At 45.4% G+C, this 56971-nt stretch carries 60 protein-coding genes, 1 tRNA gene, 1 other RNA gene and 1 other annotated feature (2 of these 63 running past the window's edge); of the genes, 41 read left to right on the top strand and 21 right to left on the bottom strand.

Annotation, left to right across the window (positions count from 1 at the left end; translation table 11 throughout):
* Positions 1-4, top strand: partial view of a DUF3906 family protein gene (locus G9G54_RS02410; protein ID WP_023988014.1) — the 3' portion only. It extends 206 nt beyond the left edge of the window; only the last 4 of its 210 coding nucleotides appear in the window; the start codon falls outside the window, past its left edge; the stop codon is at positions 2-4.
* On the opposite strand, the gene G9G54_RS02405 is transcribed toward G9G54_RS02410, so the two are convergent.
* The 4 genes from G9G54_RS02405 to G9G54_RS02390 all read right to left on the bottom strand — a co-directional run bounded on the left by G9G54_RS02405 (position 1) and on the right by G9G54_RS02390 (position 4145).
* Complete coding sequence (locus G9G54_RS02405; RefSeq protein WP_165175842.1) at positions 1-1371, bottom strand: MATE family efflux transporter; 1371 nt, start codon at positions 1369-1371, stop codon at positions 1-3. The genes G9G54_RS02410 and G9G54_RS02405 overlap by 4 nt on opposite strands.
* A 196-nt stretch (positions 1372-1567) precedes the next feature.
* On the bottom strand, positions 1568-2746 hold the full coding sequence (locus G9G54_RS02400) for a putative glycoside hydrolase (RefSeq protein ID WP_061828601.1): 1179 nt from the start codon (positions 2744-2746) through the stop codon (positions 1568-1570).
* 216 nt (positions 2747-2962) lie between these two features.
* Positions 2963-3151, bottom strand: a complete 189-nt coding sequence (locus tag G9G54_RS02395; protein WP_080683009.1) for a hypothetical protein — start codon at positions 3149-3151, stop codon at positions 2963-2965.
* A 172-nt stretch (positions 3152-3323) separates the two neighbouring features.
* Entirely contained in the window at positions 3324-4145 is an 822-nt protein-coding gene (locus G9G54_RS02390; RefSeq protein WP_165175841.1) for a YitT family protein, read from the bottom strand.
* 325 nt (positions 4146-4470) lie between these two features.
* Here G9G54_RS02390 and G9G54_RS02385 point away from each other — a divergent pair, with 325 nt between their 5' ends.
* The 4 genes from G9G54_RS02385 to G9G54_RS02370 all read left to right on the top strand — a co-directional run bounded on the left by G9G54_RS02385 (position 4471) and on the right by G9G54_RS02370 (position 7893).
* Positions 4471-6051 carry a DEAD/DEAH box helicase gene (locus G9G54_RS02385; RefSeq protein WP_165175839.1) on the top strand — a complete coding sequence of 527 codons (1581 nt, stop codon included), beginning with the start codon at positions 4471-4473 and terminating at the stop codon, positions 6049-6051.
* A gap of 223 nt (positions 6052-6274) precedes the next feature.
* Complete coding sequence (locus tag G9G54_RS02380; RefSeq protein ID WP_061828600.1) at positions 6275-7036, top strand: YesL family protein; 762 nt, start codon at positions 6275-6277, stop codon at positions 7034-7036.
* Between the two features lie 58 nt (positions 7037-7094).
* A non-coding RNA gene (gene ssrS, locus G9G54_RS02375) (6S RNA) lies at positions 7095-7289 on the top strand.
* Positions 7290-7500: 211 nt separating this feature from the next.
* Positions 7501-7893, top strand: a complete 393-nt coding sequence (locus G9G54_RS02370) for a DUF1499 domain-containing protein (protein ID WP_165175838.1) — start codon at positions 7501-7503, stop codon at positions 7891-7893.
* A gap of 91 nt (positions 7894-7984) precedes the next feature.
* Here the strand turns inward: G9G54_RS02370 and tpx are convergent, their stop codons facing one another.
* Positions 7985-8503, bottom strand: coding sequence for a thiol peroxidase (gene tpx, locus G9G54_RS02365; protein ID WP_165175836.1), 519 nt, complete (start codon positions 8501-8503; stop codon positions 7985-7987).
* A 119-nt stretch (positions 8504-8622) separates the two neighbouring features.
* Between tpx and G9G54_RS02360 the strand changes: the two genes are divergently transcribed.
* The gene (locus G9G54_RS02360) at positions 8623-9246 is read left to right on the top strand and encodes a rhomboid family intramembrane serine protease (RefSeq protein WP_061828599.1); all 624 of its coding nucleotides are present in this window, start codon (positions 8623-8625) and stop codon (positions 9244-9246) included.
* A 98-nt stretch (positions 9247-9344) separates the two neighbouring features.
* Positions 9345-10283 carry a LysR family transcriptional regulator gene (locus tag G9G54_RS02355; RefSeq protein ID WP_039270004.1) on the top strand — a complete coding sequence of 313 codons (939 nt, stop codon included), beginning with the start codon at positions 9345-9347 and terminating at the stop codon, positions 10281-10283.
* Positions 10284-10372: 89 nt separating this feature from the next.
* On the opposite strand, the gene G9G54_RS02350 is transcribed toward G9G54_RS02355, so the two are convergent.
* Together G9G54_RS02350 and G9G54_RS02345 are read right to left on the bottom strand one after the other, a co-directional pair.
* Complete coding sequence (locus G9G54_RS02350; protein WP_023988023.1) at positions 10373-11044, bottom strand: zinc metallopeptidase; 672 nt, start codon at positions 11042-11044, stop codon at positions 10373-10375.
* 39 nt (positions 11045-11083) lie between these two features.
* A complete protein-coding gene (locus tag G9G54_RS02345; RefSeq protein WP_023988024.1) occupies positions 11084-11515 on the bottom strand; it encodes a MerR family transcriptional regulator in 432 nt (143 codons plus the stop codon).
* Between the two features lie 295 nt (positions 11516-11810).
* Between G9G54_RS02345 and G9G54_RS02340 the strand changes: the two genes are divergently transcribed.
* The 4 genes from G9G54_RS02340 to G9G54_RS02325 all read left to right on the top strand — a co-directional run bounded on the left by G9G54_RS02340 (position 11811) and on the right by G9G54_RS02325 (position 15886).
* Positions 11811-13214: an ammonium transporter gene (locus G9G54_RS02340; RefSeq protein ID WP_039270006.1), complete on the top strand. Its 1404-nt coding sequence runs from the start codon at positions 11811-11813 to the stop codon at positions 13212-13214.
* A 48-nt stretch (positions 13215-13262) separates the two neighbouring features.
* Positions 13263-14345 (top strand): DUF294 nucleotidyltransferase-like domain-containing protein, encoded by a 1083-nt coding sequence (locus G9G54_RS02335; protein ID WP_165175835.1) that lies wholly within the window; start codon positions 13263-13265, stop codon positions 14343-14345.
* A complete protein-coding gene (locus tag G9G54_RS02330; protein WP_061828597.1) occupies positions 14342-15079 on the top strand; it encodes an exonuclease domain-containing protein in 738 nt (245 codons plus the stop codon). Before G9G54_RS02335 ends, G9G54_RS02330 begins: the two co-directional genes overlap by 4 nt.
* A gap of 159 nt (positions 15080-15238) precedes the next feature.
* On the top strand, positions 15239-15886 hold the full coding sequence (locus tag G9G54_RS02325; protein ID WP_165175833.1) for a TlpA family protein disulfide reductase: 648 nt from the start codon (positions 15239-15241) through the stop codon (positions 15884-15886).
* A 38-nt stretch (positions 15887-15924) separates the two neighbouring features.
* Here the strand turns inward: G9G54_RS02325 and cimA are convergent, their stop codons facing one another.
* Positions 15925-17541, bottom strand: a complete 1617-nt coding sequence (gene cimA, locus G9G54_RS02320) for a citramalate synthase (protein WP_165175831.1) — start codon at positions 17539-17541, stop codon at positions 15925-15927.
* Positions 17542-17834: 293 nt separating this feature from the next.
* Here cimA and G9G54_RS02315 point away from each other — a divergent pair, with 293 nt between their 5' ends.
* The 3 genes from G9G54_RS02315 to G9G54_RS02305 all read left to right on the top strand — a co-directional run bounded on the left by G9G54_RS02315 (position 17835) and on the right by G9G54_RS02305 (position 21104).
* Entirely contained in the window at positions 17835-19115 is a 1281-nt protein-coding gene (locus G9G54_RS02315; protein ID WP_023988030.1) for a DNA polymerase IV, read from the top strand.
* 161 nt (positions 19116-19276) lie between these two features.
* Complete coding sequence (locus G9G54_RS02310; RefSeq protein WP_013309730.1) at positions 19277-19519, top strand: ferredoxin; 243 nt, start codon at positions 19277-19279, stop codon at positions 19517-19519.
* A 160-nt stretch (positions 19520-19679) separates the two neighbouring features.
* Positions 19680-21104, top strand: a complete 1425-nt coding sequence (locus G9G54_RS02305; protein WP_165175830.1) for a L,D-transpeptidase — start codon at positions 19680-19682, stop codon at positions 21102-21104.
* A gap of 27 nt (positions 21105-21131) precedes the next feature.
* Here G9G54_RS02305 and G9G54_RS02300 read toward each other — a convergent pair whose 3' ends face one another.
* Positions 21132-21278 (bottom strand): hypothetical protein, encoded by a 147-nt coding sequence (locus tag G9G54_RS02300; RefSeq protein WP_023988033.1) that lies wholly within the window; start codon positions 21276-21278, stop codon positions 21132-21134.
* Positions 21279-21496: 218 nt separating this feature from the next.
* On the opposite strand from G9G54_RS02300, the gene G9G54_RS02295 reads away from it, so the two are divergent.
* Genes G9G54_RS02295 through G9G54_RS02285 form a run of 3 tightly spaced genes read left to right on the top strand, consistent with a single transcriptional unit; the run spans position 21497 to position 24008 of the window.
* A complete protein-coding gene (locus tag G9G54_RS02295; protein WP_165175828.1) occupies positions 21497-22591 on the top strand; it encodes a quinone-dependent dihydroorotate dehydrogenase in 1095 nt (364 codons plus the stop codon).
* A 34-nt stretch (positions 22592-22625) separates the two neighbouring features.
* Complete coding sequence (locus G9G54_RS02290) at positions 22626-23438, top strand: GTP pyrophosphokinase (RefSeq protein WP_023988035.1); 813 nt, start codon at positions 22626-22628, stop codon at positions 23436-23438.
* Entirely contained in the window at positions 23439-24008 is a 570-nt protein-coding gene (locus tag G9G54_RS02285) for a DUF309 domain-containing protein (protein WP_165175827.1), read from the top strand.
* A gap of 90 nt (positions 24009-24098) precedes the next feature.
* Here the strand turns inward: G9G54_RS02285 and G9G54_RS02280 are convergent, their stop codons facing one another.
* Positions 24099-24626, bottom strand: a complete 528-nt coding sequence (locus G9G54_RS02280; RefSeq protein WP_013309735.1) for a thioredoxin family protein — start codon at positions 24624-24626, stop codon at positions 24099-24101.
* A gap of 163 nt (positions 24627-24789) precedes the next feature.
* On the opposite strand from G9G54_RS02280, the gene G9G54_RS02275 reads away from it, so the two are divergent.
* Together G9G54_RS02275 and G9G54_RS02270 are read left to right on the top strand one after the other, a co-directional pair.
* Positions 24790-26454, top strand: coding sequence for an RsmB/NOP family class I SAM-dependent RNA methyltransferase (locus G9G54_RS02275; protein WP_165175825.1), 1665 nt, complete (start codon positions 24790-24792; stop codon positions 26452-26454).
* Positions 26451-27233: a pseudouridine synthase gene (locus G9G54_RS02270; protein WP_165175823.1), complete on the top strand. Its 783-nt coding sequence runs from the start codon at positions 26451-26453 to the stop codon at positions 27231-27233. Before G9G54_RS02275 ends, G9G54_RS02270 begins: the two co-directional genes overlap by 4 nt.
* Positions 27234-27357: 124 nt before the next feature.
* Here the strand turns inward: G9G54_RS02270 and G9G54_RS02265 are convergent, their stop codons facing one another.
* Positions 27358-28539, bottom strand: a complete 1182-nt coding sequence (locus G9G54_RS02265; protein ID WP_165175821.1) for a GGDEF domain-containing protein — start codon at positions 28537-28539, stop codon at positions 27358-27360.
* 206 nt (positions 28540-28745) lie between these two features.
* Between G9G54_RS02265 and G9G54_RS02260 the strand changes: the two genes are divergently transcribed.
* Positions 28746-29870 carry a glycosyltransferase family 4 protein gene (locus G9G54_RS02260; protein ID WP_165175819.1) on the top strand — a complete coding sequence of 375 codons (1125 nt, stop codon included), beginning with the start codon at positions 28746-28748 and terminating at the stop codon, positions 29868-29870.
* Here G9G54_RS02260 and G9G54_RS02255 read toward each other — a convergent pair.
* Positions 29867-30973 carry a YkvI family membrane protein gene (locus tag G9G54_RS02255; RefSeq protein ID WP_028542811.1) on the bottom strand — a complete coding sequence of 369 codons (1107 nt, stop codon included), beginning with the start codon at positions 30971-30973 and terminating at the stop codon, positions 29867-29869. The genes G9G54_RS02260 and G9G54_RS02255 overlap by 4 nt on opposite strands.
* A gap of 140 nt (positions 30974-31113) precedes the next feature.
* On the opposite strand from G9G54_RS02255, the gene G9G54_RS02250 reads away from it, so the two are divergent.
* The 5 genes from G9G54_RS02250 to G9G54_RS02230 all read left to right on the top strand — a co-directional run bounded on the left by G9G54_RS02250 (position 31114) and on the right by G9G54_RS02230 (position 33632).
* The gene (locus tag G9G54_RS02250) at positions 31114-31719 is read left to right on the top strand and encodes a DedA family protein (protein WP_103047994.1); all 606 of its coding nucleotides are present in this window, start codon (positions 31114-31116) and stop codon (positions 31717-31719) included.
* An 84-nt stretch (positions 31720-31803) separates the two neighbouring features.
* Positions 31804-32376, top strand: a complete 573-nt coding sequence (locus G9G54_RS02245) for a xanthine phosphoribosyltransferase (protein ID WP_013309742.1) — start codon at positions 31804-31806, stop codon at positions 32374-32376.
* Between the two features lie 101 nt (positions 32377-32477).
* Complete coding sequence (locus tag G9G54_RS02240; protein WP_007429850.1) at positions 32478-32822, top strand: hypothetical protein; 345 nt, start codon at positions 32478-32480, stop codon at positions 32820-32822.
* A 140-nt stretch (positions 32823-32962) separates the two neighbouring features.
* Positions 32963-33184 carry a hypothetical protein gene (locus G9G54_RS02235; RefSeq protein WP_165175817.1) on the top strand — a complete coding sequence of 74 codons (222 nt, stop codon included), beginning with the start codon at positions 32963-32965 and terminating at the stop codon, positions 33182-33184.
* A gap of 118 nt (positions 33185-33302) precedes the next feature.
* A complete protein-coding gene (locus G9G54_RS02230) occupies positions 33303-33632 on the top strand; it encodes a carboxymuconolactone decarboxylase family protein (protein ID WP_165176713.1) in 330 nt (109 codons plus the stop codon).
* A 142-nt stretch (positions 33633-33774) separates the two neighbouring features.
* On the opposite strand, the gene G9G54_RS02225 is transcribed toward G9G54_RS02230, so the two are convergent.
* Entirely contained in the window at positions 33775-34311 is a 537-nt protein-coding gene (locus tag G9G54_RS02225; RefSeq protein WP_165175815.1) for a hypothetical protein, read from the bottom strand.
* 222 nt (positions 34312-34533) lie between these two features.
* On the opposite strand from G9G54_RS02225, the gene G9G54_RS02220 reads away from it, so the two are divergent.
* The 3 genes from G9G54_RS02220 (at position 34534) to G9G54_RS02210 (ending at position 36471) form a co-directional block, all read left to right on the top strand.
* A tRNA-Leu gene (locus tag G9G54_RS02220) sits at positions 34534-34618 on the top strand.
* Positions 34619-34897: 279 nt separating this feature from the next.
* Entirely contained in the window at positions 34898-35410 is a 513-nt protein-coding gene (gene msrA / locus G9G54_RS02215; protein WP_165175813.1) for a peptide-methionine (S)-S-oxide reductase MsrA, read from the top strand.
* 125 nt (positions 35411-35535) lie between these two features.
* Complete coding sequence (locus G9G54_RS02210; protein WP_165175811.1) at positions 35536-36471, top strand: divergent polysaccharide deacetylase family protein; 936 nt, start codon at positions 35536-35538, stop codon at positions 36469-36471.
* Here G9G54_RS02210 and G9G54_RS02205 read toward each other — a convergent pair.
* On the bottom strand, positions 36446-37207 hold the full coding sequence (locus tag G9G54_RS02205; RefSeq protein ID WP_165175809.1) for an N-acetylmuramoyl-L-alanine amidase: 762 nt from the start codon (positions 37205-37207) through the stop codon (positions 36446-36448). The two genes, G9G54_RS02210 and G9G54_RS02205, sit on opposite strands and share 26 nt — an antisense overlap.
* Before the next feature lie 290 nt (positions 37208-37497).
* On the opposite strand from G9G54_RS02205, the gene G9G54_RS02200 reads away from it, so the two are divergent.
* A complete protein-coding gene (locus G9G54_RS02200; RefSeq protein ID WP_029516735.1) occupies positions 37498-37689 on the top strand; it encodes a YqzE family protein in 192 nt (63 codons plus the stop codon).
* Between the two features lie 97 nt (positions 37690-37786).
* Here G9G54_RS02200 and G9G54_RS02195 read toward each other — a convergent pair whose 3' ends face one another.
* The 4 genes from G9G54_RS02195 to G9G54_RS02180 form a co-directional block, all read right to left on the bottom strand.
* Positions 37787-39043 (bottom strand): hypothetical protein, encoded by a 1257-nt coding sequence (locus tag G9G54_RS02195; RefSeq protein ID WP_238807641.1) that lies wholly within the window; start codon positions 39041-39043, stop codon positions 37787-37789.
* Between the two features lie 58 nt (positions 39044-39101).
* A complete protein-coding gene (locus G9G54_RS02190; RefSeq protein WP_061828581.1) occupies positions 39102-40052 on the bottom strand; it encodes a YqhG family protein in 951 nt (316 codons plus the stop codon).
* A gap of 1 nt (position 40053) precedes the next feature.
* The gene (locus G9G54_RS02185; RefSeq protein WP_165175807.1) at positions 40054-41868 is read right to left on the bottom strand and encodes a DEAD/DEAH box helicase; all 1815 of its coding nucleotides are present in this window, start codon (positions 41866-41868) and stop codon (positions 40054-40056) included.
* Between the two features lie 135 nt (positions 41869-42003).
* The gene (locus tag G9G54_RS02180; RefSeq protein WP_165175805.1) at positions 42004-42843 is read right to left on the bottom strand and encodes a helix-turn-helix transcriptional regulator; all 840 of its coding nucleotides are present in this window, start codon (positions 42841-42843) and stop codon (positions 42004-42006) included.
* Between the two features lie 163 nt (positions 42844-43006).
* Here G9G54_RS02180 and fabF point away from each other — a divergent pair, with 163 nt between their 5' ends.
* The 4 genes from fabF (at position 43007) to G9G54_RS02160 (ending at position 46719) form a co-directional block, all read left to right on the top strand.
* Entirely contained in the window at positions 43007-44245 is a 1239-nt protein-coding gene (gene fabF, locus G9G54_RS02175; protein WP_165175803.1) for a beta-ketoacyl-ACP synthase II, read from the top strand.
* Between the two features lie 146 nt (positions 44246-44391).
* Entirely contained in the window at positions 44392-44898 is a 507-nt protein-coding gene (locus tag G9G54_RS02170; protein ID WP_061828577.1) for a GNAT family N-acetyltransferase, read from the top strand.
* A 20-nt stretch (positions 44899-44918) separates the two neighbouring features.
* Positions 44919-45872, top strand: a complete 954-nt coding sequence (locus G9G54_RS02165) for a helix-turn-helix transcriptional regulator (RefSeq protein ID WP_165175801.1) — start codon at positions 44919-44921, stop codon at positions 45870-45872.
* A 106-nt stretch (positions 45873-45978) separates the two neighbouring features.
* Positions 45979-46719 (top strand): zinc ribbon domain-containing protein, encoded by a 741-nt coding sequence (locus tag G9G54_RS02160; protein ID WP_165175799.1) that lies wholly within the window; start codon positions 45979-45981, stop codon positions 46717-46719.
* 86 nt (positions 46720-46805) lie between these two features.
* Here G9G54_RS02160 and G9G54_RS02155 read toward each other — a convergent pair whose 3' ends face one another.
* Positions 46806-48041, bottom strand: a complete 1236-nt coding sequence (locus tag G9G54_RS02155; protein WP_165175797.1) for an MFS transporter — start codon at positions 48039-48041, stop codon at positions 46806-46808.
* 195 nt (positions 48042-48236) lie between these two features.
* On the opposite strand from G9G54_RS02155, the gene G9G54_RS02150 reads away from it, so the two are divergent.
* The 4 genes from G9G54_RS02150 (at position 48237) to G9G54_RS02135 (ending at position 50609) form a co-directional block, all read left to right on the top strand.
* Positions 48237-48818, top strand: a complete 582-nt coding sequence (locus G9G54_RS02150; protein WP_061828575.1) for a TetR/AcrR family transcriptional regulator — start codon at positions 48237-48239, stop codon at positions 48816-48818.
* A gap of 80 nt (positions 48819-48898) precedes the next feature.
* Entirely contained in the window at positions 48899-49630 is a 732-nt protein-coding gene (locus G9G54_RS02145; RefSeq protein WP_069291647.1) for an SDR family NAD(P)-dependent oxidoreductase, read from the top strand.
* A 53-nt stretch (positions 49631-49683) separates the two neighbouring features.
* Entirely contained in the window at positions 49684-50013 is a 330-nt protein-coding gene (locus G9G54_RS02140) for a macro domain-containing protein (protein ID WP_238807639.1), read from the top strand.
* A gap of 35 nt (positions 50014-50048) precedes the next feature.
* Complete coding sequence (locus G9G54_RS02135) at positions 50049-50609, top strand: GrpB family protein (protein WP_165175795.1); 561 nt, start codon at positions 50049-50051, stop codon at positions 50607-50609.
* 176 nt (positions 50610-50785) lie between these two features.
* On the opposite strand, the gene G9G54_RS02130 is transcribed toward G9G54_RS02135, so the two are convergent.
* Positions 50786-51970, bottom strand: a complete 1185-nt coding sequence (locus tag G9G54_RS02130) for an aminotransferase class I/II-fold pyridoxal phosphate-dependent enzyme (RefSeq protein ID WP_165175793.1) — start codon at positions 51968-51970, stop codon at positions 50786-50788.
* 42 nt (positions 51971-52012) lie between these two features.
* Positions 52013-52251: a binding site (T-box leader), on the bottom strand.
* Between the two features lie 189 nt (positions 52252-52440).
* On the opposite strand from G9G54_RS02130, the gene G9G54_RS02125 reads away from it, so the two are divergent.
* Both G9G54_RS02125 and G9G54_RS02120 read left to right on the top strand, forming a co-directional pair.
* Entirely contained in the window at positions 52441-53049 is a 609-nt protein-coding gene (locus tag G9G54_RS02125; RefSeq protein WP_165175791.1) for a DUF1349 domain-containing protein, read from the top strand.
* Between the two features lie 93 nt (positions 53050-53142).
* Entirely contained in the window at positions 53143-53853 is a 711-nt protein-coding gene (locus tag G9G54_RS02120) for a DUF1361 domain-containing protein (protein ID WP_165175789.1), read from the top strand.
* 56 nt (positions 53854-53909) lie between these two features.
* Here G9G54_RS02120 and G9G54_RS02115 read toward each other — a convergent pair whose 3' ends face one another.
* Positions 53910-54839: an ArsR/SmtB family transcription factor gene (locus G9G54_RS02115; protein WP_061828569.1), complete on the bottom strand. Its 930-nt coding sequence runs from the start codon at positions 54837-54839 to the stop codon at positions 53910-53912.
* Positions 54840-55347: 508 nt separating this feature from the next.
* Here G9G54_RS02115 and G9G54_RS02110 point away from each other — a divergent pair.
* Positions 55348-56691: an ABC transporter substrate-binding protein gene (locus tag G9G54_RS02110; protein WP_029516750.1), complete on the top strand. Its 1344-nt coding sequence runs from the start codon at positions 55348-55350 to the stop codon at positions 56689-56691.
* 93 nt (positions 56692-56784) lie between these two features.
* Positions 56785-56971: the beginning of a carbohydrate ABC transporter permease gene (locus tag G9G54_RS02105; protein WP_013309768.1), read on the top strand. It continues 704 nt past the right edge of the window; 187 of the gene's 891 nt are visible here — the first part of the coding sequence; it begins with the start codon at positions 56785-56787; its stop codon lies beyond the right edge, outside the window.

Here is a 56971-nt window from a genome sequence, read left to right as displayed (position 1 = left end):
CTAAATAGCCTCTGCGTGTTGTTTTTTTTCGGAGAAACGACGTTGTACTTTCACCAGACGCCAGAGAAGTAAAATAGCACCTACTGCCAACCCTGTAATCAAACCGATCCAGTAGCCGTAGGGCCCCAATGAAGTCCAGCGTGCGAGTATATATCCTACAGGAAGCCCAATGACCCAGTAGGAGAGGAATGTGAGCAAAAAGGCTGGATTGACGTCTTTATACCCGCGTAGCGCTCCTTGTGTAGGTGTAGCGACAGCATCAGATATCTGAAAGAAAATCGCATAGATTAGAAAATGCTGTGCCAATTGAATGACCTGAGGATCGGTGGAGTAAAGTCGAGCGACCTGTTCACCCCAGATAAGGAGTACAATAGCTGTAATCAGTGATAGACCTACTGCGCTACTGATCCCCATTACACTATAAGCTTTGGCATCCCGCGGACGAGTAGCTCCTGTTTCATAGCCAACTAGAATCGTAAGTGCCATGCAAATGCTGAGAGGAATCATATACAGCGTAGATGCAAAGTTCATGGCGGCCTGATGTGCGGCTATGGTAGCTGTATTATAACTGCTCATGAAGAGAGTGACGGCTGAAAAGACGGCAGTCTCAAAAAATATAGCAAATCCAATCGGTACGCCAATCTTGATGAGCTCTTTCAAAGCACCAGCAGCAATCCCGTATATTTTGTTGAAGATTCGGTATTCGGCAAATATTTTTCCACGATGCGCAGTGATACCGGCGACCAGCATGATGATCCAGTAGGTGGTTGCCGTTGCCACTCCGGAGCCTACACCTCCCAGACGCGGAAAACCCCAGTTTCCATAAATAAGAAGATAGTTCAACAATACATTGATGGGTAACGACATGAGCGTGATGAACATCGTAAAGCGGGTTTGTCCCAATGCATCCATAAAGCTTCGGAGTACAGTGTAGGCAAATAGAGGAACAATCCCGAAGGCCATGGCACAAAGGTAGTATAGGGCCACATTATGAACTCTAAGTTCCAAGTTCATACCGTTCAAAATAGGTTTGACCAAAATGATGCCAGCAATCAAAACGATCATAGACAGGGAGAGAGAGAGCCAAAGTGCTTGAATGACATAGTAGGAGACTTTATCTTTGCGCTGTGCCCCCACTAATTGAGATACAATAGGTGTGATAGCCATAAGTATTCCGTTAAGGCCTGTTTGTACAGGAATCCACAGACTTACTCCAATGGCTACTCCAGCCAGATCAGCAGGGGAAAAGTGCCCTGACATATTCGTATCGAAAAAAGTCATGGCAGATAGTGCAAGCTGGGTAATCAGGATAGGGAGCAAAATGTAGAAAAGCTGCTTCCATTTCTGCCCCGTTGTTAGAGTCAATTGCATTTTTGTTTTCCTCATTTACTAGGGATTCATTATTCGTATATATCATAACATGTAAGTATTTATTGTAAGGGATACCGCTATATTTGAACAGTAATAAAAAAGACTGCACCCGTTCGCCAAACAACGGGACAGCCTTCGAAATAATGATATGATTTCTAAATTTTATATAAAATAATAAAAAGTCCGGAGAGATAAATTATTTGTAAGTTACTCCGCTGGTATAGCGGTTTGTGGCATTCCAGAGTAAATATTCATCCACTTTCATATCCTTAAGCGCTCGTATCTGGTCCTCTACTTGAGTTTTCCCATACTTGGCATAATGTCCGCTCCCCAACCAACTTGCGGTAAAATCCTGAATCCAAGGACGAATAATTGGCTTTAGCTTGCCCGTCGGATCGAGCTTTTTGTGTGTATCGGCCATGGAGCCTTTAATCGTCTGGTAGGGATTCTTATCGGGGTCTTTTACACCGAACCAGCCTGTGGTGTAGTGACTTGGATAAACCATGGGCGAAATGACATCCACATTTTCGGAGATTTTAGTGAAATCTTGCCCGATCCCCTCCGCAGCAGGAACGGATGCGGCATATCCGAAAATATCTACGGATACTCGTACACCTAATGGTGCAAGCTCTTTACGGGCATATTGTACGAATTCAGCGACTGCATCCGAGCGGGATTGATCTGATTTAGTATATTTCAGCTTGTCTGCTCTTTTCTCAAAGCCTTCGGGGAAACGTACATAGTCAAATTGAATTTCCTTAAAACCAAGTTTGGCTGCTTCCTTAGCGATGGCGATATTATAATCCCATACTTCTTTATTATAGGGATTGACGAACCCGTCTCCTTTGCCGTTTTTCCAGACAGAGCCGTCAGGGTTACGGAAAGACATCTCGGGATTTTTGTTAGCTAGTACCGTATCTTTAAATACGACAATACGAGCAATCGGGTAAACATTATGCTTTTTCAATCGGTCCATCAAACCGGAAATATCCCGAATGAATTTTTGCGGCTTGCCCAATTTGAGCAGCTCGGGATTGGTCGTTGGATAAGTGATGTAACCTGCATCGTCTTTAATATCAATAACCATGGAATTGAGCTCTGTCTTGTCAAGCAGTTCAAGCAGCTGAGTCATACGCGAACCGCCTGCGCTATAAGCCGTGACATAGATGCCCTTGATAGCAGGAGTCGTCGGTTGTGGGTCAATTTTAACTGGGGGATTGGAGGCATCCACCTTCATATTATTGTGCTGAGCCTGGATCATGGCACTACTAATTGTTGTTGCCACCGTATCTTTTACATTTGGAGCGTTGGCTGACTGATCGCCGTTTCCGCCTATCCCCATCGCCAATAGCATAATTGCCCAAATCATATTCATTTCCTAACTCTCTCCCTTATGTATGTCGCTTACCTGATTATACGTAAAGTTATGTATCGAAAAACAACACGCTTGTAACCAATACTGGAATCATCAGGCACAGTCTTACATGATTAACCCAACCTGTGTTCATTGAATCCATAAAAATGCATAAATAATGCCGCTCTCTTCGCGGTTGTAGATGTAACCGGAAGAAGCGGCACTTGGTAAAGAAATTTATTGAAGATAATTATTGTCTTGATGCTCGCAAATACTGTACTGAATAATTTCTAGCGCATCCGTTGGCTTGAGTATGGCCATCCCGTCCCGAAGCACAATCATCGAGTTCAGCTCATCCTTTTTGAGAGAAGGGAGCATTTCTGGGTACCATCTTAAGACAATGTCGGACAGTTTTACCGTTTCCATTTCCACAAAAATCACCCTTTCCTGCTCGGAATCATTCCAAAAGAATCATTCAATACGATTCGGAAAAGCAAAGTGCCTGTGAAATAGCAGGTAAAGCTGGTCTTTATATACTATGGGAACAGCGCACATATAGTGTACCACAGAAACTGTATTTTGACACTTGGGTTTGTGCTTATCTTCGGCGAAATGAACCCATCACCCCAACCGTTTCCACAATATTGACAAAAGCTGAAGGGTCCACTTCTTTAATGATCCGTTTTAATTCAACTAGCTCGTAGCGTGTCGTGACAGTCATCAGCATGTCCTTTTCGGTATGTGAAAATGCGCCTTCAATTTTTATTTTGCTAACACCGCGTGGTGTGGTTAACATCCGCTCCAGTAGCTTGTCGGTGTGTTCTGTAATAATGTAGACGGTAATCTTCGTGTGACTGACATAGATTTGATCCAATACCTTGCCAGTCACAAAAATAGATAGCATGGACGCAAGTGCAATATTCCAATCATCGTTCAAATATCCTGCTGCAAGAATGACCAGTCCATTCATGCCAACAAGTACAGTTCCTACGGGGAAGTCACGATAACGAGTGACGATGGAACCGATAATGTCAAAACCGCCCGTAGAACCCCCTACCCGAAAGGAAATTCCTGCTCCAACGCCGATCATCACCCCACCAAAAACGGAGGCTAGTAGGGGGTCCGACACGACAGATTGCACCGGCACCCAGGCCAAAATCCACGTTGTAACGACAACGGATAAAATGCTCAGGCTAATAAAACGCTTGCCTAAAATAAACCAGCCTGCAATAAGCATCGGAATATTGATAATAAAATACATCGCGCTGATATCAAATTTTGTGAAGTAGCCGATTAACATGGAAAGACCGGCTACTCCCCCGCTCAGCAAGTGGTGTGGCACGAGAAACAGATTAAAACCGCATGCAATGGCAGCGGCTCCAAGAATGACAATTAAGCAGTTTAACACTATTTTTAACAACTTATTTTCACCTCATTTAAATTATACGGGAAGCAACTTGCTGGTATTCATGAATTGTTCTGTGCTATAATGCGATGTGGATATTCTTGAGTAGGGACCTATGTCCAGAGAAACACTTAAAATTTAAACTGTTTTAAAAAGGATAAATTCGTTTAAGATGTATCGGATAGGTTCTCCAAATTCATTACAGAAAGATACAGTTATAGGTCTAAATAAACTGTCACTGTATTGGGGAAAACTTATACAATAATATCGCTACTTAAGAATACAGACAACATTGTGGATTGTCCACCACATCCACCATTATGAAGGAGTTTGAATAAATTTGACGACATTTGCAGAATTTGATCTTGAACCGAAAGTAATTCAGGCGATTACAGAACTGGGCTTTGAAGAAGCAACACCAATTCAATCCCAATCCATCCCGATTGCACTGCAAGGCAGAGACATGATTGGCCAAGCCCAAACAGGTACTGGTAAAACCGCTGCGTTTGGTATTCCGCTGATTAACAAAATTTCTAGAAGCGACGAAAAAATCAGAGCCCTGATCATGGCACCAACACGTGAGCTTGCTATTCAGGTGGCTGAAGAAATTGAAAAACTATCCCGTTTCAAAGGTCTTCGTACTTTGCCGATCTATGGTGGACAAGATATCGTACGCCAGATTCGTGCTTTGAAAAAGAAACCTCAAATTATTATTGGTACGCCAGGACGCTTGCTTGATCATATTAATCGCAAAACCATCAAGCTGGAAGATGTAAACACAGTTGTTTTGGATGAAGCAGATGAAATGTTGGATATGGGCTTCATGGAAGATATTCAATCCATTCTGAAGCAAGTTCCAGACGAGCGTCAAACGATGCTTTTCTCGGCTACAATGCCTCCTAATATTAAAAGATTGGCTGAGCAATTCCTCAAAAATCCTGAGCATGTTTCAGTTATTCCTAAACAAGTTAGTGCTCCACTGATTGATCAGGCCTATATCGAAGTTCCTGAGCGTCAAAAATTCGAAGCATTGAGCCGTTTGATCGACATGGAATCCCCAGAACTTGCTATCGTTTTTGGTCGTACCAAGCGTCGGGTAGACGAGCTGGCTGAAGCTCTGCAAAAACGCGGATATTCTGCAGACGGTTTACACGGTGACTTGTCTCAAAACCAACGTGATGCTGTAATGCGTAAATTCCGTGACGGAAGCATCGACGTGCTCGTAGCGACTGACGTAGCTGCCCGTGGTTTGGACGTTTCCGGCGTAACTCACGTTGTGAACTTTGACCTTCCGCAAGATCCAGAAAGCTATGTTCATCGTATTGGACGTACTGGACGTGCAGGTAAAGAAGGGGAAGCTTGGTCTTTCGTAACGCCTCGTGAAATTGACCATTTGCACTTTATCGAACGTGTAACTCGTCACCGCATTCCACGCAAGCCGCTTCCAACGTTGGCTGAAGCTCTGGAAGGCAAACAACGTATCATTGCTGAACGTCTCCTGGAGGCTGTAGAAAGCGGTGAGTTGAACGAGTATAAAGGTTTGGCTATTCAAATGCTGGAGCAATATGATTCTGTACAACTTCTCTCCGCAGCTCTGAAGCTGATGACTGGTGAGAAGAGAGAAGCGTCGGTTGAACTGACTCCAGAAGATCCGATCCGTGCAAAACGTCGTAAACCAGACGTGCGTTCTGGCGGTCGCAAGCCTTCCAACTACAGCGGTCGCAGCAACGGTGGTTACAATTCCAACCGTTCTGGCGGTAGTGGAAGTAAAGGTGGATATGGCGGTTACAGCCGTGGCAAAGAAGGCGGTGGCAACAACCGTGATTCCGGAAGCCGCTACAGTGGAGATCGCAAACCACGCCCGAGCAGCAATGGAGAAACTCGTCGTCCTGCAAGACGTGAAGATTCTTCTTCCGAATAAGAAATGAAATAATGAAAAGTCGAAGCAGATGAAGCTTCGGCTTTTTTGTTATGATTAATTAGTATGAATGAACCTTTTTAGCGATCTGCATTAATGGGTCACGTATTGATTTCACTGGCGTATTAGGGCTGAAATACGGTATGATATAGTCAAGAGCCGGAATTTATAGGCATAGCAACATGAGTCTTGGAACTGCCAAGGCTTGCGGAGGGAGAGACTGACATTGGAGTTTAAAGGAGCTATGGGTGGTATTTACCGCCTGACCGAGTGGATTACCCGACTGGCGGCTACAAATTTGTTATGGGTGTTATGTTCGTCGCCTTTTGTGTTCTGCCTCATACTGAAACTACTTGTAATGAATCAGAATTTGGCTAATGAGTCTTTACAAATGAATTGGGCGATGGCTATTTTGGCACCGCTTACTTTATTTCCAGCCACATCGGCTATGTTCACAGTGGTTCGCAAATGGGTAATGGGGGATACCGATACAGGCGTGTTTCGTACCTTTTTTAAAGGGTACAAAGAGAACTATAAGCAGAGTCTGATCGGGGGTATCTTTTACACGTTACTGTTTGTCATCATGTATGTGGATTATACCGTATATATGACACAACTCAGCAACTTGCAAATCGTGGGCGTGATTATGCTTATTCTTATCATTATTTTGCTTGTGTCTATGTTTAACTTCTTTTCTATGGTGGCTCATTATCATATGTCTACCGGACAAATTATTAAAAATGCGGTGTTACTGACGCTGATTCGACCATTTCGTGTATTTTCTACCCTGCTCGGCAGCGCTGTTGTTATATTTATCGGAGTCAAATATCCTGTGCTTTTCCTATTCTTCATTGGCAGCGTGGTTGCCTGGTTCGCTTTCTTTAATTTTTACGGAACGTTCCTCAAAATGCAGGATCAAATGGAAAAGATGAAGCAGAAAGATGAAGATACGGCAAGCATTGAAGACAAAAAAAGTGATAACCCCTAAAAATAAAACATATTTCTCCTAGCATTTACTTTCTGAGTGAGAAGCGCTATAATAAGGTCACATCCTGCGATGCACGTTACGGTCATTTGTTGTTTTGAACCAATGACAATGTCTAGGGAGATCTATACGGATGAATAGCTGAAAAGCCCTGTCAATTCCTGACAAGGGGACTTCAAAAGTTTATTCTGCGGTCACCCACCTGCTAAAGCAGGTTCAGAAGACGCTATGGTCGGACGGCATCGGCGGGTACTCCAAAGATAATGAATACACTCTGTTCATGCTTCGTGCAGAAACAGGGTGTTTTTTGTATGCAACAATGTTAAACTAAGACATGAGGTACTAAGGTCGTATACCACAGGTATGGTCGGTTAACTTTTTGTTGTTTAACGTTTTTATAAAGCGCTTGCAGCAAAAAAACCGATGTGCTGCATTATGGCAACGATTATCGTGAAGGAGGAAATGTCTTGTCGTTGAAGAGGACTCTGGTAGGGATTGTGCGCAGCCAAGAAGGTACAAGCGACCGGGTCAAGGACCCCCAAATGAAGACACGCTATTATAACTTATCGAGAGACAAGGCTTGGGAAGAAGTATCATCTATTTTGAAAAAAATTCCTGGCTACAAGGTACTCCATGAGGTAGCATCCGTAGGTGAGATTACGTTAGAGAAGCGAACGGCGTTCGGTAGAACCGTCGACATTACCGTTTCCATATTGTCCATCTCGCCAGTTCGGAGTGCGGTGGATATTTATTCTGCTTCACGCGGATCGCTAGGGGACTTGGGCGCGAATTACCGCATCATTTTGCAACTGTTCGCTGTGATTGACAAGAAGCTGTCCGCTCATAAGGTCGTGCAGTAATTGTAGATGCGTGAGCAGTGATGTGGCAGACAAACGTCAAAAAAAGCGAGGAAGGCAACCCTTCACTCGCTTTTTTAATATTCAGTCTGATTTAGACGAGTTTTTTCACTGCTGCAATCGCTTGGTCATAGTCAGGATGTTCGGACATTTCGCTCAAGTATTCTACGTAAGCGATTTTGTCATTTTGATCAATTACAAAAATAGCTCTATGATCCAAATGGAATTCCTTGATGAACACACCATAAGCTTCGCCGAAGGAATGATCCTTATAGTCGGACAGTGTCAATACGCGGTCGATACCGGCAGCACCGCACCAACGAGCTTGAGCGAAAGGCAGATCGACGCTGACAGTTAGCACCACGACTTGATCCCCAAGGTAATCAGCTTCTTGGTTAAAACGTCGAGTCTGTGCGTCACACACGCCTGTATCCAAAGAAGGAACAACACTGATCAATTTGACTTTGCCCGCAAAGTCTTGGAGCGTAGCTGCTTCTAGCAGGTTTTTCTGTAATTTGAAATCAGGTGCCTGATCTCCAACCTTTAGTTCAGGACCTAAGAGTGTCAAAGGATTGCCTTTAAAAGTAGCAGCTCCTGTACGTTCTTGTGCCATATGTAATAGCCTCCTTGGTTTTTAGCATTGGTTATCGTTGCCGAAATCTATTATAATCTTTTATAAAAGACATTGTCCAATTTGAATAAGGTGGAGACACCCATGAAGGAAGGATTGCCTTGATTTTTTTACGTTATGAGAACTGGAAAAGTTATTTACGGTTTTACCCAGTGACCTGTCTGATTTTGCTCATTAATATTGTGATGTTTATTGTACTCACCGTACAGGGTGGATCGGAAAATAGTTTGACGCTGATCCGATATGGAGCTTTGATTAATGAAGCGCCATTCACTGATCAGCTGTGGCGATATGTATCAGCCATGTTTTTACATGCAGGGTTTGATCATCTTCTGTTCAATTCCTTCGCCATACTCGTATTCGCTCCTCCGCTGGAGCGTTTGCTGGGGTCCTTCCGCTATGTGTTATTGTATCTGGTCACGGGCATTGTAGGGAACATACTGTCCATCGCGCATTACAACATGATGGCGGAAACGACAGTCTCTGTAGGAGCCTCAGGAGCGATTTATGGCATCTATGGAGCTTTCCTATACGTTGCCCTGTTCCAGCGGTCACTGATGGATGACGCCTCGCGCAAAACGCTGTACACGCTGCTTGGGTTTGGTATCCTGTTTTCTTTCGCTGTAGCGAACATTAACTGGACGGCTCACTTCGGGGGATTACTCAGTGGGTTTTTCCTTTATGGATTAATGATCAGATTGACTGGCCAACGCAAACGTCACTAAAGACAGTTTTACCGTAAGTTAGCAGGGTAAGAAAGAGGATGATGTTCGATTGACGTCTTCTTCCGGATGTTGAAAAACAGATTGGAGCGAATATCGGAGTGGAATTACGACAGTTGCAATACTTCATGAAGGTAGCGCAAAAAGAACATGTCACTCAGGCAGCCGAGGAGCTACATGTGGCGCAATCTGCGGTAAGTCGGCAAATTCATCAGCTTGAAGAGGAGCTGGGAGTTAATCTTTTTATGCAAAAGGGTCGCAATTTGCAGCTAACGCCAGTGGGACAGCTATTTTGCAAACGGGTTGAGACGATTATAAAAGATCTAGAGCGAGCTGTTTTGGAGGTTCATGAGTTTTTGGACCCTGAGGGGGGCGAAATCCGCATCGGTTTTCCGCACAGTTTGGGGATTCATCTTATTCCTACGGTGGTGGCTGAATTCCGAAAGCGGTATCCCAATGTTAAATTCAGATTTAAACAGGGGATGTACCCGAGTTTAATTCGTGATGTGTTAGCAGGTGAGGTGGATTTGGCTTTTGTATCTCCTTTTCCGGATCGTCATGATCATGTAGAGGGGGATGTGGTGCTGACCGAGGAGTTGTTTGCTGTTCTCCCGCCCAATCATCCTTTAGCCACGGCCAAACACATCACGCTGAGTCAGCTTAAAGGAGAAAAATTCATCCTGTTCAGAGATGGATATTCGTTACGCCCGATTGTCTGGCAGGCTTGTCTGGAGGCAGGATTTACGCCAGATATTGCTTTTGAAGGTGAAGAGACAGATACGATTCGCGGATTAGTTGCGGCTGGTATGGGAGTCAGTCTTTTGCCTGAAATGGCGTTGTTTCAGACCAACCCGCTTCAACCTGCAAGAGTGTCAATTGTTGATCCAGAGGTCACGCGAACTATAGGCTTGATTCATCGCAAAGATGACAAGCTACCATTAGTTGCAAAGTCATTCCGGACTTTTTTATTGCAATATTTTGGTCTTAAAGGTAGTGTTGCTACTCCGAATGGAAGTGCAAAAGCGGATTTAGGGCAGTGAGTATAGCTGGTTGGTTTTAGATAAAGAAAAAAAGGTTGTTCCTCTACCGTTAACTTGGTGGAGGAACAACCTTTTTGCAACACAAGCAATTAATCCCGGCTGTTAAAGATACCGATTAAGCGAATTAGTTCCAGCAAGGAAACGAGAGCTGCAGCCACATAAGTTAATGCAGCAGCATTTAATACTTTGGCGATCCCCCGTTCTTCATCACTACGGATAAACCCTTCGGAAACCATAATTTCCCGGGCGCGGTTGGAAGCATTAAATTCAACCGGTAATGTAATTAATTGAAAGGCAACAGTAGCCGAGAAAAAGATAATACCCAAGCCAATCAGGTTTGTGTAGCTGAATAAGAAACCGGCAATCAGCAGAAACGGTGCAATCCCGGAAGCGAAGTTTACGATCGGAAAGATCCGATGACGGAGTGCTAGCATGGGATAATGCTCTTTATGCTGAATGGCATGACCGACCTCGTGACAAGCTACGGCAACTGCGGAAATGGATTTTTCATAATAAACGGGCTCGGACAGTCGTACGACTCTTTGCATCGGATCATAATGGTCAGATAACGCACCAGGTACTGGTTCAATAGGTACATCATGCAAACCATTGCGATCCAGCATATGCCGAGCTGCATCATAACCGGTCAACCCATTTTCATTTGGGACATCAGACCATTTATTAAAAGTACCTTTTACACGGAATTGCGCCCATAAGGATAATCCGAACGCAAGAATAATCAATATATACATACCCATCATAAAGCAACCCTCCATTATTGTTCGTCATAGCCCGGGCATCTACATCATAGAACTATGCTCCAGCAGATACTTCAGAGCTTCGATACAAGCGGCGCTTTGTGGTAGTAGACCAGTAAGCAACTTGCGCGCTTGAACGGGCTTGAGCTGCCCCAAAAGAGGCTGTAGTTCATTGACTTCACGTTCTAGACGCTGCATGTGCATCTCTAGACTCGTTAGTTTGTCAGTGACGTGCTCTTCCCCCGCGACCGAGTTCCATTTAATCAGTGTCTGTCTGATTTCCTCAAGGCTATACTTCTCTTGTTTCATTTGGTTAATACGTTCAAGCCTGTTTAAGGTTTCATCATTATAAAGCCGATAATTTTTCAATGATCGTTCTTCAGGTGTGATCAAACCAAGCTTTGTGTAATAATCAATAGTTCGTTCGCTGACACCAGCCGCCTTGGCTAGCTCACCAATTCGATACAGCTTCATATCCCCATCTGTCTTCACCTCGCGCTCTTCGTTCAACCTTCAATATTAGCATTTGCAAACGGAGTGTATATAAAGAATATTTTACATGATTCCCAACCATACAGTCAAACGTCATGCTTTTTTCTGGACAGAAACAAGCAACTTTTATAGTTAGTAAATGTGACATGAAGTGTTTGGGACCATATTTTTTTAACATAATAAAAAAAATCTTGTCAACTTTCATGTATTCTGATTATAATGACAATAAGAATTTCACGAAATGTAAAGAAACTTAACATTCGAGGGAGTGGGCTTCATGAGAAAAAAGTGGTTAGTTGTATTATTGGCCATGCTGACAGTATTAGCTTTTCCGGTAGGTGCGTTTGCTGCTGACGGTCCGACAAATATTCAACTTCAAGCCGGGCTAAACACGGCCTTTACGTTCTTGGCATTTATACTTGTATTTTTTATGCAAGCGGGATTTGCATTGCTGGAGGCAGGCTCGACACGAATGAAGAATGCAGGCCATGTCGCTGGTAAAACGATTCTCACCACAGGTGTTGCGGCTTTGTCCTTCTGGGCACTTGGATTTGGATTCGGATTTGGTAATGATGGCGGCAACGGATTTATGGGACTGACGGGTTTCTTCATGAGTGGTACGAATGCTGCTGCATCGTTTGATGCTCTTTCAGGTCTGGATGTTCCGATTACAATTATGTTTTTGTTCCACTTTGCTTTCGCTGCGGTATCACTTTCTATCGCATGTGGGGGAATGGCAGAGCGTGCAAAATTAAGTGTATACATTATCTTCGGTATTTTGTTCTCTATCGTGATCTATCCGGTTGTAGCTCACTGGGTGTGGGGCGGCGGATGGCTTGGTAAGTTAGGCATGCAGGATTATGCCGGTTCGACGGTAGTCCATTTGACAGGCGCTACGGCGGCACTCGTCGCTACACTGCTGCTCAAACCGCGTCTGGGAAAGTTCAATAAAGATGGCAAGCCGAACATTATCCCTGGTCATAATCAGGTGTACTCTATCTTGGGTGTTATTATTCTCTGGTTTGGTTGGTTTGGGTTTAACCCAGGTAGTGCTGTATCGGCTATGAACGACGGATTCTTTGGATATGTGGCTTTGACTACCAATATTGCTGCTGCGGCAGGTGGGGTTTTCGCTTTGCTCGTATCCTGGATGGTATATGGAAAAGCAGATATTCCTGCTATGCTAAACGGTGTGCTGGCGGCTTTGGTTGCTATTACTGGTTCTTGTGCCTTTGTAGCCCCTTGGGCGGCACTGGTCATTGGTGCAGTTGCAGGGATCGTCACTTTCTTCACAGCGCAATGGTTCGAGCGTGCAAGAGTAGATGACCCGGTATATGCTTTCTCTGTGCATGGTGTTGCAGGGATGTGGGGCGCAGTGTCCACAGGGTTCTTCGCTACTCCTGAGCTTGTAAAAATAACAGGTGTAGGTCAAGCGGGTCTGTTTTATGGTGGTGGATTTACACAATTAGGAGTACAGCTGCTTGGACTGATTGGCACTTTGGCTTTCGTGTTCGTCATTTCCTTCATTATTCTGGGTGCGATGAAAGCAATTATGGGTATTCGCGTTACAGAAGAGGAAGAAACGATGGGACTGGATATCAGTGAACACGGTACGTACGGCTATCCTGAGCAAATGAAGTTGGTTGCCGAGGCTGAAAAGCGTTCTGGAATTGTGAACTAATATGTAAAATATAAAGAACCAGTATGGATGAGCGGAGGAGATGGAAGTATGGAACTGCAAAATATGGCCTCTTGGGTGAGTTCCGCTGAAGCGATTGATCAAGCAGATACGCCTGAATCGCTAAGGCAGGCCAGGGTCGACTCTCAAAAATGGCTGCTGGCTTCCCAAGCCTCCGCTCCGTTATCAGACTGGTTACGAACGGCGAATGAAATGCATGACCGCATCGCGGCCAGAGCTGTACAAATGTGTGAAAAAGGGATGGTTGAGGATGGCTTCGGCCCTCCTCCCGTCCCTTATGCATTTATAGCCTTTGGAAGTATGGGGCGCTCGGAATCGACGCTGTGGAGTGACCAGGATAACGGTATGATTATCAGTGACACAATATCTGCTGATAAAGAATTGTATTTTAGAGAGTTTGGTCGCAGAGTGTCTGCGATGTTAGAGTATTTGGGATATCCCAAATGTGAGGGGAAAGTAATGTGCTCGGAGCCGTTTTGGCGCCAAACATTGTCTGGATGGCAAGAACAGCTAACAAAATGGTCGGACGATTTTGCTTGGGAGCCGATCCGTTATCTGATTATCTCGTCTGATATGAGGCATATCGCTGGAGATGAACAATTATCTGCAAACTGGAAACGAAGTTTCTATGAGCTGTTCCGAAAACATCCTGATTTACCCTCGGCGGTACTTCGGAACACGGTGAGGCATAAAGCGACACTTAATATTTTAGGTCAGATTGTTACCGAGCGCTTCGGTGAGCATGCGGGCGATTTTGATGTGAAATACGGGTTGTACATTCCGCTGGTGAACGCAGTCCGTTTTTTGGCGTTGCAACATGGTGTAGAGGAAACCTCCACCCTCAAAAGGCTCAGTCGTCTCGCATCATTGGAAGCGGCGCCGTTGCCTTTGCTCGATGCTTGCGAGCGAGCCTTTCGGATCGCGCTTCAGCTTCGAATGGCTACTCCGGTGAAGAAGAATGATGGATTGCTGGTCAGCAATGGCTACCTGGCTGTAAAGCCGCTGAAACAAAGTAAAGGCTGGCATGAGTTGCGCGAGGCGCTTTCGACAGTACGGCGGCTACATCGAGCGTTGCAAAGGCAGTTGCGATTTATGGAAGGGAGAAGGTCATGAAGGAACCAGCGCAGGGAAGTGGCTTCTGGAGCGCTCTCCGCAGAGGAGGAGTGCCGTCTGCGATCGCATCTGTAATGGGGGCTCCTACGGCTCAGCAGATGGCTTTTATTCGCTCCTTAACCCGGGAGCAACGGCGCTCTGAAGTATTGCGGACCCCGCTGGATCGTTTGGAGACGGTAGTTTTTGATCTGGAGACAACGGGATTTTCAGCACAGCATGGAGATGAGATTTTATCGTTCGGGGCGATTCGGGTTGTCGGGGACATGATTATGGAAAAAGAGCAGTTTTATACGCTTGTTAATCCACGGACTGTGATTCCTGAGCATATTACCGAGCTAACTGGGATTACCCGGGAAATGACGGATGAAGCTCCACCGCTTATGAACGGACTGCACGACTTTATGTCCTTTGTAGGTGGGCGAGTACTTGTGGCACATGCTAGCGCTCATGACAAGGCCTTTTTGAATGCTGCGTTATGGAAAACATCTAAAGTTCAATTGACTCACCGTGTTCTGGATACGATGATGCTTGCCAAATGGCTTGAGCCACAGCAACATCAAACTTACAGTTTGGATGAATTGTTGACCTATCAATCCATTCCGATTGAAGGGCGGCACCATGCGTTAGAGGATGCGAAAATGACGGCTAAGCTGTGGGTTGCGTATGTTCAGGAAATGTTGAAGCGTAATGTGACCAATTTGGCAGATGTCTACGCGCATTTAAGTCATGCCTGATTCAGTACAAGGCATAGCATAAAAACAGCAAGTTCGCGATTTCGTGGGTTTGCTGTTTTTTTGCGTCCTGTTCAGATTTAGAAGGTTAGAGGTGGGAACAGTATGGGCATCCTATGGAGAAGGTAAGGGTTATTTAGACGAAAGACAGGTGATAAGACTGTGAAAAGATTTCTTTTCATCAGAGCGATGGTTATGCTGGTTGTGGTTGGGGCTTCGTGGGGAGTTATTGAAAACACAACTTATGCAGTAAACCTGTCCATGGAAAATGCACCATTAAAAGAGGAATACGGTAGAGAAAGACTTGAAGCTGAGAAAGAGGTAGAGGATGAAACAGCAGATGCGGTAGAGGTAATGAAAAAGATAAAGCCTGGGCAGCGGCTTCCTTCTATGATTTTAAAGGGATTAAACGGCAAGACCTACGATGTAGGGGCCACGCGCAATAAAGCTTTGGTTATTAGCTTTTGGGCTTCGTGGTGCGATCCGTGCCGATTAGAAGCGCCTATGCTGAATGAGTTGTATAGTAAGTACAAAGATGATGTGGATGTGTATGGTATCAATGTAACTCGCTATGATCGATTGGAGGATGTACAGAAGTTTTCCCGCTCTTTGGCTCTCCAATTTCCCATTTTACTTGATGAGCAAGGAGCATTGTTTGAACGATTTGGAGGGGTAGCTTTTCCAACCCATGTAATGGTTGATCATCATGGACAGGTCCGCGAAATCATAATCGGCATGCTCAGTGAGCAGGAGTTGGAACGCAAAATAGAAACTCTTGAAAAAAAGAAGGTGTCTTTGGGAGCCGAGTAGACCCCAAAGACACCTTATAAGCTCATGCGAGCACCTGATTAGTGATTAACTAATCCGTGATGAGTAAGCTCTGTCTGATCGTTTTTTGGAGTCGGTGCTTCCAATAATGCGTAACGGAAACTGTCCAAGAGAGCTTCCCAGCTGGCTTCAATTACATTTTCGGATACGCCTACGTTACTCCAGACGTCCTCATAATTTTTAGACTCAATGAGCACACGTACCTTGGCGGCGGTGGCATCCTTTTCGTCAAGCACACGTACCTTGTAGTCAGCCAAATGCATGTCCCGCAAGGCAGGGAAATATTGAGAAAGAGCCTTGCGGAGTGCGTTATCGAGCGCGTTGACAGGACCGTTACCTTCAGCTGCGGTATAGACACTCGTCCCTGCGACATTCAGTTTCAAAAATGCCTCGGATACGACCGGGCGGCCGGCAGTTTTCTCTACCAGCACTTTGAAGGATTCAAAAGAGAACATTTCCTTCACTTCACCACCTGCTTCACGAATGAGCAGTTCCAACGAAGCATCCGCGCCTTCAAACTGGTACCCCTGATGCTCCAGTTCCTTGATGCGGCTAATTACGCCACGTGCCTCATCACTAGATGGGTCAAGGGTGATGCCCAGCTCTTGCGCTTTGGATACCACGTTGCTTTGCCCAGCCAGTTCGGAGACCAAGACCCGCTGCTTGTTCCCCACGAGTTCAGGAGCGATGTGCTCATAAGTTCGCGAGTCGCGCAGAATGGCTGACACGTGGATGCCCCCCTTATGGGCAAAAGCTGCATTGCCTACATAAGGCTGGTTCACAGGCATATTGACGTTGGCGACTTCGCTCACAAAGCGGGCTGTATTGTGGAGTTGATTTAACTTCTCAGTATCTAGACAGTCGTAGCCCAGTTTGAGCTGCAAATTAGGAATGACGGAGCACAGGTTAGCGTTACCACACCGTTCACCGTAGCCGTTGATGGTACCCTGAACCTGCCTTGCGCCTGCTTGTACAGCACTTAGAGAGTTCGCTACTGCCAATTCGCAGTCATTGTGTGTATGAATACCCAACTGCGACCTCGTTATCTGGCTTTGCAGCATAGTGACAATTTCCTGAATCTCATGCGGTAGGGTACCGCCGTTTGTATCGCACATCACGAGCCAATCCGCGCCTGCTTCTTCTGCTTTTTTCATAACGGCGATTGCATACTCGGGGTTGTTTTTATATCCGTCAAAAAAATGTTCGGCATCAAAAATAACCTCCATGCCCCCTTGCTTTAAAAAGGCGATGGAATCGTAAATCATAGACAGATTTTCCTCCAGTGTCGTCTGTAGGGCGGTGTGCACGTGAAAATCCCATGATTTACCCACAAGTGTAGCAGCCTGAGCGCCGGATTCCAGAATTCGTTGTAGATTGACATCCTGTGCTGCGATGCTATCTTTGCGGCGCGTGCTGCCGAAGGCGACAATCTTTGCCTGAAGGCCTAGCTCTTGTACCCGTTTGAAAAATTCGATATCCTTGCTGTTGCTTCCGGGAATCCCGCCTTCAATATAATGAACACCGAGATCATCGAGTTTTTTGGCGATTTTCAATTTGTCATCAGCAGACAAGCTAATTCCTTCTCCTTGAGTGCCGTCTCGCAGCGTTGTGTCAAAGATAGAAATAGCGGTGGACATGAGGGACTCCTCCTTTGCGGATTGCTCAGATTGGTGATGCTCTGCTTTTTTAAGCACATTAATTTAGTTATTTAACGCTTAAAAACAGGAAAGCGTTAGTTTGTCGTGTTCGTATGTTAGTCGATTATATCAACTTATGACTTCAATTGTAATATATAATTATCATTTTTAGCCGCAAAACCTTTATTTTTTATGTAAAATAGAAATAGCATTTAAGGGTATTTCAAGTATAAAATCAAAACACATATTCCCGCGATGACGGGTGAATTTACAGTTAAAAAGAAGGGTTGAGCATGAAAGATGTCAGTGCTTATTATCCGGCTGGTGGACGAGTTATTCTGCATGTGGATATGAATGCATTTTATTGTTCCGTTCATGCAGCGGAGGAGCCGGAGAAATATAAGGGACTGCCTACCGCAGTGGCAGGCAGTAGTGAGCTGCGCAAAGGTGTAATTGTAACCTGCTCATATGAAGCTCGACGATTGGGCATTTCAACAGGGATGGTCGTTCAGCAGGCTCGTCGGATCTGTCCGCAGCTCATCGTAATACAGCCTGATTTTCACTTGTATCGTCGTTATTCCAAGGCATTTATGAGTATTGCCTATTCATATACGCCTATGCTGGAAGCAACTTCAATTGATGAGTGCTATCTGGATATTTCTGGCTCCAAACAGTTTGGAACACCTATGGAAATTGCTGAGGAAATCCAGCGCAGAGTAGAGGACGAACTGGGTCTGCCCTGTTCAATTGGAGTTGCTCCCAACAAGTTGCTGGCCAAAATGGCCTCTGATCTGAAAAAACCACGCGGGATATCTATTCTACGTTTGCGTGATGTACCCAACATTTTGTGGAACCTTCCTTGTGGTCAATTGTTTGGTGTGGGCCGCAAAACGGCAGATAAGCTTCTACAAATGAACATTCGCACCATTGGACAACTAGCTAAGGCTGATGAGCATATGCTGGTTGGCGTATTTGGTGTGACGGGTTCGTGGTTAAAATTGGCCGCTAATGGGATTAACCATTCTCCAGTCAGCACTGAACGGGAGCCAAACAAGTCCATTGGTCACACGACTACCCTGCCTATGGATGTGGTAAAGCTGGAAGAAGCCCAACGGGTACTTCTTAACATTAGTGATCAGGTAGCCCGGCGGCTTCGACGACACGGTATGCTGGCAGGAGGTATACAATTGACGATTCGGACGCCGGATATGAAGACCTTTACGCGTTCTCAAGTCAGGAGCACTCCTACGGAAAGTGCAGAGGACATATATAAGGAAGCTTGTGCGTTGTATCGTCGCCATTGGGGAGAAGATAAGCCTGTGCGCTTGCTGGGGATTACGCTACAGCAGCTCATTCCAAAGGAGGAAGCGGCCGTTCAAATGGATCTATTTGAATACCAGGATCAGCCTAAGAAGGAAAGCTTATTGAAGACGATGGATGCACTGCGCGATAAGTTTGGTGAAAATGCAATTTTGACCGCTGGGATGCTGGGAGATGATCCTTCGGTACTTCTTCGCAACTCCAAGTTGCGCGGAACTTCGCTGCAAAAAGACAATCTACCAACTCCGGAGTGAACTTCTGGGTGATTTATTGCAAACATCAGAAGCTTACGTTATAAGTGTTTTTTGCATGAAGGATAAAGGAAAATAATTTGTAATAATATTGGGTTTGTATTAATATGTGAATAGAATGCAAAAGCTGGTTTGTTTGATTGTATAGGAGGAAGAGAAAAGTTATGGCTAAATACACTTGGGTAGAAAAAGATACATGCATTGCTTGCGGAGCGTGTGGCGCTACAGCACCAGACATTTATGATTATGATGATGAAGGTTTGGCAGAAGTGATCTTTGAAGGGGATGCAAACCAAGGCATCAAGGCGATCTCAGAAGATTTGTTTGATGATATGCAGGATGCTTGTGACGGTTGCCCTACAGATTCCATCAAAGTAGCAGACGAGCCGTTCAATAAAGAAGGTTAAGCGTAGGCTTCTTCGATAGGCACAGCACTGACAGCTCCCTTCGCCGTATAACGGTGAAAGTAAGCTGTTGGTGCTGTTTTTTTATGTGCTGTCCATCGAGTCTATTTTTGCCGATATACATAATAGGAAGTATGCAAGATTACACGATCAGGAGGATCCGATGAACCATTCGCCTCATCTTAAATCGTATGTAAAAAAACACCCTGATAATAAAATGGCCTGGTATTTACTCGGCAAAGAGTATGAGAGCAGCGGTCAGGAGGGCAAAGCAAATTATTGCTTTAATCGCGCAGGAGAAGTGTTCGAAGCCTTCGAGCATAAACAGATTCCGGCAGACGTATGGATGGAATATCAGGATAAACTGGTTCAGATGTCCAAGGAGAAGGAGCGAAGGACGGCTCGAACACGCCACCTGTTAACTGCGTTAATGGTACTACTGCTCATATGGGTTCCTTCAGCCAATTCACCGAGACCTTCAAATGAAAATGCATCTGTTCCATCTGGAACTGAGCAGGCAGCAATTGATAATATTGAAGTTACGAAAGTGGCCACTGCTGATCCGAAGGAGATGGCCCAGATCGGTGTGGTTGGTGGTGTGTTTACGGCTCAAGCTCGAAAAGGGAGTGGAGTTGGAACGGGGCTTACTGATTTGTTGGCTAAGACTAGCCGACTGCCGTCCAAGACTACAGTGTTGGGTATGGAGCAAGGGGGCTCATGGCTGCTCTGGAGAGAGGGTATGAAGCCCTTACTTAGTGTACAGAACAAAGGAAACGGTGGATTAGCTGTTCAGTCTTACGACGCCGCTGCGTGTGCTTGCAAGCCGTCAGACAGTGAAAATCTTCGCAAAGCAGGTCTAAAATGGGCTGCTGGACAGGAGGAATTAGCTGTGTTGAATAGCTCCATGCGTGCTTTTCGCTCACAGCATCAACGTCTTCCCCAGAGTCTTGATGAACTGACTCGAGACTTTCCCGCTAACACGATGTACGGTACGACAGACGGGATGAAGAAGGCTTTTACACCTATGCGTAATTTACTTGCTTCACCAGGACAGGGAACAGGGAAGGCAGTAGATTTAGACGCTGACTCGTCGGCCGAAAGCAGTCCATTACTGGCATCGTCATTGCACGGACGACCTTTTCTGGGGCAACCGCTGCGAATTGTGGTGGACAAATCCAAGCACAGGCTCGCCCTGGTAAGTGGCAATGTACTTATTCGAAATTATCCTATCGGTTTGGGCGGAGAAAGAACACCAGAAGGGAAGTTTGTGATTACCGATAAAGTAGTAAATCCGAACGGCAAATCCAACGGTGAGTTTGGCAGCCGTGGAATGCAACTGTCTGCAACGAATTATGCCATTCATGGCACGAACGAGCCGGACAGCATTGGCAAAAATGAGTCGTTGGGTTGCGTCCGAATGGGTAAAGAGGATGTGGAGGAATTGTTTGCACTCGTACCTTCGGGTACGGAGGTAGTTATTGGTAACGGGGGATTGCCTGATCAAGTGCTTGTGCCTGGTTCTCGATTTACAAGTGAGCCGCAGCATGACCAGACGAATCCCCGCAAAACCTATCACTGGCTAAATTAACGTTTTGATGCTATTGCTACTTGGTGTTTAACGATTTCCTGCTTGTGCTAAAACAATGACCAGAATAATCACAATGATGAGGAGAACAAAGCTGACGGCGGTCCATACAATCGCTTTCTTGTTCACCTCATCCTTTTTCTTTTGCAGACTAGGCGGCTTGCGCTTGGTCTTCATATCAGCAATCCCTCTTTTCTAACGGGCTAAGGTCTTGTCTTACTATGTCCATTGTAAATGGTTTGATTATACATTTTCAATGACATCTCCATGACAACTGAATTGTTCTGGAGCTACACCTCGCAAATTACTTTCTTTTTGGTATGGAAAAAGCTAAACTATTTTGTAGAGATGTTTTTTTAGGATTGTGCAAGGGCATAGAACGGAGTGGATGAATCGTGTTGTATCGAAGGATTGCGAAACCTGTTTTTTTTAAAATGAGTCCAGAGACGGCCCATCATGTAGTCATTGACGGCTTAAAACATGCGGGCTCATTCCCTGGTGGAGCAGCGACACTGCGAGGGATGTACGGAGTCAAGGAAACGGAGGATCTTGCCGTTGATCTGTTTGGCATTCATTTTCCCAACCCGATTGGACTGGCTGCAGGACTGGATAAAAATGCAGAAGCGGTTACTGGTTTTTCTTCCATCGGGTTTGGATTTATGGAAGTGGGAACGGTGACACCTGTGGGACAGCCCGGCAATGATCGGCCCCGGTTGTTCCGACTGCCTCCCGATGAGGCGTTAGTCAATCGGATGGGCTTTAACAATCTGGGTGCTGAGAGCATGGCCAAACGTCTGGCTGCACTCAAACATCGACCTGTTCCGGTCGCAGTTAATATCGGCAAAAATAAAATCACGCCCAATGAGGATGCTCATAAGGACTATGAAAAGTGTATTTCCGCACTGTATCCGTATGCGGACTTCTTTGTAGTGAATATTAGCTCGCCGAATACGCCGGATTTACGAAAGCTCCAGCATGGTAATGAACTGAAGTCGCTATTGGAAGCGGTTAGGGCAGAGATGGGAGTTCAGGCGAAAAAGTATGGCAATGCCAAGTCTGTACTGGTTAAAATTGCGCCAGATGTATCGGATGGGGAATTGGAATATATGACAGATGCGATTGCTGCCAGTGGAGTAGACGGCATTATTGCGACCAATACAACAATATCCAGAGCTGGTCTGACGCACCGAAATGCGAGTGAAACAGGAGGGCTGAGTGGTAAGCCGCTGCGTGACCGTTCCACAGAGGTCATCGGACGGGTGTACCGCCAGACGGAAGGTAAGCTGCCTATCATCGGATCGGGCGGCATCTTCACGAGTCGTGATGCCTATGACAAAATTAAAGCAGGCGCAAGCCTGATTGAAATTTATACAGCATTGATCTACGAAGGGCCGGAAGTAAATAGGGCTATACATGCTGGCCTGCGTGAGCTGCTTCGAAAGGACGGCTTTAGACACATTACCGAGGCTGTTGGTGCAGATCACAGATAAAAAAGCGTTGTCGGAAGAGACAGGAGGTACGGGGATGGACGGAAGAGACTGGGGAACATTTTTACTGCCATACGATCAGGCGGTGGAAGAGCTTAAGGTCAAGTTCAAAACAATGCGTGCGGAGCTGAAAAAGCGCGAGGAATACGCTCCTATCGAATTCGTAACCGGACGGGTTAAAAAAATATCAAGCATCCTCGATAAGGCAAAGAGATTACAGGTTCCTTCTGATCAGCTGGAGACGGGAATCGAGGATATTGCAGGCATTCGCATTATGTGTCAATTTGTAGAGGATATTCGGCGGGTGGCCGAATATATCAGAAGACGTAAGGATTTGACCGTACTGTATGAAAAGGACTATATCACCAATTATAAAGACAGCGGCTATCGCAGCTTTCATATGATTGTGGAGTATCCGGTTCAAACCGCAGTGGGGCTGAAGATTGTGCTGGCAGAAATTCAAATCCGTACTTTGGCTATGAATTTTTGGGCAACCATAGAGCATTCTCTTAGCTATAAGTATCGTGAAAGCTTGCCTGATAATATGCGCACACGATTGAAAAAGGCAGCTGAGGCAGCCTTTGTATTGGATAATGAGATGTCTTCTATGCGTCTTGAAATATTGGAAGCGCAGAAAAAGTTCGAGGATGAAGCCAATATCGTTTCTAAAGTGCTAACAGGTATGCACCGGCTGTATTTCTACCATAAGATCAGTGAAACGATTGATGCGCAGCGCAGATTTAATGAACTGTGGGAACGGCACGACATGGAAGGAATCAAGCTGCTTCACGATGAGGTCAAAGAGATGCTAGAAGCCTCTACCAAGGAAGAAGACAGGGATGAGTATTAAATGGAAAACCTTTCCTACGAACCGCTGTACGTGACTTATTTGGTATACTTCAATCGGGATCGGGATTACTTTGAATGTCATGAGGTACTGGAAGAGCTGTGGCTTAAGCTGGACCGTGACCCTGTATATAAAGGCTTGCTGCAAGTTGCTGTAGGACTGTATCATTTCCGGAATGGTAACTATCGTGGTGGACATATGATGCTGAATAGTGCGGTCCACAGGCTGGAGTATGCTCCTTCGCAGGCGCTGGGCATTAATATGGCGAAGCTGGTGGACGAGGCGCGCGTTTGCGCCCGTCAGCTTGCTGAAGCAGTTATGACCGGTACGGAAGAGCTTCAGCACCAACCGCCGGTTTATCGGGATTTGACGATAGAAATCGTCGAGCCCGGGCTGCGCCGGGCCGTGGAGAAGGCATCGTCGTCCATTCCAGTCAACATCCCGCAGCAGAGAGGTCCTCGGCGTGGGGAAAAGCATGAGCAGCGTCAGCAGGCGCTGGCAGCTTCAATTAGGCGAAGACAGGCAACTGGAGGCTCAGGCTCTGTCTCGGCGGAAACGAAGGATGCGCCTTGAGTTTGAAGCACATGCACATGATAAGCAAGCAGCCCGATCCGTTTCATGGGGATCGGGCTGCTTTATCGTTTCAGGTGTGTGAACGTTTGACTAGGAGGTTACGTTCTTTTTATATTTCTCAAAGAAGGCTTTGAAATCGTCGAGTGTGTACCCATTGTCCGAAGGACTTTCCTTCAACCCGCCTACCATACGTTCCTTTTCCACGCCTTTTTCGTAATAAATGAGCGTAGGGGTATACTCAATCTTATACTTGTCCCAGCCATCCTCATACTCACGCAGGTTAAATTCGTGCATCGTAATGTTCTCCTGCTTGCTCAAAGGCAAGAGCTTAGGGGTAGTGGCGCGGCAATGCACACAGTCGGACGCGAAATGATAGACGAAGAAGTTTTCCTTTTTGTCAATTTTACTCTGTAGATCTTCCGGCTTAATAATTTGCTGATAGTTCGGGTCATTTAACAGCTCTTGAGTAGCAGGATTTAACGAGGCTGTGGAAACGCCATACAGCTTGTTTTTAGTGCCTGAATTTAAAGCGAGCAGCACTCCAAGCAAAATGACCAGCACAACAAAAAAGCCGATGACAGGTATAAGCTTTTTTTTGTTGGATTTTTGTGCGTTCAATGCAATCTCTCCTATCAAAATTCAAAATATGTAGCTATGAATCTCATTATTATACAACATTACAGCTTGTAGTGAAAGTTCGTAAATCACACCGATATTGCAGGATAACAGGTTGAATATGGTACAATAAAATTTATTTTAAAAGGACAGGATGATTACGATTATGGGTGTACAGCTCCCCACAGCATTTGTAAAGCGCATGGAGCAACTGCTCGGCGACGAATTTGAAGCATTTATGACCGCCTATGACCACACGCCCCATTCCGGGATTCGCGTCAATACGTTAAAAATTCCGGTGGAGGACTTTAAGGAACGTTCTCCGTTTGAACTGCGGCCAATTCCATGGTGTGCCACGGGTTTTTACATTCCGCACGGTACGAAACCGGGGTTACATCCTTACTACCATGCGGGACTGTACTATATACAGGAACCGAGTGCAATGTCTCCGGTTGATCTGCTCAATGTAGCTCAAGATGAAGCTGTATTGGACTTGTGCGCCGCACCGGGCGGGAAATCGACCCAAATAGCTGCCAAACTACAAGGAAGCGGCGTATTGGTGACAAATGATATTAGCGCGGACCGAACCAAAGCGTTGGCTAAAAATGTGGAATTGTACGGTGTGCGTAATGCCGTGGTACTGAATGAAAGCCCGGATCGAATCGCCGATGCCTTTCCTCATTTTTTTGACAAGATACTAATTGACGCACCTTGCTCGGGAGAAGGTATGTTCCGCAAAGATGAGGATATGGCAAAACAATGGGAAACGCATTCGGTGGATAAATGTGTAGTCATGCAACGGGACATTTTGCGTGTAGCGGCCTCGATGCTGAGCACAGGAGGGAGAATTGTCTATTCGACCTGCACCTTTGCGCCAGAAGAAAATGAAGGAATGATCGCAGAATTTCTGGAGGCTCATCCCGATTTTGACGTAGTCCTTGTTCCATCGGAAGCAGGTTTTGCACCAGGCCACCCGGAATGGATGAGTGAAGAGGTAGCGGCATCACACCCCGAACTGCGGGGAACAGCACGCCTTTGGCCGCATCTCGTAGAGGGAGAAGGCCATTTTATCGCTGTGTTGCAACACCAGGGTGGTCGTGTCACTGGGACTGAAGATCACACTGAATCCGGGGATTTGACTCAATTTGAGGGCAAGAATGACAGGGCATTGAACATAGATGCAGCGTATCCACGGAAAAAGCAGTTTTTGTCCGTCAAGGAAGCACTGACGCCAAGCGGTCAAGGAAGACATGCGACTGGTGAGCCTAAACGAAGTGGAAAAGGAATGGATGGGAAGTCCGGTAAAGGAAAGTCCGCGCGCGGCTTGGGTGGTAATAAGTCTCGTTCTGGCAAAGAGAATGTAAAATCCGCTGCACGCTCCCCACAAGATGTGGTGGAGTCCTATCACCAATTTGTGAAGGATCAGCTGGAGGTGTCCTTTACAGGCTATACGGTGGTCTATGGAGATCGTATTTATCAGTCGCCATTGGCATCCCATCGTTTGGACGGCCTTAAGGTGGTGCGACCAGGCTGGTTTATGGGTACCGACAAGAATGGTCGCTTTGTGCCTTCACACCCGCTGGCGGTAGCATTACGCCCTTCAGAGGCGGCTAGAAGCATCAATCTCTCCAGTTCAGATGCTGAGGCCATCCGCTATTTAAAAGGGGAGACCTTGTCCATCCCCGTTGAGAGAATGGCACTGCGGAACGAAGTCCAGCCCAAAGGCTATACTCTCGTGTGCATTGATGGTTATTCGGCTGGGTGGGGCAAATGGCAGGACGGCATGCTCAAAAATGAATACCCTACAGGCTGGAGGTGGACATCGGTATGAGTGGAAAAGGGAGACAAACGCAACGTTTGGATAAAGTTTTGACCCATATGGGATATGGCTCCCGTAGTGATATCAAGCGACAGGTGAAGCAAGGGATGATCACGGTAAACGGGAGGATCACCAAGGATAGCGGCTTACAGGTTCATCCATACCAGGATCAGATTGAAGTGAACGGGGAACGTGTTGTTTTTCGGGAGTATATTTACATCATGCTGCACAAGCCACCGGGCGTTATATCTGCAACCGAAGATACAAGGGAGCGGACGGTGCTGGATTTGCTGAGCGCGGAGGAACGACACTTTGAGCCTTTTCCAGTTGGACGCTTAGACAAAGATACAGAAGGGCTATTGTTGTTGACCAACGACGGTAAGCTAGCGCACGAACTACTTTCTCCACGGCGGCATGTCCCTAAAACGTATGAGGCTACCGTGTCGGGTGATGTCACGGAGGAGGATATTCATCAATTTACAGCAGGGGTGGAACTGGATGATGGGTATGTTACCCTTCCTGCACAGTTGACCATTCTTCGCCATGAACATCCGCACCAGGCAGATGGGGAAGTCATTTCTTATATTTCACTTGTAATCCATGAGGGGAAGTTTCATCAAGTAAAGCGTATGTTCGAGGCGGTTGGTAAAAAGGTGACCTATTTAAAAAGAACGGCCATGGGCCCATTGAAGCTGGATGAACAGCTTCCAATGGGCAGCTATCGAGAGCTGACTAGCGAAGAATTGTCATGGATCGGCCGGGATATAGCATCTGCAACGTCAGAAGTTTGATGGGCAGATTAAATATAAATGATGCACAGGCTCTTATGAGATTCCTGTGCGTCATTTTATGATATAGACAACCAGACAGAGAATTATTCAAACTCAACGTTCACACTGAATCGCAGTTTACTAATTATTGTGCGCGTGCTGCCCGACTCTTTTTCACATCGGCTGCTGTATAAGCTGTAACCTTGTTTTTACCTGTCGTTTTGGATATGTACATCGCTTGATCGGCCTGCTTGACCAGTTCATCCGGGTTCATTTCCTTCTTCACTGTACTGTGTCCGACACTGATGGTGACAATGCTTTCTTCCGCGACCCGCTCGCGGATACGTTCTGCGACATGTCCAACCTTGGCACGTCGATCCACAACCATTGCGACCAGTTCCTCGCCACCGTATCGTCCGGTCAGTCCGATTTCATCCAGTTCATCCTCCATAATCTGTGCCACCTGTTTGAGTACTTCATCCGCACGAGCATGGCCCTGCGTATCATTCAGCTTTTTGAAATTGTCAATATCGCAAAAAATGACCGACACGCGGATTCCTTGTTCCATATATCGCCGTAGTCGTCCCGAAAAATATTTACGGTTATATAGCCCTGTCAGGCCATCGGTGATGGAAGAACGGTAAATCCTTTGGAGCAGCTCCACAATCCGTTCAAACAGGATGAGGAATAACGTAGTGTAGTACAGCAATGGTAAAAATGACATATATAGGACTGTGTTTGATCTTCCAGCTTCTTCAGGGATGTCATTTCGCAGCCACAAATAGCCAAGCCAGAGCAAATACATGAATAAGCCCGCTACATACTTCTTTGGCTGTCCGATTCGTGGGGTGATGAACACAAGGCTCAGTATAAGTACCAGTACTCGATAAAACAGAGTGAACCCAACCAGTTTCGCTGCGCTGATCCAAGCGGGCAACAAACCTGCAGTCCAGGCAATAACCGGCAATATCAATAACGCACCCAGCAGCAGCAAGGTCCATGTCTGCAAGCGTTTCAGCTTCCGGTAGAGTTGAAATACGGCGGCATTGATGAGCACGAAGGCAGACGCCTCCAGCACATTTTTCCACACGATTCCTTGGAGTTGCATCTTGCCTCCACCTGCTGAATAGAGATTCATGGCTTCATATGTCATAATAATAATAGCGGCAACCGAAAAAAGGATATAGGCTTTTTTTCGTTGTCTGCTATATATGATCACGCACATCAGTGCCATCATGAGTATAATATACAAACCGCAGGCTGCAATTACGGCCCCGGCCAGAGATGGGAAACCCAAGGTTCCCGATAAGGACAACAACGTCAACATCACCGACTCCATTTGCCAAAATAGTCAATCTATTGAACGGTTGATATCGTTCCGATACAATAGACAGGATTTATCCTATTTAAAATGTTATAATTTTCTTTTGTGACTAACATTTATTCTCAATATATCATCTTTCAGAAAATCCGGAAACCTATACATACAATCTGTGATCCGGGCAGTTTAATGCTTGAAAGGGGAAGCACGTCATGAAATTGCTACAGGCTCTCTTTTTCCCACCCGAGCAACCGGGAGGTGTTTCATCCATGATTCCATATCTGCAAGAGCGATTTACATCCCCCCGTTGGGAAATGGAGCTATTTTCAATCCCTAAACGGATTCGTAACAAGGGTAGGGACGAAGTAACTTTTGACACCTTTGACTGGACGAAATATGAACAATATCCAATCGTTCAAAAATATATTCAGACGTACCGTGACTATTTGTGGTGGACCCGGCTTCGTATTCAGAAGCCCTATGACCTCATTCATGCTCATCATCCGATTGCGGGAATCGCCATGAAAACTGTTTTTCCTGACATTCCGCTCGTACAGACGATTCACTCTTCCTATGAGAAGGAGTTAATTCTAAACGGGAAAATAGAGGAAAACGGGCCTGAACACCAATTCTTGGTGTCACTGTATGGGGAAATGGAGCAGAAGGCGGATCGCCTGATAGCGGTATCTCATTCTTTTCAGCATTACTTAACTCCTTACGTTCAGAATCCGCAAGACATTGCAGTCATTCCGAATGGATATGATGAGAAGCGCTTCAAACCCATTCCACACGAAAATGAAGTGACACAGCTCATAACCGTTTGTCGCCTTGTTCCGGCGAAAGGACTGGATATTTTATTGCGGGCCTGTGCTGAACTTAAAAAAAGAAATCTGGATTTTGTGCTTCATATTATTGGAGACGGCCCGGTTCGCCCTGAGCTGGAAGAGATGGCGCGACAGCTCGATATATACCATGAGACGATTTTTTATGGATATACCCTTCATCCAGAAGAGTTTATGCCTTTCTTTGATGTATTTGTCTTGCCTTCTCGGGCGGAGGCCTTTGGTTCGGTATTTGCGGAAGCAGCGTTAAGTTGTCTGGCATTGGTAGGTACAGAAGTGGGAGGAATACCGGAGCAGATTGAAGATGGGGTAAATGGTCTGCTCGTGCCACCCGACAATCCGAGGGCACTGGCAGACGCATTAGAAAAGGTCATTGCTGACCCTGCCTATCGTTATGAGCTGGCTAGATCTGCCTGCGATAAAGCTAAATCAAGCTATTCTTTAAGTCGGGCGGTTAACGAGTTGAAGAAAATGTATTTGAAATTTCCACATTAACCATGACGAGTACCACCTGGTTTGGAATCGGAATGCCGAAAGCTGGAGCGAGGACGTGAGGAACGGAAAGGTCTCCTGCGTCCTGCTATGATCAGTTTGCTAACCCACATCAGACTGAGCATTCCGAAAATAGGATAAAGGACAGATAACAGTGAACTGAAGCCGAACTGACTGATTAAAAAACAGGTGAGCATAATGAATAGTGTGATGAGCTTGGGCGAAATTTGGACATGCTGACGAATTTGCAGACTGACTCCATAAATGTCGGCTACAAAGGTACTGAAGATTTCCATGAAAATGAGTAGAATGTATATGATTTCGACAAAGGCACCCAGACGGTAAGCAATGCTTCCCATAGGGATTTCAAATTGCTGAATACCCGGCATATGTGCTGACATGGCAAAGTGTGCAGCCATTAGCATAAACCCGACACCAACTCCGCCCAAAACTCCGCCCCAGCGGATAGTTCTTCGGGAAAAGGTTTGGCTGCCAAGTGGTACAAGCACGGCTTGGGCCATAGTTAGGTTAAAGGACGTGTACAGCAGTGGAGAGAGCAAGGTTCGAAATGTACTGTGATCTGTCGTATTCGTAATAAAACTCTGAGGATTGGGCATGGAGAGCGTGCTGTGAACGAGCAGAAGAGACATGATGATCATCAGAGGGACAACCACGGTGTTCATGTGCAAGATGGCCTTAATGCCTTTACTTAGCAGCAAATAAGTACCAATCAGTGTAATAAGCAGTCCGGTTTGGTAATGCAGGTGAAGGTGCTCTACAAAAACAGAGCCGGCTCCTGCCAGCATGACGCTGTTTACGCCAATCAACACGATGAGTGTGAACCAGCTAATCCATTTCCCGGCATTGGCTCCAAAAAGATGTTTGTTCAGGTCCTCGTAGGATTTGGCTGAAATATCATGAGCGATCAGCATCATTTTCGTACCCAACCATACAAATATGATTGTGGATAGCATAATAGTGAGTGTAGCCCAACGACCATACTGCGTAAAAAATTGCAGAATTTCTTGTCCGGTAGCAAATCCGGCACCGACGATTGTACCGATGTATGTAAAAGCAATCTGAAAAACATGAATATTACGTTTCATCTTCAGTCCCTCCTTGCCTGCTTGAATAACGCTGCAGCGAGCATATAATACAAACTATGTTCAACTGAAATAGGACATGACTGGATGAGACTGAAAATAATTAAAGTGAATTAATGAATAGCTTGACGGGAGCGTAATTTATGGGTCAAATCCTTGCATGGATACTGGAATACGGATATTTGGCAATGTTCGGCTTGCTTGCACTTGGAGTAGCGGGTATGCCGATACCCGACGAAGTGCTAATGATCGCCTTCGGCGGGCTCGTGTCTCAAGGGCACTACAACTTCATTGCTGCACTGGCAGTCACATTTTTCGGTAGTATGACGGGTATGATGCTTAGCTACACACTGGGGCGTCTGCTGGGCAAACCACTTTTGCATCGATACGGAAAATGGGTGAGGCTTACGCCTTCTAGGATTGCCTCTTCTGAAAATTGGTTTGGGCGCTATGGTACCTGGGGAATCCTGTTTGGATATTTTGTCCCCGGCTTGAGACATGTATCCTCATATCTGGCAGGTACAACCCGTTTAGGCGTTTTCCGCTATATCAGTTATGCATCAGCAGGAGCTTTGCTGTGGTGCGGTACATTTTTGGGAATTGGACATGCGGTGGGCATGCATTGGGAGCAGGTGGCGAAGCTAATGGAGAAGGTGACGCATCAGGTAGGGCTGGTCGTTATTCTTATAATCGTTGTGGGAGGAATCACCGCATGGTTCTGGAACAAGCGTAAAAAAAATGTCACATGACCGCATGGAAAGTAGCTATAGCTTGAAAGCGGCGGGTGAAGTATGGTACTTTTACCGCATAGGATTGCCGTGGGAGGTCATGTAATGGAAGTATTAAAGAAACGAATTTTAAATGAAGGCGTGATTGCATCAGATCAGGTGCTGAAGCTGGATGGTTTGCTTAATCACCAGGTTGATCCAGAACTGACAATGGCAATGGGACGAGAGTTTGCAGCACGTTTCCGGGAAGAGAAGATTACCAGAGTAGTGACCGTGGAGTCCTCAGGCATTGCCATCGGGTTTGCGACAGCATTGGAATTGGGTGTACCGTTGGTATTTGCTCGTCGTAAAAAGACCCTATTAGCTGATCCAGACGCGCTGTGTGAACGTGTACCTTCGTTTACAAAAGGTATTGTTACGGATATTATGCTGTCTCGTCAATTTATTCACGAAGATGACCGTGTTCTGTTCATTGATGATATTATTGCTAATGGTGATGCGGCGCGAGGTATGGTTAAAATCATTCAACGCTCTGGAGCGGAGTTGGTTGGATTTGGTGTCGCGGTGGAAAAAAGCTTTCAGGCCGGAGCGAGAACCATCCGTGAGCAGGGTATTCGTGTAGAGTCATTGGTCAAAATTTCGTCGTTAGCTGACGGCAAGATTGAGTTTGCTGAATAGTAACAATTCAAAACTCCTGATCCTTATTTCTAATAATAACCTTTGCATGAGCTTCAATTTCGCTTATAATATAGATAAGGTTTTGGAGAGGAGGCAGCAACATGGGGAAAGAACAATTGACCGAACAGTTTTTTCTGGAAAAACTGGCAGCGGCTAAAGTACACTTTGAGCGTGCCTTGGATTGTAAGCATACGGAATTCGACGATTTGTATCCCTATATGATTGAACATCCTCAGTTTTTTTGGTATAAACGCTATGTGGCCTGGTCTGAGTTGTTGACGTTGGTTAACCTATGCGAAGAATTGTCCTTCTCTTGGAAAGAAGAATTTACTGCTCACCAAGTGGAGTATGTAGATCAGCGAGTGTTGTCTGCACAAGTGCTGGACTTCTGGTATGAGAAGAACGATACAAAAGAACATGATCACAGTGTGAATCAGTCGGGATAATTTGTCGCTATGTTGGCAATCCATATAAGTAGTAAGAGAGAAGAGACCTAAATGATTCGTTTAGGTCTCTTTTTAAACTTTTTTCATGTATATAGAACCATGATCGTTATGTTAAAAAAGTGAATAAGGAGGGGACAAGGATGATTATGGACGAAGAATTGGATGCTTATCGACTCTCCGGTGAAAAGGTGCGTGTCGTACGCGATGGATTGGAGTCCAACGATGTTGTGGGCATTGTACTGGCATGGGATGAGGAACAGGTGCTTATTCGTCGCCAGAATCGACGTGTGGTCAAATTGGATCGCAGCTATACATACCAGTCATTCAGCGAGCCGCGTTACAATCCGATAGATCTGGATTAGGAATGGGTTCTCAAATGAGTGTTGGATAAAAATAACTGGGTGATTCATTAGGCATACAGAAACTCTAAATCGGACACAGTAATGAAGGAAAATCCAACAGAGAGGACGTGCTGTGTCAATGACGGTTATGGACGAAAAAGTACATGCATACAAGGATCAAATCAGCCATTTGGAAGATCGGTTGCCCGAGGTAGTTCATGCATATCATCGCTTTACCGGAGAGTGCTTTCAAGCCGGCAGCCTAGATGAGAAAACCAAGCAACTGATTGCGCTAGGCATTGGCTTATTTGCCAACAATGAAGTATGCACGTTTTATCACGTGGACGAGGCGCGGTCCAAAGGAGCCAGTGATCAGGAAATTATGGAGACCATTGCTGTAGCCGCAGCAGTAGGTGGAGGACATGCTCTAAGCCAAGGGGTAACGCGTGTACAGAAGGCGTTGCAATAAGGCGAATCATTAATTGATGAGCTTATACTTCGTCATAGCGGTTATAGATCGATTTGGATATATGATGAATATGGAAAGGAGCTTCCGAGCACAGTTGGTGTCTGCGGAAGCTTTTTTCTTTTGCGTATTGGTTGTGCGGGGATTATGCTCTTCTGCTTGCGGCAAAAGCAGCAGGGCGAGACGTTTTACGCTTATAAGCCAAAGAGGATGTAACCAAACTTCGTTCAACGATGCGTAGAGGTTTGGATGTTGAATTGTTTGGTAATTCGGGGCGATGTTTCTCTAGTAAAGGAAGGGCAGCTGTATGGGGCATAGAGGTTGAGAGCCCGAGACATGCTCGCATCCGTTCATACATTTCTTTGCGGAACGCTGGCATTGCCATACTGAACTGCTCTTTATTGCCTTTACTTATATAGGTGGCGTGAACGCCGGAGTGGTTTTGTTGTATGTCCAGAACATGAATGTGATATTTATTAAATTCATGTTTTATTTCAGACAGCAGGATCCCGGTACGATCTACACCTGCATTAACCATTTCGACATAAAGATCAGGGGTTTTCAGCATACCGCTTTCTTCAAGAATTAGGCTGTCCCGCTCAAATACTTTTTGAATAAAGGTAAGGAGCAGATAACTTTTCACAAGAGACCATTCATGCTGAGTAGTATCTGAAGAGATCATTACCATTCACCGCCTTAGGAAAATGTGATGATAATTCATAACCGAATGAAGAAAAGGAACCTTCGTTCCTGAGAACTTATGTTCTTGTTTTAGTTTATTATTCCTTTTTTATCAAGAGGAAATTAACAAATATAAAAGGTTTGACATCTTGATATGAGCATGGTATGATCTATCTTGTCGCTAAGAAAGATTGATCTTTCGAGGATAAACGACAACTTATATGCGGTCGTGGCGGAATTGGCAGACGCGCACGGTTCAGGTCCGTGTGGGCTAACCCCCCGTGGAGGTTCGAGTCCTCTCGACCGCATCTATTAGAAAAGGTCTATAAAATTGCTCTCGTAGCAGTTTTAGAGGCCTTTTTCTTATATTTCCGGGGATTTGCTCATAGTTTAAGCTGAACACGTTTCTTGTCTTCCCGCAAACTATGGATTTCCATAAAGGATTCTGACAAATTACTTGATTTCTTTTAGGTGGAATTTTTGCGAATTCCTCAAGTTCATAAACAATTCTTTTATAAGGTTATCTTTTAAGATATGATAGAAAATAACGCACTTTATGATGAAGTTATTGAAAGGTTGGATGTAAGATGGAGAAAGCGACTTTTGCAGGTGGATGCTTCTGGTGTATGGTGACTCCGTTTGAAGAGCAGCCGGGCATTCATGGCATTGTGTCAGGATACACTGGAGGAACGATTCCTGATCCGACCTACGAGCAGGTTAAAACAGGAACTACAGGTCACTACGAGGTGGTGCAGATTACTTTTGAACCTGAGCTGTTTCCTTATGAAAAGCTGCTCGAATTATATTGGCCGCAAACAGATCCTACCGACGGGGAAGGTCAATTTCAGGACCGGGGTACACAGTATAAACCCGCAATTTTTTATCATACAGAGCAGCAACGTGAGCTTGCACAACAGTCCAAGGAGCAGTTGGCACAAAGTGGACCCTTTGATAAGCCAATTGTAACGGAGATTCTTCCTGCTTCGATTTTTTATCCTGCAGAGGATTATCATCAGGATTACCACAAGAAAAACGTGAAGCACTATAAGGAAGATCGGGCCCAATCAGGTCGTGATGAATTTATTGATAAGAACTGGTAAGCGGCTTTATTATACGTTTCTACGCACGATAAGGCAGATCAGGGAGTATTCCATGAATCTGCCTTATACATATTTAGACGACGTTACTCACACAATGAAGGGACAGAGAAGGAGGCTGACCCGCAATGAGTACACGACGGAAGCTGCACATGAGAAATATAATAAAAAAGGCTTTAAAGGAATCTCGCGCTCGGAAAGAGCCAGCTTATGTACCTGTATTCCATTCAAGCTCCAAAATGCGAAGAACCGTAGTACTCTGTATTTCGGTATGCATGTTATTGATGGTCTGTAGTACTGGTGTTGCAGAAGCAATAGACAAACAGGACGATCCGCAAAAGATGGTTGCTGTCATTATTGACGATCTGGGAAACCATATGAAAGGAACTGAGCAAATTTTAAATTTACCCGTTAAGATTACCGTTGCTGTGATGCCCTTCCTGCCTACAACCAAGCAGGACGCTATGGAAGCGCATAAGCGCGGTCATGATGTCATCGTCCATCTTCCAATGGAGCCAAAGCAAGGGAAGCCCGAATGGCTTGGGCCTGGAGCAATTAAGGCTAATATGACGGATGAAGAAGTACGTGCGAAGGTGACAGCAGCCATTAAGGATGTTCCTTTTGCGATAGGGATGAACAACCACATGGGTTCCAAGGTCACTTCTAATAAGCGCATTATGTCCATTGTTCTTGATGTTTGTAAGGAGCATGGACTATTTTTTGTCGATAGCCGTACTAATTATCGGTCAGTGGTCCCTGAGCTTGCCGCTAAAAAGGGAATGCCACCAGTACGAAATGATGTTTTTCTGGATGATGTCCATAACCTCGCCCATGTGAATCGGCAACTTACAAAAGTGGTTAAATGGCTGGATGAGCACAACACCTGCGTAACGATTGGGCACGTTGGCGTGTCTGGTATGCACACATCCTCCGCTCTTCATTCGTCGGTTCCCAAGCTAAAGGAGCACGCCAAATTTGTGGGTATTAGCGATTTGGTACGAGCTGTATGGGGATGGACGGGAGACCCAGCCACCAACACTACCATGCCGTCAGATGCGCAATAATGCCTTCGGCAATAGCTTCGGCAATGCTTTTTTGACCACGATCCTCGGAAAGCATAGCTCTGTCCTGTTCGTTACTTATAAATCCGGTTTCAACAATTACAGCAGGATGCTGGATTTTATTCAAAAGATAAAAGGGTTTTCCGTACACTGTTTTTCTATTTATGCAAAATAAGCGGTTTAATGAATGCTGAATCCGTTCAGCTAACAGATAGCTGCTGCCTTCATCCTGATACAGTACAATGGGTCCCCTTTTTTCGGCACGTTTGCTCCAATTGACATGCAGGCTTACAACCAAAGCGGTGGGCAGTTGTTCTGTTAGGCTTTTACGTTGGGCGAGGTCTTTAAGGTGCCGGGATTTGGACTGCAGCCAACGGTTGTCGTCACTCAGTGCGTAGTCCTTGTCCCGATTCAGGACAGCAGGATATCCCTGAGAGCGTAAAATCAAGTACAGCTTTTGAGCAATGGCGAGATTGATATCTTTTTCCAAAATTCCTTTATGACTTGTTCCACCATCCACACCGCCATGGCCTACATCAATCAGGACAACGGGCTTGGCAAAAGCGTGATAGGACGAATGTACGTTGGGTGGACCCTCTGTATACTTGTTCGGGTCGTTACTTTTCTCGTCGGGCTGAGCAGCTATACAGGTAAATGGGGCAAATACAGCACTGCAAAGGATGCATAGACTGAACCCCAAGCATGTCAGCCATATTCTGTTTAACTTTTTTTTCCTCACATTCTATTCCTCCAATGGACGAATTGATTATTTACTGAAAAACCATGCATAACAGGCATCAAACCTAAAGTAGCGTAGCTGCCTTCAAATATGACAATTAGCCTTGGGGTAACTGTTATGTTGAAGATAGTATGTTCCATTTAAGGGAAACCATGCATAGTTATTCCCACAGGGGTTAGACTTTTTGGAAAATGAGCAAGCTAGTTTTATCTGCACCTAACGTGTAAATCCGATATTTCCAAGCAACGTAAATGGAAATAATAGGCGCAGATTGGAGGAGGTCATGAAGGATGGCGAAGAGTGACGAACTGGTGACGTATATTACGCAGCGGATTGTTCGCTATATGGAAACGCCGCGTGATGTTCGGCGCAGTCAAAAACAAGCCAGAGAGCCGTGGGGGAGCAAATGGTTTGGCATGTTGCCTCTCGCTCTGAAAATGTGGATGAAATCCACACGCAGAGGGCGAAGGGAGCGACATTAAACTCGCCAAAGAGACCACAAGAGGCATAGGGTATGCCATTTGAGGTCTCTTTTTATGTTGTAGGGATCATTCCGATCTTTTTCGTGTTTCTTAATAACTAGGAGTCCAAACGATAAAATTCGCCAGCTGACAATAACTGTTTTAATGGTACAAATCGGGAAAGTCCATGATGGTAGGTTAACGCATATAAATTGGGTTGGGACGGATGATCTGGAGATATCCAGCACTGATAACCACTAATGGATAAGGGACCTCCAAAGGCAAAATTGATACCTGTGGCAGAAAATATAATACGCGGTGAAGTACTCAGTGTATCCATAAATTGGGCTGTGTCACGGACAGAAAGTTGTTGCTTGGGTTGAAGCCAACCCAGATCGTCATAGGGATCAAAAGGAGCAGACGAGACCGTAACCGCTTGCGCCTTTGTTTTCAAAAAGGGTACAGATGAAGAGAATGCGTTGTTCTGGAGCTTATGTTTCCAACTCCCATCTGCCACTTCTACAGGTAACGGATCGCCAGTCACAGCATCAATACATATTTCGCTGCCTGTAGAGGAACGCACCAGCCAGTAGGCTAGTAGCGGTTCCTCATACATAGGTGTGATTTGCAGCTTGTCGATAGATGAAAGATCAGTATCTGTGAGCGACACCAGGGATTGACGAAGTACAGCCATACTATAAGGCCCGCCCGGACCATTCCCGTATTCGTTGAGTTGATATGCGCCATTGGAGTCTGAGCCGATAATCAGGTAGCCGATGTATTCTCCCGCACGGTTTACTTGAACAAGCCAACTATGGGTTCCAGGTCCGAGCGGATGATAGCTAAGCTCAGCATCTTTCCACGAGGCAAAAGGGGGCTGCGATGATAGGGATTGTACCGTGTTGTCCGCAGTCTGTTTTACGTCTGCGGGTACGCCTTGCTCCTCAGTAGGAAAACTTGCTGAAACGTCACCCGGGGAAGGGGTAATAGGACTCGTGGAATTCAATGGAGGAACCCACGAGCTTTCGTTGTAGAGAGACACCGAGTTTAAATTGTTGCCTTGTGCGGCTGAGGGAGCCGCATGAATGGAAGTGAACGGACAGACTGCTGACAGGCCGATCAGAACAGCTGCGATCATACCTATGCTATAGTGCCCGGAATGACTCTTATTCAATGTAATCCACCTTTCTGTCGGCTTGATTGCCCGACGGAGGCATTCTTTTTTATCCAGCATACAGCCTGTCCGATAAAAAGACTGCTGCACCTTGTCGGCGCAAATGTCGTATCCAGGTTCGCTTTTTGCTGTCGATACATAGGAGACATGTTTAACCAAACTTGTGGTTACAGCAGCGGAAACTGATGTAGGCTGAAGCAAGATGTTACAAGCTGACGATACCTCTGCAACTCTCCTGCGAAGGAGCAAGAGATATCGGTTACCGCAGATGAAATATCCCGCAGTTAATGGCGGATACGAGTACCTTGGGCTCATATTGCCATACCATTTCTTTACGGCGGGCTTGATGCTGCTCTGATATGGCTTCTTTTTTATCCTCTTCCTCTTTCTGCTCCTTGATTAGATCATCGTAGTAGTGGTCAATAACCTCCAATTCCTCGCGCAATCGTTCCTTCGCCTGCTCAGCCCAATCATAATCTTGCTGACGGAGCTGTTCGGTGAGATAGCTTTCAAGCGAGCTAGAAGCTTCAGGGACAGATAGCTCGGCAGGCTGCACATGCATATTGCCCGCCAGCAGCGGGCTGAGCTGCCGAGTTTCGAGCATGGCGCCAAAATCGGTTACAATGGTGCCGCTTTTAAGCGAAATACCTAGCCACTGAAGTTCCTCACGCTTCAAATCGCAGGCGAATTCAATCTTATAGCAGATGCTGAGCCAAGCTTCATAGACTACGGGAGAGCGGGCAGACAGCTGACGGGCATCAGGCTGCTCAAACAAATAAACATATTTTCCTCCATCCCGTGCGGCTTCAAAAATTTGATGCAGCCGACGGCTTCCATATCGAAGCTCCTCCTGCAAAATACGTCCAGGTCCCAATTGTGGTAATGTCGGTACATGACCGAAGTAACGCCCCATGACCTGATCTTGTGCTGCGTTGCCTGATGCTGGAGTTGGTGGCGTATGATCCGCTAAACGTTCCTGTTCTGTGCGATAGGCTTCCCCATCAAAGATGAAAGTGAAGGACATCGTCTGCGCTGGAACACCAGTACGCTCTACGTATCCCCAATAGTAGGGGCGGTTTGTTAAGGCTTTATCCGCTTCTGGAGAAAGCTTGACGGTTACATGATGAGGCGACCTCTCAATGACACTGCATCCGGTAGCTTCCAGATAGGTGTGTACAAAACGCTGGACTTGCTGTGCATTCATGGTCAAACTAGCGACCTCCCTTCACACTGCGTCGAGCTTTGCCCGGAGGAACCGTATTGCCTGCTAGGCCTAATAAATCCTCGGTGTTTGGCTGGTCTGTGCGCAGTTGTTCCATTTCCTGTTTGATGGAATCCAGCGAGTGGCCCAGCTTTTGCATTTTTTTGCGAATTTCATCATCGCTACTGGATTCAAGCATGATCTTATACAGACTTTTTTCAATGGATTCTTTTTTCTCAAACTTCTCAAGAATAACGTCCAATCCGCCAATGACCATCTCAAACATATTTATCTTTTCATGCAGCAGATGCAGGATATGCTCCTCAATCGTTCCGGTTGTGGACAAGTTGAAAATATTAACATCATGCGTCTGTCCAAGTCGATGTACCCGTCCGATCCGCTGCTCCACGCGCATGGGATTCCACGGTAAATCGAAGTTAATCATATGGTGACAAAATTGCAGGTTAATGCCTTCACCACCCGCTTCGGTGGCAATCATGACCTGAATGCGCCCACGGAACAGATCCATCATCCAATCCTTGCGTCCGCGGTTCATACCACCTCGGTAAGGAACAGCAGATAGGCCACGGTCACGGAAATAGTTCAGCAAATACTCCTGTGTGGCCCGGTATTCTGTAAAAATGATCACTTTTTCGTTCATCTGACGGATAAGCTCGAGCGCTTTTTCTGCTTTGGAATTGGCCTTGATCGCTTTAATATGTGCAACCAAATCCCAGACACGATCGCGTAGGGGAGAGTCTGGGGCCATCTTTTTAGACAAGTTGACCAGCGTCACGAACACAGCGTCCCGACTGCTGCACACTTCCCGTTGAAGGGTAACGAGAGAAAGCATGCTACTTAAATTTCCGCCATTCGCCTGGTATTGCTCTTTCACAAAAGAAGTCACCCCATCGTACAGCGCTTGCTCTTCCGGCGAAAGTTCCAAGTGAATGTTGGAAACATTTCGTTTGGTGAATTGAACCGGGCCTTCTCCGCGACGATTGCGGATCATGACTTTAGATAGCTCATCCTTGAGCTGATCTTCATTTTTGGGCAGACGTTTATCTACAACAAAGTTGGCTGAAAAATCGCCATGTCTTCCCAATTGACCAGGCTTGAGCAGTGTAATCAGGTTAAACAGCTCAGACAGATCGTTTTGTACAGGTGTTGCTGTCAGGAGCAAACAATATTTTTTACGCAGCTTCATAATGAACTGGTAGTTGGATGTCTTTTTATTTTTCAGCTTATGAGCCTCGTCTATAATGAGCAGGTCATAATCGGTATCTAGTAGGATGTTACTATGGGGCTCCCGCTTGGCGGTATCCATAGAGGCCACGACGACCTCGGAAGACCAAGAATACGCTTTTTTCTGGGCGACAGCGGGAATACCGAATTTGCTGTTCAGCTCACGTACCCATTGTAGGACCAGAGATGCGGGTACAAGAATAAGCACTTTGGAAGCCAGCCCGCGAACCAGATATTCCTTTAGGATCATTCCAGCTTCGATTGTTTTGCCTAGGCCGACTTCATCGGCAAGAATGGCACGTCCGGACATTTGAAACAGTACCTTTCGAGCGGTATCCAGCTGATGGGGTAGTGGAGTGAGGTCTTGCAAATGCTGTAGACATTGAAGCTCATCAAAGCTCGGCACCAGTTTGACTTTTTCAGCCTCAATGGCCAGCTGATACAGATTCCAATCTCCCCAAGGGCCACCTTTGCGCAGCCGCTGGTCCAGCTCATTCTGCCAGCTTCGATCAAATTGCACCGGAACAGGCAGTGGCGCTTGATTAGGTATGTGCGGGGAACTTGTCGATTTGGCTTTCATGATGATTCCCTCCCTCCTGGTAGTAGCACAGTTGAAGCTCTTGGTTCTGTCACATATGTGGCATCTATTTAGCACAGATCGTAGATGTAGTATGGACGGAAAAAGATATCTTCATAACAGGAGGGATGAAATCCTTTAGCTGCCTTCCATTAACTTTTGGAGTTTACTTTCCGTAGAGGTCTGCGCAATAGGCGTGTAGATGCTGCAACGGAGATCAACACTGCCCTGTACCTGAAGAGAAGTCAGGTCAAATAGCATTTTGCCAGCCTTGGCATGACGAAATTCAATGAGCACCTCCGGCGCGGAGCTTACTTCACTCTGATTCCAAAGCTCGTTAAACTCTGGGTAGGTCTGACTCATATTTTGTATAAATTGTGCATACCAGGGGTCTGTTACGTATTGTCCGTAATAAGCGCGGAAAATTGCAAGGAACCCCTTTACAAAGTGTTCCCAATTCACGGCTAGACTTTTAAACTCCTTTTTGGTGAATAGCAGTTCAATCATATTGCGTTGCTCATGTGGTAGCTCGGCAAAATCCATAAAAACATGAGCAGCAGCGGCGTTCCAACCGACAATATGACAACGCCGATCTGAAATAATAGCAGGGCAGTAGTGTAGCTCTTGTACGATCTTTTGCAGAGAGGGGGAAATGACGGCCTGCTCTGCAGGAACAGGAAGGCTGTGAGACCCGGCCTCGATCGCCAAATCATACAAATATTTGCGCTCGTCTGTGTTCAACTGCAATGCGGCAGCAATAGCATCCAACACAGAGGCGGACACCTTAATATCTCGTCCTTGCTCCAGCCAGGTATACCAGGTCGTACTGACACCTGCCAGCTGAGCGACTTCTTCTCTGCGCAAGCCTGGTGTTCTGCGACGTGATCCTTGGGGGAGACCGACCATATGTGGGTGTAGGCGGGCCCTTTTTGTTTTTAGAAAAACAGATAGTGCTTCCAGACGTGCTTCCGTTTTCATAGGTATTTTCTCTCCATTCAATGGGTATATCCGAAGTGAGCAAATAAGGCGTTTACTATAGTAGTGTTCATTATACCAGGATAAACAAACACTTGTAATAGGATAAGACAAGGGTAAAATGAGGATTATAAGTAAGTCACCGAGCAGGAGGAATGAATAGCTTATGCAAAGAGTAGTGATAACAGGTATGGGTGTCGTTTCCCCAATAGGTAATGAAGTGGACACGTTGTGGAAGAATTTGCTGGAAGGCAATTCAGGTATACGTAAAGTTGATACATTCGATGTGTCCGATTTGAAAGCACAAATTGCTGGACTGGTACAGGATTTTGATGCAGAAAAGCAATGGGGACGTAAAGATGCTAGACGAATGGATCGGTTTACTCAGTTTGCATTATATGCGGCAGAACAAGCGCTTAAGGATTCCGGTCTGGAACTGGATCACACCGATTTGGAGCGTGTAGGTGTCTATGTGGGATCGGGAGTCGGCGGTTTGGATACGTTGGTGAACAATGTAGATGTTCTGCTACATCGTGGACCGGGTAGAGTTAGCCCGACGCTGGTACCCATGATGATCTCGAATATGGCAGCTGCTCAAATTAGTATCGCGTTTGGAGCGATGGGACCTACGCTTTCACCCGTGACGGCTTGCTCTATTGGGAATACAGCAATTGGAGAGGCGTTTCGGACGATTCGCACAGGAGATGCGGATGTCATTTTTGCTGGTGGAACTGAAGCGGCGGTGACTAGATTGGCCTTGGCAAGCTTCGCTAATGCGACTGCCTTGTCCACACGTAACGAGGAGCCTTCTATAGCAAGTCGACCTTTTGATCAGGATCGAGACGGCTTTGTCATGAGCGAAGGTGCAGGTATTCTGGTACTGGAGTCACTGGAACACGCTATCCGCCGTGGTGCGGAAATCTATGGTGAGGTCATCGGTTATGGAGCCAGTTCGGATGCTTATCACATGGTTGCACCGCATCCCGAAGGAACCGGAGCTTACTTGGCGATGAAAGCAGCCCTTCATTCGGCCCGCATCTCCCCTGAAGAAGTGGACGTGATTAGCGCCCACGCAACGAGTACGTCTGTCGGGGATGCCGCTGAGACCCTTGCAATCCATAAGTTGTTTGGTGATTATGCCTATCAGATTCCGGTTACTGCGAATAAGTCCATGCTGGGTCATATGCTGGGAGCTGCGGGCGGGGTCGAAGCGATTGCGCTTGTGCAAAGCCTACGGGAAGGCATCATTCCACCAACGATGCATCTAGACAATCCGGACCCGGTTTGCGATCTGGATTATGTGCCTCACAAAGCGCGCAAGGCTCCACTAAATATTGGGCTATCTAATTCTTTCGGCTTCGGTGGTCATAATGCGGTCATTGTGCTGAAGCGCTACGAGTCATAATATGTAAGGAGTTATTGAAACCAAACCTCAGGCATTCTATCCGGCTGGATAGAGCACCTGAGGTTATTTTAATCGAAGAATAACAGATTCATTTTAGATAAGAGATAGAGTAAGATGAAGGAAAACATTTGGAGGGACGGAAAGCCATGGTTTTAATCAGAAACATACAACCAGCAGACGCTGAGGCTTATTGGAATTTGAGACTGGAAGCCCTACAAATGAACCCCGAAGCTTTTGGAACCTCCTATGAGGAAGCCGCACTAGTTCCGCTATCTGATGTGGTGAAGCAGATACAAAATAAACGAGATCATTACATACTTGGTGCATTTACAAAGGATCATCAGCTGGTTGGCATGACCGGGTTTAGAAGAGAGCAGAAAATAAAGACGCAGCATAAGGGAGCAATTTGGGGAGTTTATGTACCATCGACCTATCGAGGCCAGGGGATCGCTAAAAAACTTTTATTGGAAGTTATCAGCCAAGGTAGAAAAGTGGAAGGTTTGAAGCAAATCAACCTGAGTGTGGTGACTACCAATCAAGCTGCTGTTGAGCTGTATAGGAAATTGGGATTTGAAACCTATGGTATAGAAAAGAATGCTTTGGAATATCACGGTCAGGGATATGATGAGGAGTTCATGGCTTATTTTTATTAATGACGAAAGGTTTTGAAAAAATGAAAATTGACCGATTGCTTTCTATCGTCATTTTGCTGCTAAAGAAAAATAGAATACAAGCGAAGGAACTGGCTGATTTATATGAGGTTTCGATCCGGACGATCTATAGAGATATTGAAGCGATTAGTATGGCAGGTATTCCGGTGGTCACTTATCAGGGAGCCAACGGGGGAATCGGTCTTATGGAAGGATACCGCCTGGATCGCAGTATGCTGACGGATCATGATATAAAGGATATCGTGATGGGTTTGCAGAGTTTGTCCTCGTCGTTGGGCGGCCCGAATGTGTCGCGGTTACTTCATAAATTTGAAAGTATTATACCGGAATCTGGGAAAGAGCAATTTAGTGTCCATACCACACAGTTTATCGTCGATCATTCGGGATGGGGAAATCGGGCTGCGCAGGAAGGCAAATTGATAAAGGTAAAAGAAGCAATGAGCCAAGCGCGCACTGTCGCCTTTACCTATCGAAATGCGGGGGGAGCCATAACGGAACGGGATGTTGAACCGCATACGCTCGTTCTGAAAGGACAACAATGGTTTGTATATGCATATTGTCCCGATAGGGAGCAGTTTCGTCTATTCAAACTCTCGCGCATGAGTGACCCTGTGGTTACAGAGACAGTTTTTGCTCGCAGGGATCTTTCTTATGAAGTGTTGCCGTGGAATGAGGGGCGGATGGAGGTATCCAGAGCCGTACAACCATTTACGCTACAATTTAACCGTGACTCAAGGCATCTGGCGGAGGACTGGTTTGGCGTAGAAGCATTGACCGAGCAGGAGGAAGGGATCTATACGGTTTCGGTCCCGTTTCCTGAGGATGCATGGGCGTACGGATTTATTTTAAGCCTGGGACCGGATGTGGTTGTCAAAGAACCAGCCCATTTGCGTGACAAGATTCATAAGATGGCGCTGCGTATTGCGTCTAATTATGAAGAAGTTCAGGAATCATAAAGGAAATCTTAGTTAAAGTAAAACAAACCTGACCCATAGTTGTCAGGTTTGTTTCGTTATACTGGTGGCATACCTGATATCAGTTAGCGAAAGGGGATTTACGAGGATGGATAAAGCTTGTCAAAGTTGCGGGATGCCGCTAGAGCATGAGGACCAATATGGAACGGATACAAAACATCATAAAACGGATGAGTATTGCAAGTATTGTTACAAGGAAGGCGAATTTGTACAGCCTGAATTGACTATGGAGGGAATGATTCAGCAGTGTGTGCCTATCCTGGTAGAGGAGGGGATGCAGGAAGAAGAAGCGACTTCGATGCTGCGCAATTACCTGCCGTATTTAAAACGATGGCGGTCCTCAGAGGATACGGGGCTTACACTGGATGGACCCATTCGGGAGGAATATCGAGGTGATATCCGTTTGATTGGGCTGAAAGCACGTACAAGTAATCAGAATGAACAAACATCTCACGGGATCATTCCAAACATGTGGGAACGTTTTTGGAGTGAGGACGTGCCTGGTCGGATAAAGGAAAAAGCAGGACATGCTTCTGTCTATGGTTGCTATACTGATTATGAAAATGGAGCTTTAGGCGAGTATACGTTTTTTATCGGGAAGGAAGCGGCTGTAGATTTCCAAACTCCTGATGACCTTGAAGAACTTGTCATTCCGGCTGCACGCTACGCCATTTTTCAGGCAACTCAGGAACCCTCTTCTGTCTTCCGTGTATGGCAGACGATCTGGGAGTGGGCTGCCACGGGACAAGGGGAGCGGACATACACAGGTGATTTTGAAGTGTATGGCAGTCCTGATGAACCTGTTTTGATTTATATTGCAATCAAGTGATGATTTTGTTGTGACAGAAGAGAACCGCCGGTCATTGTCGTGGACCCGGCGGTTTTCTTCTGATTCAATCAATAGTAGTCTCCCCTTCAAGTTGAACGTCGAGTTAAAGCCCAAAAGATGAGAGCCAGAGCACTGACACCAGATCCTAATAGACACACCCCGTTCCATCCGGCATAGATGTACATATGAGTGGAAGCAATGGCCCCGGTGGCGCTACCAATGGAATAAAATATCATGTAGCCTGCAGTAAGTCGGCTCCGTGCCTCAGGGCGCACATTGAAAATCAAGCTTTGGTTGGTGACATGTACAGCCTGTACCGCCAAGTCCAAAAGAATGACGCCAAGAACTAAAGCGAACAGAGAATGCTCGGTGTAGCGGATAGGTAACCAGGACAGCAGCAACACAACTAGTGCGATACCCGTCGTCCGTTGTCCCAAGCCCTGATCGGCAAGACGCCCTGCTTGTGCTGCTGCTAATGCCCCGGCGACTCCAGCCAGACCAAAGGCCCCGATAGCAGTATGTGAAAGAGACAATGGGGGTGCACTGAGAGGTAACACAAGCGAAGTCCACAATATGCTGAACGCCGTAAAAATGAGCAATGCAAGGACAGCACGAATACGCAGAATTCGTTCTTGCAAGAATAGTACGATAACCGATCGGAGCAGTTGCGGATAGGAAAGTGTCGCACTTGTGGGTTCGTTCTTTGGCAACACCCGCAACAGAGCTCCAGCCATAAACAGCGTAAGTATAGCAGAAACAAGGTAAACTGAACGCCAGCCTGCCAGATCAGTTAATACACCGGCCACGGTTCGTGCCAGCAGAATGCCGATAACGACTCCACTGGTCACCAGACCTACGATACGCCCACGTTCAGTCGGATTAGCCAAGGTAGAGGCGAAAGCCACGAGTGTTTGAGTGACTACAGCCAGCAGACCAACCATTGCCATTCCCATAAGCAGTATTGTACGGGTAGGAGCAAAGCTAACCACGATTAGTGCCAGCACGGATAGCAGCATTTGCCCTGTAATCAGTCGCCGTCGATTCAAAAGATCGCCAAGCGGGACGAGCAGCAATAATCCCAACGCATAACAAATTTGCGTGATAGTAATGACCATGCCTACCGATGAGTGAGTAATGCCAAATTCGTTTGCCAGCGCATCCAGCAATGGCTGTGCATAGTAAATGTTAGCGACAGCCAGCCCGCAGGCTATGGCAAACAAGAGTGCCACAGATCGGGACAGGGAGGGAATGGGGGCTGTTTCGGCAGCATTTGCTACCGTTTGATGAGGGAGGAGTACCGCTTTTTCTTCTGACGTCTTCATTTTCACATACCACGTCGCTTTCTGTAATTTACATACCGTTGAGTATAATATACCGATTGGTATGTAATGAATTTAGGTCAATATAACTCGTTTATATATGAAATGTCAAGAGTTCATCATGTACATATTTGACAGTTTCTTATCGTGATCATACAATCTTAATATACTGAACGATATGAAAAGAAGGAGCTGCTTATGGTTCGACCACGGGAATTTGATGAAGATCAAGCGTTGGATGCAGCGATGCGAATTTTTTGGGAAAAGGGATTCGAGGCTACATCTTTAAGTGATTTAACCTCCAAAATGGGAATTCAGCGCCCTAGCATTTACGCTGCCTTTGGAGACAAGAAGCAATTATTCGAAGCTGCGCTGCGCAAATATACGCAATCCCACGCTGCTTATGTACGCTCTAGACTACAAAGCAATTCTTCTGTAAAAGAAGCGTTTTACAATTTTTTTGGAGGAGTCGTGGCAGAAGAGTACGAGGATGGGCCTAATAGAGGATGCTTTTGTATTAATACGATGGTAGAATTAGCCCCTCATGATGAGAAATTTGAGATTTTAACCAGAGAACATCAGATGTATCTTTCTGCCGTCTTTCAGGAAACCCTCGAGCGTGGTATTCGATCTGGGGAGCTTGAGGTGGCTATGGATGCACGAGCTTTGGCCCATACGTTGGTCTCTTTGTTAATCGGGATTACCGTGATGATGAAGTCGCGCCCAGAGCGTTCTTTTGTGGATCATTCGGTTGCGACTGCACTTATGTTACTGAAGTAAGTTTCTTTCATATAGCTGATAGTACTTGAGAGAGGTATTTTGAGTAAAACTATATACCGTACGAGAGAGGGGTTTCTTCATTGCTTAATAAAATGAAAGTTATTATAACAGGAGCTGCTTCAGGCATTGGAAAGGAAATTACTCAGCAATGTCTAAGGGAAGGCGCAAGTGTTATTGCGTGTGATATGAATAAACGTTCTTTAAACGAACTTGAGGCTGAACTGAATTCACCAAGTTTGTACACCTATCTGATAGATATAAGTAACTATACGGAAGTAACTGATTTTTTTACATACATTAAGGGAGAACACCCGGACATAACAGCTTTAGTCAATAATGCAGGTGTTTATAGAGGAAAGAATATACTCGACTATGGTATGGAAGAAATAGAGAAGGTGCTGGACATAAATATTAAGGGATGTGTATATTTCTCGCAATTTTTTGGAAAGTTCATGATTGAGAAGAAGCATCAGGGAATTATCGTAAATATGTCTTCTGTTTCTGGAATGGAAGGAAGCTCAGATGCGATCTATGGATTATCAAAAGCTGCAATATTGGGCTTTACTAAAAGCTGTGCCATGAATTTTTCACCTTATATAAGAGTTAATGCTGTGGCACCAACGATGGTAAGTACTCCAATGATGGATCATATTCCTGATTGGAGAAAGGAGGAATATACAAATCATCAGCTAATTCCTGAGCCTTTAAAAGCAGAAGATGTTGCTTATACTGTCCTGTTTCTGCTATCGAAAAGATCCAGGCATTATACGGGAGCGACCTTTGATATTAATAATGGGTGTTATCTAAGATGATTTTTTACGAGAGGAGGAGGATTAATGAATACCCAAATTGAACTTAGATAAACGTGAATGTTGTTCATACCGTTGGTCCTGTGTGGAATGGCGGCGACCATCGGGAAGAGGAGCTATTGGCGAAATGCTACCATAATGCACTCCAATTAGCTTTAAAGCTGAATGCACGAAGCATTGCCTTTCCGAATATCAGCACAGGCATCTACCGTTTCCCGAAAGAAAAGGCGGCGGATATTGCTATACAGGAAGTGACACGTTTTGTACGTGAACATGCGGCTTTGAATGAGATTATTTTTGTTTGCTTTGATGCGGAAATTGCTCAGTTATATACCCGTAAGTTACAAGATAGTGTTAAGGATATTAAAAAAGATACAGTTGGATGAGAGAATACATGAGTAGAAATTAGGGGGGATCATGAATGCATGAGGAGCAAAACCAGGAACATTGGCCGGTGTGGGCTACGGAGCCTGTAAAAATAGTGAATCCTGATCCTGCCTGGTCAGAGCAGGGCTTAAAGATCATTTACCAGTTGCGGGAGTTATTACTGCCGTTTAAGGTGACGGAAATCGAACATATAGGAAGCACGGCAATTCCCAATCTTTCCGCTAAGCCCATTATTGACATAATGGCAAAATTAGAATCTTGGGATCAACTGGAACAGATCGTGTCTGCTTTACAACCAGCAGGCTGGAATTATGTTCCCCCTGAATTGGACGGTCGGGAATGGAGAAGATTTTTGGTTAAAGTGGAACAGGATCAAAGAAAGGGACATCTGCATCTCATACTGAAATCTGATGAGCATTGGGATCGGCAGCTATTGTTTCGGAACCGACTTCGTGAACAGCCTGAGCTGATTCAGCAATATGATGTATTAAAAAGGCGGCTGGCGATGGAAAATCAGCGTGATCGTGAAGCGTACACGGAGGCCAAGACTGATTTTGTGCAAAACGTTCTGAATACCGGACATCCTAAAGATTAGAATGTCCGGACTCCCGGGTGCTTTCCGACCAAGCGCCGAAATCTCCAACATTTGTTATTGCCGTGTAGGGGAATGGCCAGAAGGCTTGCCAGCACACCAGAAAAAGCTTATTCAGAAGCTACTACGGTAGTGTTCATCCAGTGTTCATATTCATTTTATGATAGGAAAAATCGCATTTATAGACGTTTCAAGAATGCGCTAATGCGTTCCAAAGCCATTTCCAACTGTTCTCGCGATGACGCATATGAGCAGCGGATAAAGCCCTCGCCGCCTGGGCCAAATGCGGAACCGGGTACAGTAATGACTCCTTCTTCTTCCAGCAACCGCTTGGCAAACTGCTCTGAGCTTAACCCTGTGTGCATAATGGAGGGAAAAGCATAGAAGGCACCATTTGGTTCGTGACATGGCAGTCCTGTCTGACATAGGCTTTCAACGAACCATTTTCTACGCAGATTGTAAGATTCCATCATACGATCTTTTTCCTCCAGCCCGTTACGCAGGGATTCAATAGCGGCAATTTGCCCGATAATAGGAGCGCACATGGCGGTATATTGATGAATCTTCAGCATAGCTGAAATCAACTCTCTTGGGCCACACACATAGCCGACCCTCCAGCCTGTCATCGCAAATGCTTTGGAAAAGCCGCTGATGAGCAGGGTACGCTCTTTCATTCCCGGCAGAGAAGCGAAGCTTACATGCTTCTGTCCATAGGTCAGTTCAGCATAAATTTCGTCTGATATAACGACAAGATTATGCTCCTCAACCAGGCGGGCAATCGGCAACCAATCCTCATAGGTCATCACCCCACCCGTCGGATTATTCGGATAACAGAGAATAAGCACTTTGGATCGTGGAGTCAGCTTGGCTTGGAGTGCCTCAGCTGTTAGCTTGAACTGCTGATCCGCAGAGGTTTCAACGGTTACGGTATGCCCTCCGTTTAGAAACGTGATGGGCGAATACGAAATATAACATGGAGCCGGAATGAGTATTTCATCGTGTGCGGTGATCAGAGCGCGTAGTGCCAAATCCAGTGCTTCACTGCTCCCAATGGTAACCATGATTTCATCTGTCGGGTTGTAGGATGTGCTAAAGCTGCTCTCCAGATACCCGGCAATCTCCTCACGAAGCTCAGGAAGTCCAGCATTCGGTGTGTATGATGTTTTACCATTTTCCAGTGCTGTGATACAGGCCTTTCTGACATGTTGAGGGGTTACAAAGTCAGGTTCACCGACACCAAGCGATACAATATCTTTTCTGCCTGTACTATATTCAAAAAACTTACGGATGCCTGAAGGTGGCATTTCCCGTACAGCTGGAGTCAAAAAATCGGTTATAGATACTGCTGTCGATACATTTGTCATGATGATTTCCTCCTTTTTGAAAAACAAAAAAACCCGCCCCTGTAAAGGGACGAGTTTATACCCGTGTTACCACCCTAGTTTCATTCCATACGAAATGACACTCTGTTCACGTATCCATCAATACGTGTTCCGGTTAACGCTGGAAAGGCGGCAGAGCTTACTTCAGGTTCAGCCCGCTTCTCAGAGATGGCGTTCGGCTACCCTCGGAATGTTGGCTTTCACCTGCCCCAACTCTCTGCAAATCCGCTGTATAGCTTACTCGTTCTCGTCATTGAAATTTGTTACCGTATCAAGTTAGGTGTAATTATAAGCACAACATTTCAGGATGGCAAGTCTTTTTTTTATAAACATTAAAGACAGATCATCATTATTGACGACTGGAAAATAACGTATATAGTGGTATCAAGGGGATTGTGCCCCAGATTTCAATGTGTTATATGACTATATTGCCAGAGAGGAATGGTATCCATATGAACGTATTTGAACGCTTTAGCGGTAAAGTATTGCCGGCGGATTGGAGCTGGATCAATGAGCCGGCTGAATGGAGATTCGATGATTCCAAGTCTTTGCAAATTTCTGCACCTTCGCAGGCAGATTTCTTTAGGGATCCGTCTGGCGCAGCGGTAAAATCGTCCGCACCCTTTTTGCATACAACGCTTCAAGGTGATTTTACAATATGGACGAGGGTTCGTGTTGATATGAAGCAGCCTTATGATTCAGGATGCTTGATGATGATGGCGGATGATACCCACTGGGCTAAGCTGTGTTTTGAATATTTTGAAAGCACTCCATCTATTCTTAGTGTGGTCACTCGGGATACATCCGATGATTGTGTCTCTGGGGCGATGGACGTGTCCAATCCGTATTTACGAGTGGCACGAGCTGGAAATTGCTTTGCATTTCATTATTCATCAGACGGTCAGCGTTGGAGGCTGGCGAGATATTTTGGTATGAATGTTCCTAACCAGCTCAAAGTCGGAGTTGTTGCTCAATCTCCGGTGGGGGAGGGCTGTGCTGTTACCTTTGATGCACTGACGATAACAACCCATGTATCCGAGGATATACGAAACGTGGAGTAAATAGACAAAGGCCCTCTCTAAATATGAAAGCGCTATAAAATAGGGGTTAAAAAGACGTATATACGCATGCTCAGGCAGGAGGTAGATGGAAACTTGCTGTTAAGAAGGAAGGGTTACAAGCTGCCCAGTTTGTTGGGAGTGCTGCTTGTAGCTACGTTGGGCTGTTTCGGACTCATTATGTATTTACAGTCCACAAGCGGAACGAGGATGTATCAATTTCTGTATTGGGATATATTCCTGGCCTGGGTTCCGGTCTTTATCACTCTGGGAATGATGGCTTTATCCCGACTGCGAAGTACAAAAGTGAGAACTATTCTTTTATTTTTCTCCTCAATTGTATGGTTGTTTTTTCTGCCGAATGCTCTTTATTTGGTGACTGAGTTACTTCATGCGTTTCGTTTTTACGATGTGAATCCTGATACACGTTTTTGGTTGAACACACAATTTTGGTTAATCTTATTTACGTCTTTTTCAGCAGCAGGGCTTGGCCTTTTTCTTACATCCCTTTGTGTATTGGTGATCCACCATATGCTGAGGAGGATTTGTTCAGGTGGGCTCGCATGGGCTGTAGTATTTGTGTTGTTGTGGCTGGCCAGCATAGGCGTATATATTGGTAGATTTGCTCGCTGGAATAGCTGGGATATATTATTGCAGCCACTGGTGCTCCTTACGGATATTTGGAGATGGGGAGTACATGCAGTAACAAGGCTTCATTTGCTGTCCTTTTGCTGGTTGGTGTTTGGGATAGCAGTCATTTTTTATTTATTGATCTATATCTCTTTAAGTGAGGATCAGGATATTTAGGCCGAGGACATGTATTCAATGAATACAGGCTTCGGCCTATTTTTACATGTGGCGTGTCAGGAGTTGGCGTTGTCCTCCCCGTGCACATCATAAAGCACACGCACAAGCAGATCCTGACTGAAATTCCCAAATCTTTTGCCGAAAATAGTGAGCCCACCTTTGTTTTCCGATTGATCGGTTACGGATAAGCGGAGTGTAATGTCGCTTTTATAGTTAAGGTTAATATCGTCTATTGTGACTTCGGAAATGCGGCACCCGTCAATGAAGCTGCCTTGCTGATTGATGCGAATTAATTTGAGCATACCATATTGATTTAAATGCGGTGGCCACCAATCTGGATTGAGAACCCCCGGCACTTCTCCAAAATCTCCGGCGCTGGTCCAGTGCCCAATAGGGATACCGTTAATGTGAAAACAAATGTCGGAGGGATATTCCTCACAATAGCAGGGTGCTTCTGAGCCTAGTTCTGCGGAGAATTGAATTTCTTTAAAGGATTGATTCGCTTTCAGATAGTTGGGGATGCGGTATTCCAAAAAGCCTTCGGCCATCCAGATCATTTCCGACTCCAGCCGCCCGGGATCTGCAAAATAGCGTGGATCATCAAAATCGCCGATAATGCTGTCTCGGGTCACCAATCCACAAGTGGGGGACGCTTGATAGTTACTGTAATGACCTACGCGAATCTCAACCTCATACACATTTTTTTGTTCTCTGCTGCGCAAATCTACCATCAGCTTATCCTTGTTCAAATAACACATTTTTCGGGTACCGTGCTTGCCGCTCACCGTATTGATCTCCACAAGACCGCATTCTTCCAATTTTCGAATATGCATTGTAATGGTACCGTTACTCAAATTAAGTTTGTTGGCAATGTCATTCATACTTTGTCCCTGGTAAGCAAGTAACTCGAGAATTTGAATGCGGATTTCTGAACCCAGTGCTTTAAAAATATCTAACCCTGACATTAAGTCCTTAATATAAATCATAGCTATAGACCATCCTTATCTATAAAAATTGTAATGTAAGCGCTTATATATTTACTTTGATTTATGTTAAAATAAAATCAAAAAGAAGTAAACTTCTTTTTTGTAAATTTTTTTTACTAAACCAAGAGGGGAGCGAATTGAACTCCAAATTAGGGATTACTTCATAAACAAATCGCATTTAAGATTTATTTCTAGTTTTTTTGATGTAAATAAACTTAAATACGATTTAATTTTGCTTTCCATGTTACTCTAACCTATGTTTTATAACTATTTAAAAAGATTGAAAAATACATTGACGAACTGAGGAAAGGCATGCTATATTTTGTTTGTAAACGAATTCATTATTGATAAAGAAAAATGTTAATTATACGGTACATGAGAGGGATGATAATCACAGCGGCAATCAACAACGGGTTGTGTACCGCACAGTTAAAGATTAGGCCGAGTGGTATGAAGTTATTTTAGCACCGATTGTATGCGGTTTCATTTAAATTTAGGAGGGGTCGGGTTGATAAAGAAAAAAGGTTTTGCAATAACAATGGTTGTTCTGTTGTTAATGGTGGCTGCACTGGCTGGTTGTAGTGGGGGAAGTTCCAGTAGTGATGGAAGTAAGGAACTGACCTTCATGTTCCGTGGTGGAACAGATGAACAAAAGGCTTATAAGGAAGTAATCAAGAAATTTGAAGAGGAACATCCTGGCGTAAAGGTTAAAATGGTCGTGACGGCAGCAGATCAATATGCTACAAAGCTTAGAGCTGCGATTACAGGAAACAACCTCCCAGATATCTTTTATTTTGCCCCTGGAGACGTGAAAGCTTATGTAAACAGTGGGGTGTTGAAGAATCTCACTCCTTACATTGAGAAGAACAAGGATATTAAACTGGATAACATCTGGAAATACGGTATAGATTTGTATCGCTATGACGGCAAAATGGCCGGTCAAGGAGATATTTACGGTATGCCGAAGGACTTAGGTCCATTCGCACTTGGCTACAACAAAACGATGTTCGAAAAAGCGGGCGTTCCATTGCCTGACAAAGACAAACCGTATACATGGGATGAATTTATCAAGGTTAGCCAAGAGTTGACCAAGGATACCAATGGTGACGGCAAGCCAGATCAATACGGTACAGGCTTTAACGTTCAGTGGGCATTGCAAGCCTTTGTATGGAGTAATGGGGCTGATTGGCTGGATGAGAGCAAAACTAAAGTAACGATTGATGATCCGAAATTTGCGGAAGCGCTTCAGTACTTTGCTGATATGCAAAACAAATATAAAATCACACCTGGTATTGAACAATCACAAACATTGGACACATACCAACGTTGGATGAAGGGCGAAATGGCATTCTTCCCGGTAGGTCCTTGGGATATGAGTACATTTGAAAAACTGCCATTTGAATATGATTTGCTGCCGTTCCCAGCCGGATCGACTGGCAAATCGGCAACATGGATTGGTTCTCTGGGTATCGGCGTTTCCTCTAAAACAAAATACCCGGATGAAGCTGTTGAACTGGTTAACTATCTGACAACTTCTAAAGAAGGAATGAAGCAGCTCGTAGATGCCAAGGTACAAATTCCGAATCTGTTGGACATGGCTGATGAATGGTCCAAAGATACGAAAACCAAGCCTAACAATAAACAAGAGTTTATTGATATCGTGAATGACTATGGACGCTCATTACCAGGCAACTATACGTATAATGCAGAATGGTACGATATTTTCTTCACAGATATTCAACCTGTACTGGATGGTAAAATTACGGCGGCAGATTATGTGAAACAAGAACAACCGAAGATGCAGAAACTGCTGGATAAAGCGGTGGAGCAAGAGAAAAAATCACAGAAATAATGCGTAAATAGAGGAAAAAAGGATGATGTTAGTGGCTAAATATCATGCTGCTAACATCATCTTCATTCCAAATTAGAAACAGAGGTGAGCCCTGTGATAACCAAATCTAATCTCTACCGCAAAGAGAAGGTATATGGATACTTATTTATTCTTCCACCTATTCTCGGTCTGCTAATCTTTACGTTATTCCCGTTTGTCTATTCGTTATACGGCTCTTTTACAGACTGGGACGGATTGGGACAAATGAACTTTATTGGCCTCGACAATTTTAAAGATTTAT

The sequence above is a fragment of the Paenibacillus sp. EKM212P genome (assembly GCF_011066115.1).
GTDB lineage: Bacteria > Bacillota > Bacilli > Paenibacillales > Paenibacillaceae > Paenibacillus > Paenibacillus polymyxa_B.
The sequence above is the reverse complement of the archived record's forward strand: the minus strand, read 5'-3'. Positions and strand labels throughout refer to the sequence as shown.

Bases quoted from the DNA above. Each gene is read 5' to 3' on its own strand.
- G9G54_RS02180 (WP_165175805.1), bottom strand. From the start codon at position 42,843: ATGAAAACGGAAGCACGTCTGGAAGCACTATCTGTTTTTCTAAAAACA.
- G9G54_RS02330 (WP_061828597.1), top strand. From the start codon at position 14,342: ATGAAGGAACCAGCGCAGGGAAGTGGCTTCTGGAGCGCTCTCCGCAGA.
- G9G54_RS02285 (WP_165175827.1), top strand. From the start codon at position 23,439: ATGGAAAACCTTTCCTACGAACCGCTGTACGTGACTTATTTGGTATAC.
- G9G54_RS02185 (WP_165175807.1), bottom strand. From the start codon at position 41,868: ATGAAAGCCAAATCGACAAGTTCCCCGCACATACCTAATCAAGCGCCA.
- G9G54_RS02155 (WP_165175797.1), bottom strand. From the start codon at position 48,041: ATGAAGACGTCAGAAGAAAAAGCGGTACTCCTCCCTCATCAAACGGTA.
- G9G54_RS02350 (WP_023988023.1), bottom strand. From the start codon at position 11,044: ATGATGGGTATGTATATATTGATTATTCTTGCGTTCGGATTATCCTTA.
- G9G54_RS02245 (WP_013309742.1), top strand. From the start codon at position 31,804: ATGGAAGTATTAAAGAAACGAATTTTAAATGAAGGCGTGATTGCATCA.
- G9G54_RS02210 (WP_165175811.1), top strand. From the start codon at position 35,536: ATGAGTACACGACGGAAGCTGCACATGAGAAATATAATAAAAAAGGCT.
- G9G54_RS02395 (WP_080683009.1), bottom strand. From the start codon at position 3,151: ATGGAAACGGTAAAACTGTCCGACATTGTCTTAAGATGGTACCCAGAA.
- G9G54_RS02345 (WP_023988024.1), bottom strand. From the start codon at position 11,515: ATGAAGCTGTATCGAATTGGTGAGCTAGCCAAGGCGGCTGGTGTCAGC.
- G9G54_RS02235 (WP_165175817.1), top strand. From the start codon at position 32,963: ATGATTATGGACGAAGAATTGGATGCTTATCGACTCTCCGGTGAAAAG.
- G9G54_RS02305 (WP_165175830.1), top strand. From the start codon at position 19,680: ATGAACCATTCGCCTCATCTTAAATCGTATGTAAAAAAACACCCTGAT.
- G9G54_RS02260 (WP_165175819.1), top strand. From the start codon at position 28,746: ATGAAATTGCTACAGGCTCTCTTTTTCCCACCCGAGCAACCGGGAGGT.
- G9G54_RS02130 (WP_165175793.1), bottom strand. From the start codon at position 51,970: ATGACAAATGTATCGACAGCAGTATCTATAACCGATTTTTTGACTCCA.
- G9G54_RS02255 (WP_028542811.1), bottom strand. From the start codon at position 30,973: ATGAAACGTAATATTCATGTTTTTCAGATTGCTTTTACATACATCGGT.
- G9G54_RS02225 (WP_165175815.1), bottom strand. From the start codon at position 34,311: ATGATCTCTTCAGATACTACTCAGCATGAATGGTCTCTTGTGAAAAGT.
- G9G54_RS02160 (WP_165175799.1), top strand. From the start codon at position 45,979: ATGGATAAAGCTTGTCAAAGTTGCGGGATGCCGCTAGAGCATGAGGAC.
- G9G54_RS02200 (WP_029516735.1), top strand. From the start codon at position 37,498: ATGGCGAAGAGTGACGAACTGGTGACGTATATTACGCAGCGGATTGTT.
- G9G54_RS02270 (WP_165175823.1), top strand. From the start codon at position 26,451: ATGAGTGGAAAAGGGAGACAAACGCAACGTTTGGATAAAGTTTTGACC.
- G9G54_RS02150 (WP_061828575.1), top strand. From the start codon at position 48,237: ATGGTTCGACCACGGGAATTTGATGAAGATCAAGCGTTGGATGCAGCG.
- G9G54_RS02315 (WP_023988030.1), top strand. From the start codon at position 17,835: ATGAAAGATGTCAGTGCTTATTATCCGGCTGGTGGACGAGTTATTCTG.
- G9G54_RS02135 (WP_165175795.1), top strand. From the start codon at position 50,049: ATGCATGAGGAGCAAAACCAGGAACATTGGCCGGTGTGGGCTACGGAG.
- G9G54_RS02125 (WP_165175791.1), top strand. From the start codon at position 52,441: ATGAACGTATTTGAACGCTTTAGCGGTAAAGTATTGCCGGCGGATTGG.
- fabF (WP_165175803.1), top strand. From the start codon at position 43,007: ATGCAAAGAGTAGTGATAACAGGTATGGGTGTCGTTTCCCCAATAGGT.
- cimA (WP_165175831.1), bottom strand. From the start codon at position 17,541: ATGTCCACCGCTATTTCTATCTTTGACACAACGCTGCGAGACGGCACT.
- G9G54_RS02230 (WP_165176713.1), top strand. From the start codon at position 33,303: ATGACGGTTATGGACGAAAAAGTACATGCATACAAGGATCAAATCAGC.
- G9G54_RS02340 (WP_039270006.1), top strand. From the start codon at position 11,811: ATGAGAAAAAAGTGGTTAGTTGTATTATTGGCCATGCTGACAGTATTA.
- G9G54_RS02115 (WP_061828569.1), bottom strand. From the start codon at position 54,839: ATGATTTATATTAAGGACTTAATGTCAGGGTTAGATATTTTTAAAGCA.
- G9G54_RS02275 (WP_165175825.1), top strand. From the start codon at position 24,790: ATGGGTGTACAGCTCCCCACAGCATTTGTAAAGCGCATGGAGCAACTG.
- G9G54_RS02405 (WP_165175842.1), bottom strand. From the start codon at position 1,371: ATGCAATTGACTCTAACAACGGGGCAGAAATGGAAGCAGCTTTTCTAC.
- G9G54_RS02300 (WP_023988033.1), bottom strand. From the start codon at position 21,278: ATGAAGACCAAGCGCAAGCCGCCTAGTCTGCAAAAGAAAAAGGATGAG.
- G9G54_RS02400 (WP_061828601.1), bottom strand. From the start codon at position 2,746: ATGAATATGATTTGGGCAATTATGCTATTGGCGATGGGGATAGGCGGA.
- tpx (WP_165175836.1), bottom strand. From the start codon at position 8,503: ATGGCACAAGAACGTACAGGAGCTGCTACTTTTAAAGGCAATCCTTTG.
- G9G54_RS02265 (WP_165175821.1), bottom strand. From the start codon at position 28,539: ATGTTGACGTTGTTGTCCTTATCGGGAACCTTGGGTTTCCCATCTCTG.
- G9G54_RS02290 (WP_023988035.1), top strand. From the start codon at position 22,626: ATGGACGGAAGAGACTGGGGAACATTTTTACTGCCATACGATCAGGCG.
- G9G54_RS02310 (WP_013309730.1), top strand. From the start codon at position 19,277: ATGGCTAAATACACTTGGGTAGAAAAAGATACATGCATTGCTTGCGGA.
- msrA (WP_165175813.1), top strand. From the start codon at position 34,898: ATGGAGAAAGCGACTTTTGCAGGTGGATGCTTCTGGTGTATGGTGACT.
- G9G54_RS02240 (WP_007429850.1), top strand. From the start codon at position 32,478: ATGGGGAAAGAACAATTGACCGAACAGTTTTTTCTGGAAAAACTGGCA.
- G9G54_RS02165 (WP_165175801.1), top strand. From the start codon at position 44,919: ATGAAAATTGACCGATTGCTTTCTATCGTCATTTTGCTGCTAAAGAAA.
- G9G54_RS02335 (WP_165175835.1), top strand. From the start codon at position 13,263: ATGGAACTGCAAAATATGGCCTCTTGGGTGAGTTCCGCTGAAGCGATT.
- G9G54_RS02250 (WP_103047994.1), top strand. From the start codon at position 31,114: ATGGGTCAAATCCTTGCATGGATACTGGAATACGGATATTTGGCAATG.
- G9G54_RS02170 (WP_061828577.1), top strand. From the start codon at position 44,392: ATGGTTTTAATCAGAAACATACAACCAGCAGACGCTGAGGCTTATTGG.